This window comes from Aquimarina sp. RZ0 (genome assembly GCF_008370685.1).
GTDB lineage: Bacteria > Bacteroidota > Bacteroidia > Flavobacteriales > Flavobacteriaceae > Aquimarina.
Map to the genome: position 1 here is coordinate 1 of NZ_VTZU01000031.1, position 57,671 is coordinate 57,671.

Annotated in this window: 48 protein-coding genes and 1 riboswitch (1 of these 49 running past the window's edge); of the genes, 23 read left to right on the top strand and 25 right to left on the bottom strand. The window is 33.3% G+C overall.

The annotated features are described in order from the left end of the window. From F0000_RS13000 to fabD, 3 genes are all read left to right on the top strand, one after another. Positions 1–2,987, top strand: a 2,987-nt coding sequence (locus F0000_RS13000) for an SDR family oxidoreductase (protein WP_149625157.1), incomplete at its 5' end; no start/stop codon positions are given. Positions 2,988–3,002: 15 nt separating this feature from the next. Continuing rightward, positions 3,003–4,724 (top strand): aminotransferase class I/II-fold pyridoxal phosphate-dependent enzyme, encoded by a 1,722-nt coding sequence (locus tag F0000_RS13005; protein WP_149625158.1) that lies wholly within the window; start codon positions 3,003–3,005, stop codon positions 4,722–4,724. 42 nt (positions 4,725–4,766) lie between these two features. Beyond that, positions 4,767–7,064: an ACP S-malonyltransferase gene (gene fabD / locus F0000_RS13010; RefSeq protein WP_149625159.1), complete on the top strand. Its 2,298-nt coding sequence runs from the start codon at positions 4,767–4,769 to the stop codon at positions 7,062–7,064. A gap of 202 nt (positions 7,065–7,266) precedes the next feature. On the opposite strand, the gene F0000_RS13015 is transcribed toward fabD, so the two are convergent. Beyond that, positions 7,267–11,187 carry a T9SS type A sorting domain-containing protein gene (locus F0000_RS13015; protein ID WP_149625160.1) on the bottom strand — a complete coding sequence of 1,307 codons (3,921 nt, stop codon included), beginning with the start codon at positions 11,185–11,187 and terminating at the stop codon, positions 7,267–7,269. Positions 11,188–12,383: 1,196 nt separating this feature from the next. After that, complete coding sequence (locus F0000_RS13020) at positions 12,384–13,442, bottom strand: IS5 family transposase (protein ID WP_149625161.1); 1,059 nt, start codon at positions 13,440–13,442, stop codon at positions 12,384–12,386. 573 nt (positions 13,443–14,015) lie between these two features. Here F0000_RS13020 and lodA point away from each other — a divergent pair. The 4 genes from lodA (at position 14,016) to F0000_RS13040 (ending at position 18,263) form a co-directional block, all read left to right on the top strand. Next, complete coding sequence (gene lodA / locus F0000_RS13025; RefSeq protein ID WP_149625162.1) at positions 14,016–16,151, top strand: CTQ-dependent lysine 6-oxidase LodA; 2,136 nt, start codon at positions 14,016–14,018, stop codon at positions 16,149–16,151. Further along, positions 16,151–17,278, top strand: coding sequence for a lysine-epsilon-oxidase maturase LodB (gene lodB / locus F0000_RS13030; protein WP_149625163.1), 1,128 nt, complete (start codon positions 16,151–16,153; stop codon positions 17,276–17,278). Before lodA ends, lodB begins: the two co-directional genes overlap by 1 nt. Positions 17,279–17,407: 129 nt before the next feature. Next, positions 17,408–17,728, top strand: a complete 321-nt coding sequence (locus F0000_RS13035) for a hypothetical protein (RefSeq protein ID WP_223148900.1) — start codon at positions 17,408–17,410, stop codon at positions 17,726–17,728. A 196-nt stretch (positions 17,729–17,924) separates the two neighbouring features. Next, the gene (locus tag F0000_RS13040) at positions 17,925–18,263 is read left to right on the top strand and encodes a M48 family metallopeptidase (RefSeq protein WP_149625165.1); all 339 of its coding nucleotides are present in this window, start codon (positions 17,925–17,927) and stop codon (positions 18,261–18,263) included. A gap of 689 nt (positions 18,264–18,952) precedes the next feature. Here the strand turns inward: F0000_RS13040 and F0000_RS13045 are convergent. From F0000_RS13045 to F0000_RS13100, 12 genes are all read right to left on the bottom strand, one after another. Further along, entirely contained in the window at positions 18,953–19,354 is a 402-nt protein-coding gene (locus tag F0000_RS13045) for an HIT family protein (RefSeq protein WP_149625166.1), read from the bottom strand. Positions 19,355–19,408: 54 nt separating this feature from the next. Then, entirely contained in the window at positions 19,409–20,347 is a 939-nt protein-coding gene (locus tag F0000_RS13050; RefSeq protein WP_149625167.1) for a sirohydrochlorin chelatase, read from the bottom strand. Between the two features lie 85 nt (positions 20,348–20,432). Next, positions 20,433–21,155 carry a uroporphyrinogen-III C-methyltransferase gene (gene cobA, locus F0000_RS13055; RefSeq protein WP_149625168.1) on the bottom strand — a complete coding sequence of 241 codons (723 nt, stop codon included), beginning with the start codon at positions 21,153–21,155 and terminating at the stop codon, positions 20,433–20,435. A gap of 2 nt (positions 21,156–21,157) precedes the next feature. Continuing rightward, positions 21,158–21,970 carry an SDR family NAD(P)-dependent oxidoreductase gene (locus tag F0000_RS13060; protein ID WP_149625169.1) on the bottom strand — a complete coding sequence of 271 codons (813 nt, stop codon included), beginning with the start codon at positions 21,968–21,970 and terminating at the stop codon, positions 21,158–21,160. A 109-nt stretch (positions 21,971–22,079) separates the two neighbouring features. After that, on the bottom strand, positions 22,080–22,925 hold the full coding sequence (locus tag F0000_RS13065; protein ID WP_149625170.1) for a ferredoxin: 846 nt from the start codon (positions 22,923–22,925) through the stop codon (positions 22,080–22,082). A 126-nt stretch (positions 22,926–23,051) separates the two neighbouring features. Beyond that, a riboswitch (cobalamin riboswitch) is annotated at positions 23,052–23,235 on the bottom strand. Between the two features lie 13 nt (positions 23,236–23,248). Continuing rightward, positions 23,249–23,773, bottom strand: a complete 525-nt coding sequence (locus tag F0000_RS13070; RefSeq protein WP_149625171.1) for an AAA family ATPase — start codon at positions 23,771–23,773, stop codon at positions 23,249–23,251. Beyond that, entirely contained in the window at positions 23,766–24,701 is a 936-nt protein-coding gene (gene cbiB / locus F0000_RS13075) for an adenosylcobinamide-phosphate synthase CbiB (RefSeq protein WP_149625172.1), read from the bottom strand. The genes F0000_RS13070 and cbiB overlap by 8 nt, the downstream gene beginning before the upstream one ends. Continuing rightward, positions 24,683–25,705 (bottom strand): aminotransferase class I/II-fold pyridoxal phosphate-dependent enzyme, encoded by a 1,023-nt coding sequence (locus F0000_RS13080; RefSeq protein ID WP_149625173.1) that lies wholly within the window; start codon positions 25,703–25,705, stop codon positions 24,683–24,685. Before F0000_RS13080 ends, cbiB begins: the two co-directional genes overlap by 19 nt. Then, on the bottom strand, positions 25,702–27,171 hold the full coding sequence (locus tag F0000_RS13085) for a cobyric acid synthase (RefSeq protein WP_149625174.1): 1,470 nt from the start codon (positions 27,169–27,171) through the stop codon (positions 25,702–25,704). Before F0000_RS13085 ends, F0000_RS13080 begins: the two co-directional genes overlap by 4 nt. A gap of 834 nt (positions 27,172–28,005) precedes the next feature. Next, positions 28,006–28,254, bottom strand: coding sequence for a hypothetical protein (locus F0000_RS13090; protein ID WP_149625175.1), 249 nt, complete (start codon positions 28,252–28,254; stop codon positions 28,006–28,008). A 218-nt stretch (positions 28,255–28,472) separates the two neighbouring features. After that, on the bottom strand, positions 28,473–29,363 hold the full coding sequence (locus F0000_RS13095; RefSeq protein WP_149625176.1) for a M57 family metalloprotease: 891 nt from the start codon (positions 29,361–29,363) through the stop codon (positions 28,473–28,475). A 449-nt stretch (positions 29,364–29,812) separates the two neighbouring features. After that, the gene (locus tag F0000_RS13100; protein WP_149625177.1) at positions 29,813–32,419 is read right to left on the bottom strand and encodes a TonB-dependent receptor plug domain-containing protein; all 2,607 of its coding nucleotides are present in this window, start codon (positions 32,417–32,419) and stop codon (positions 29,813–29,815) included. Positions 32,420–32,967: 548 nt separating this feature from the next. Between F0000_RS13100 and F0000_RS13105 the strand changes: the two genes are divergently transcribed. After that, complete coding sequence (locus F0000_RS13105) at positions 32,968–33,450, top strand: hypothetical protein (protein WP_149625178.1); 483 nt, start codon at positions 32,968–32,970, stop codon at positions 33,448–33,450. 287 nt (positions 33,451–33,737) lie between these two features. On the opposite strand, the gene F0000_RS13110 is transcribed toward F0000_RS13105, so the two are convergent. The 6 genes from F0000_RS13110 to F0000_RS13135 all read right to left on the bottom strand — a co-directional run bounded on the left by F0000_RS13110 (position 33,738) and on the right by F0000_RS13135 (position 42,993). Beyond that, entirely contained in the window at positions 33,738–36,362 is a 2,625-nt protein-coding gene (locus F0000_RS13110; RefSeq protein ID WP_188112118.1) for a TonB-dependent receptor plug domain-containing protein, read from the bottom strand. A gap of 271 nt (positions 36,363–36,633) precedes the next feature. Further along, the gene (locus F0000_RS13115) at positions 36,634–39,252 is read right to left on the bottom strand and encodes a TonB-dependent receptor plug domain-containing protein (RefSeq protein ID WP_149625180.1); all 2,619 of its coding nucleotides are present in this window, start codon (positions 39,250–39,252) and stop codon (positions 36,634–36,636) included. 159 nt (positions 39,253–39,411) lie between these two features. Next, positions 39,412–40,290, bottom strand: a complete 879-nt coding sequence (locus tag F0000_RS13120) for an AraC family transcriptional regulator (RefSeq protein WP_255452720.1) — start codon at positions 40,288–40,290, stop codon at positions 39,412–39,414. A 520-nt stretch (positions 40,291–40,810) separates the two neighbouring features. Then, positions 40,811–41,860 carry an NAD(P)/FAD-dependent oxidoreductase gene (locus tag F0000_RS13125; protein ID WP_149625181.1) on the bottom strand — a complete coding sequence of 350 codons (1,050 nt, stop codon included), beginning with the start codon at positions 41,858–41,860 and terminating at the stop codon, positions 40,811–40,813. Continuing rightward, on the bottom strand, positions 41,860–42,156 hold the full coding sequence (locus tag F0000_RS13130; RefSeq protein ID WP_255452721.1) for a carboxymuconolactone decarboxylase family protein: 297 nt from the start codon (positions 42,154–42,156) through the stop codon (positions 41,860–41,862). The genes F0000_RS13125 and F0000_RS13130 overlap by 1 nt, the downstream gene beginning before the upstream one ends. 87 nt (positions 42,157–42,243) lie before the next feature. Further along, positions 42,244–42,993 (bottom strand): SDR family NAD(P)-dependent oxidoreductase, encoded by a 750-nt coding sequence (locus tag F0000_RS13135; protein WP_149625183.1) that lies wholly within the window; start codon positions 42,991–42,993, stop codon positions 42,244–42,246. 411 nt (positions 42,994–43,404) lie between these two features. On the opposite strand from F0000_RS13135, the gene F0000_RS13140 reads away from it, so the two are divergent. The 7 genes from F0000_RS13140 (at position 43,405) to F0000_RS13170 (ending at position 47,909) form a co-directional block, all read left to right on the top strand. Next, on the top strand, positions 43,405–44,013 hold the full coding sequence (locus F0000_RS13140) for a VOC family protein (protein WP_255452731.1): 609 nt from the start codon (positions 43,405–43,407) through the stop codon (positions 44,011–44,013). 26 nt (positions 44,014–44,039) lie between these two features. Then, complete coding sequence (locus F0000_RS13145) at positions 44,040–44,819, top strand: DUF6503 family protein (RefSeq protein WP_149625185.1); 780 nt, start codon at positions 44,040–44,042, stop codon at positions 44,817–44,819. A gap of 12 nt (positions 44,820–44,831) precedes the next feature. Beyond that, complete coding sequence (locus F0000_RS13150) at positions 44,832–45,407, top strand: DUF2911 domain-containing protein (RefSeq protein WP_149625186.1); 576 nt, start codon at positions 44,832–44,834, stop codon at positions 45,405–45,407. A gap of 12 nt (positions 45,408–45,419) precedes the next feature. Then, the gene (locus F0000_RS13155) at positions 45,420–45,920 is read left to right on the top strand and encodes a DinB family protein (RefSeq protein WP_149625187.1); all 501 of its coding nucleotides are present in this window, start codon (positions 45,420–45,422) and stop codon (positions 45,918–45,920) included. Between the two features lie 80 nt (positions 45,921–46,000). Then, complete coding sequence (gene def, locus F0000_RS13160) at positions 46,001–46,525, top strand: peptide deformylase (RefSeq protein WP_149625188.1); 525 nt, start codon at positions 46,001–46,003, stop codon at positions 46,523–46,525. A 16-nt stretch (positions 46,526–46,541) separates the two neighbouring features. Beyond that, a complete protein-coding gene (locus F0000_RS13165) occupies positions 46,542–46,874 on the top strand; it encodes a hypothetical protein (protein ID WP_149625189.1) in 333 nt (110 codons plus the stop codon). 3 nt (positions 46,875–46,877) lie between these two features. After that, a complete protein-coding gene (locus F0000_RS13170) occupies positions 46,878–47,909 on the top strand; it encodes a M14 family zinc carboxypeptidase (RefSeq protein ID WP_149625190.1) in 1,032 nt (343 codons plus the stop codon). Positions 47,910–48,208: 299 nt separating this feature from the next. Here the strand turns inward: F0000_RS13170 and trxA are convergent, their stop codons facing one another. From trxA to F0000_RS13195, 5 genes are all read right to left on the bottom strand, one after another. Beyond that, a complete protein-coding gene (gene trxA / locus F0000_RS13175) occupies positions 48,209–48,559 on the bottom strand; it encodes a thioredoxin (RefSeq protein WP_149625191.1) in 351 nt (116 codons plus the stop codon). Positions 48,560–48,572: 13 nt separating this feature from the next. Further along, positions 48,573–48,992 carry an OsmC family protein gene (locus F0000_RS13180; protein ID WP_149625192.1) on the bottom strand — a complete coding sequence of 140 codons (420 nt, stop codon included), beginning with the start codon at positions 48,990–48,992 and terminating at the stop codon, positions 48,573–48,575. Positions 48,993–49,003: 11 nt separating this feature from the next. Beyond that, complete coding sequence (locus tag F0000_RS13185; protein ID WP_149625193.1) at positions 49,004–49,729, bottom strand: cysteine hydrolase; 726 nt, start codon at positions 49,727–49,729, stop codon at positions 49,004–49,006. A 75-nt stretch (positions 49,730–49,804) separates the two neighbouring features. Then, positions 49,805–50,656, bottom strand: coding sequence for a helix-turn-helix transcriptional regulator (locus F0000_RS13190; protein WP_149625194.1), 852 nt, complete (start codon positions 50,654–50,656; stop codon positions 49,805–49,807). 341 nt (positions 50,657–50,997) lie between these two features. After that, positions 50,998–51,189 carry a hypothetical protein gene (locus F0000_RS13195; RefSeq protein WP_255452724.1) on the bottom strand — a complete coding sequence of 64 codons (192 nt, stop codon included), beginning with the start codon at positions 51,187–51,189 and terminating at the stop codon, positions 50,998–51,000. 1,346 nt (positions 51,190–52,535) lie between these two features. On the opposite strand from F0000_RS13195, the gene F0000_RS13200 reads away from it, so the two are divergent. From F0000_RS13200 to F0000_RS13230, 8 genes are all read left to right on the top strand, one after another. Next, entirely contained in the window at positions 52,536–53,180 is a 645-nt protein-coding gene (locus F0000_RS13200; protein WP_149625195.1) for a DUF4255 domain-containing protein, read from the top strand. Positions 53,181–53,215: 35 nt separating this feature from the next. Next, positions 53,216–53,992: a hypothetical protein gene (locus tag F0000_RS13205; protein ID WP_149625196.1), complete on the top strand. Its 777-nt coding sequence runs from the start codon at positions 53,216–53,218 to the stop codon at positions 53,990–53,992. A 71-nt stretch (positions 53,993–54,063) separates the two neighbouring features. Further along, on the top strand, positions 54,064–55,695 hold the full coding sequence (locus F0000_RS13210) for a phage tail sheath C-terminal domain-containing protein (RefSeq protein WP_149625197.1): 1,632 nt from the start codon (positions 54,064–54,066) through the stop codon (positions 55,693–55,695). 39 nt (positions 55,696–55,734) lie between these two features. Further along, complete coding sequence (locus F0000_RS13215; RefSeq protein WP_149625198.1) at positions 55,735–56,208, top strand: phage tail protein; 474 nt, start codon at positions 55,735–55,737, stop codon at positions 56,206–56,208. 83 nt (positions 56,209–56,291) lie between these two features. Continuing rightward, positions 56,292–56,735: a phage tail protein gene (locus F0000_RS13220; protein WP_188112119.1), complete on the top strand. Its 444-nt coding sequence runs from the start codon at positions 56,292–56,294 to the stop codon at positions 56,733–56,735. An 11-nt stretch (positions 56,736–56,746) separates the two neighbouring features. After that, positions 56,747–57,280: a phage tail protein gene (locus F0000_RS13225; RefSeq protein ID WP_149625200.1), complete on the top strand. Its 534-nt coding sequence runs from the start codon at positions 56,747–56,749 to the stop codon at positions 57,278–57,280. Between the two features lie 2 nt (positions 57,281–57,282). Further along, positions 57,283–57,447, top strand: a complete 165-nt coding sequence (locus tag F0000_RS27755; RefSeq protein ID WP_188112120.1) for a DUF5908 family protein — start codon at positions 57,283–57,285, stop codon at positions 57,445–57,447. Between the two features lie 3 nt (positions 57,448–57,450). Then, positions 57,451–57,671: the 5' end (the start) of a hypothetical protein gene (locus F0000_RS13230; protein ID WP_149625201.1), read on the top strand. It continues 496 nt past the right edge of the window; only the first 221 of its 717 coding nucleotides appear in the window; its start codon is at positions 57,451–57,453; its stop codon lies beyond the right edge, outside the window.

Genomic DNA, 57,671 nt, shown 5'->3' on the forward strand with positions numbered 1-57,671 from the left:
TGGCAGGGATCAGTGCATTTGGAGCAGGAGGTAGTAATGCGCACCTTATAGTAGAGGAATATATTCCCAAAGCAAAGAAGGAGTACCATAGTGAAGATGCTGCTATTATAGTTTTATCGGCAAAGAGCATTGATCGTTTAGAGGATCAGGTGCTGAATTTACGCTCATATTTAGACAATCATAAGGATGTTAATATCTATGATCTGGCTTATACCCTACAAGTAGGGAGAGAAGCTATGGAAGAACGCCTGGCTTTTACAGCAGATAATCTAATACAGCTAAAAACTTCTTTAGAAGCATATAGTTCTGGAAAACTATTAGGTTTTTTTGTCGGTAATACCGAAAATAAAAACACTGATATTTTATTAGAAGGAAAAGCACTTGATCTATACATAAAAACAGTATTATCAGAAGGACAGCCAAAATCTCTGGCACAATTATGGGTACGAGGTATAACTATTGATTGGGATTCAATGTACAAAGATGGTACTGTTCCTAATAAGATCAGTTTGCCAACATATCCATTTAAAAAAGTTGGATATTGGATTCCGGATTCCGGAGAAAATAAGGCTGTTATATCAAATTTTGATAAGCATCTACATCCATTATTACATGTTAACATCTCTAAATTTAACAAGCAACTTTTTACCAGTAAATATATAGGATCAGAGTCTTTTTTATCTGATCATAAGGTTGGAGGAGAGAAAATGTTACCAGGAGTGGCATATTTAGAACTAGCCAGAGCGGCAGGAAGCTTAAGCAAAGAATCAGATATTACTCAGATAAAGGATATCATATGGACTAATCCTATATCAGTGAATGGAAAACCTGAATCTATAGAGGTTAGCTTGTCTGAAGAAGGCGATGATACGATCACCTATACAATTTTAAAAAACACAAAAGAAAATACTGAAGAAAATATTATTTGCGGACAAGGAAGCCTAAGTACAATAGGGTTAACTTCTCCAGGATTAATAGATATCGAAGAAATTAAGAGTCAACTATTGAATAAAAAGAAAGGAGATGAATGCTATTCTATTTTCAGAAAAATTGGATTTGATTATGGATCAAGCTTTCAGGGAATAGAAAAACTATGGTATAGTGATGGAGTAGCTTTATCAAAAATCAAACTACCTCGGGATAATAACTACGTTTTGCAACCAGGAATACTGGATAGTGCTTTGCAGACAAGTATTATATTGGAGATGGAATCAAAAGACACTTCAACACTTGCAATACCTTTTAGTGTTAAAGAGGTAAATATCTATGGTGATGTATTAGATACTTCCTGGTGTTATGCACGTAAAAAAGAAAATGGAAAGAGAAAAGCAAATACTTCTAGTTATGATATTGACTTATTATCAGATAAAGGGACGGTTTTATTAAGTTTTAAAAGTTTTGTGATATTACCTGTTACAGCTAAACCAATTGAAGAGAAAAAAGTTCAATTTGTTGAAGATATAGCAAAAACATACACTTATACCGATTATTGGCAAGTCTGTGATCCAGAAATTAAGAGCACTAAAATTGATCCGAAATCAAAACTTGTTTTGTTAGCCGGCGGATCAGTCGAGTTGTCCAGAAGATTAGGTAAGAAAACAGAAGTAGTGATTGAATCTATTACAAATTCGGGAGAAACTGATTATTTTAATAAAGTATTTCAGAAGGTTAAAGAAATAATAAAGAATACTACCCATAAGGATATTACTATTGTTTATAATAACAGTGAATATGTTAAATATGGTTTTGTATCGGGTCTGCTTAAAACAGCACAGAGAGAACACCAAAAAATTGCCGGAAGAATGGTTGGGGTTGATAGTTTGTCAATCAAATCCATTGATACACTGGTTACTGTTATTGAATCAGAAAATCAGTCTGGATATGTAGACATTCGCTATAGAGATACCGTTAGGGAAGAAAAATATTTCAAACCAATTACAGATTTTGCCCCTTCAGGAATTAAAATTAAGGAAGGAGGAATATACTTCATTACAGGAGGTGCAGGAGGATTAGGCTTTGTTTTTGCAGAGCATATCAGTAAAACTAAGAATACTAAACTTATTTTGACAGGAAGAAGTAAACTCTCCAGAGATAAAGAGCTTCGCCTGAAAAACATACCCAATTCAGAATATATTGCTTGTGATGTAACAAATAGTACATCTGTAACAAAAGTTGTTCGAAACATTATAAAAACCCACGGAAGACTGGATGGGGTTATTCATAGTGCCGGAGTAAATCGTGATAGTCTAATTATCAACAAAACACCAATGGAGATAGAACAAGTACTCCATACAAAAATTCTTGGTGCCAGAAACCTTGATAATGCTACAAAAAATATAGCATTGGATTTCTTTATGATGTTTTCATCGGTTTCTGGAGTTCTTGGTAATACCGGTCAATGTGCATATTCTGCAGGGAATGCATATCTGGATAATTTTGTCAAGTTTAGAAATGATATGAAAGACAAAGGCAAGAGACATGGTAATTCTTATAGTATTAACTGGCCGTTGTGGCTAGATGGCGGAATGCGTCCCAGAAAAGAGGTTATCGATTTTATGTTCACTCAATTCGGTCTTAAGCCTTTGCCATCAGAGGAAGGAGTAGTTATTTTCGATAATATACTGAAGAATAATATAGAAGGGAGCCTGGTGCTATTTGGTCAAAATATAGAGAAGTTAGAACAACAGTTGCTTTTTCAAAAATTTGATGAAAAACTACTAGAAGCTATGATTGAAGAATTAATTTCATCCAATTCTTTAGATTCTATAGATGCTTTTATAGATCAGATTCCTGAAGAAGGTATAGAAGCATTGATTACCACTTTTACAAATGAAGAAAATTCTTTAGATAAAGATTTTGATGATGATATAGAAAGTATGGTAGATAGTTTGTTAAAAATGGATTCTCCAGATTCAATAGACGTTATTTTAGATCAAATCCCAGAAGATTCCCTGGAGGAATTAATATCAATTATTAAGAATTTTTAAAAATAAAAAATTAAAATGGAGCAAAGAGAAATGGAAAATTCAAATCAAGACAGAAGAGAAGTACTAAAATCAATTCTAATAAGAGAATTAGGGAAAATAAAAAATTCAGGAATTCAGGAAAATAGAAATGCTATTGCTACAGGAGACAAAGTCGCAAGTAGTAAATATTCTGAAAAACAGGTTACTGATGAAATAGTTCAAATCATCTCTGAACTTTTAAAAATCCCAAAAGATGAATTAAAAATTGATACGGAACTAAACAAATATGGTATTGATTCTATGGGACAGGTTAGTTTATTGAGGAGAATTAATAATACATTTTCCATAGAAGTTGAAGTTGAGGAAATTATTGGACTCTCAAGTATTCGTGAAATTTCAAGTTTTATTTATGAAACTTTAAAGAGTAGCGGACATAAAATTGAAGACACTCGAAGTTCAAACAATAGTAAATCAATAATTAATGACAAAGTTTCTGATACTAAAGATAGTATAGATGGTTTTTTTGGTTCAATAACTAGTAGAGAAGATGAAGAAATTGAGGATTTTCAGGATTTTATACAGAATAGATCTAAAATTTTATTTAGGACCTCAAAGGTAAAACCAGTCTTTCTAACAGAGGACGGTGAATCATTAATTAATTTCTCTAATTATGATTATTTGGGATATTCTGGACACCCCGAAGTTATAAAAGCAAGTCAGGAAGCCTTGGATAAATATGGTTTGGGTTCAGCTGCCACACCTCTGGTTGGAGGGATGTTAACTCTGCATAAAGAATTCCAAAAAGAATTGGTAGATTTTTTTGGAAAAAAGGATACAGCAGTTACGTTATTTAGTTCTGGATTTAGTGCTTGCTCGGGGACTATTTCTGGATATATGAAAGAAGGTGATCATGTAGTTTTGGATGCATACATGCACGCTAGTTCGGTTGATGGGGCTATTTTTTCTAAAGCCAATGTTCATTATTTCATGCATAATAATATGGAGGATCTTGAAGATGTCTTAAAAGGTATTGATAATGGAAAAAACCGTATTCTCGTATGTACAGAGGGTTGTTTCAGTGCTGATGGAGATTATGGAGATATTAAAGGGGTTGTTAGAGTTTCGAAAAAATATGGCGCTAAAGTTTTTGTTGATGAAGCACACTCTATGTTGCTAACAGGTGAGAATGGTCGTGGTGTTTGTGCCGATCAAGGCGTATTGGATGACGTAGATTTATTAATAGGAACTTTAAGTAAGACTTTTTCTGGAATAGGAGGCTTTCTGTTAGCTAAGAAATCTATTTCTAATTATATTGATTATTCTGCCAGAAACCATATGTTTTCAGGAACATTGCCGGCAGCGATTGTGGGAGGAGTATTTGCATCTTTTAAATTAGCTTCTGGTAAAGATGGAGATATTAAGAGAAAAAAATTGATGGAAAATGCTAGATACCTTAAATCACTTTATAAGGATAAGGTCATGCTTGCTAATACTAAAACTTGGATTGTACCTGTTATCATTGGGGATGAACAGAAAACTATTGAAGTTTCTAATTATTTAAAAGAAAAAGGGGTGTATGCTCCAATCTTAGTATATCCGGCTGCTCCCAAAGGAGCAGGAAGGCTTAGACATTTTATAACTTCAGAGCATACCAAAGATCAACTCCAAAAAGCTGCAGGTTTAGTAATTGAGGCGGCAGAAAAATTTGGATGTAGCCTAAAAAATAAAGGAGAAGTTGTCGTTATGAGCGATATGTAAAATTCCATCTGACAATTCAAAAAAAACAATAAAAAAAAACAGATGAAAACAATAATGTTCTCCGGTCAGGGATCACAATACAAAGGAATGGGGAAAGATTTATTCCCTTCTTTTAAGAAAGAAGTAGAAGAAGCTTCTACTATTCTGGGATATGATTTAGAAGAATTATGCCTGAAAGACCCAAGAAGAGAATTAGGAAAAACGCAGTTTACTCAACCTGCATTGTATGTGGTCAACGCTCTTACATTTATGCAAAAGAAAATAAACTTATCTGATCATAATTATTTTATTGGTCATAGTTTGGGTGAATATAATGCCCTTCATGCGGCAGGTGCGTTTGATTTTGAGACAGGGCTCAAACTAGTCCAGAAAAGAGGGGAATTAATGGGTAATGCGGTAAAAGGAGGAATGGCAGCAGTACTAGGGATAAATGTGAATGATTTAGAAGATAAATTAAAAGCAGGAGGCTATGATAGTATTGATGTGGCCAATTTTAATACACCTACACAAACCGTAATTTCCGGTCCTCATGAGATGGTTAGTGATTTAGTGAAAAATTTTGATAATCAAGGAATTAAAATTGTCCCTTTATTTGTGACCTCTCCTTTTCATTCGAGGTATATGAAAAAAGCTGCAGAAGATTTTTCGCTATTTTTAGAAAACTTCAAATTCGCTGTATTAAACTCTCCTGTTATTTCTAATGTTACAGCAATGCCGTATGAAAATGAGCAGATTTCTCAATTATTGAGTCAGCAGATTAATAATTCTGTTAACTGGACCGGTACTATACGATATTTAATAGGAGAAGGAGTTAACGACTTTGAAGAAATAGGAAGTGAAATTCTTTCAAAAATGGTTACTGAAATCAAAAAAGACTATTCTCAGGTTGTTAAAAATAAAACTATAAAAAAAGTCAATGGTAAAGCATCGCCTGCCTTAAAGGATTCATTTAAAGACAATAAAAATGTAGATTTCAGAGAAGGTTTGTCTACGAGGTTAGGAAATAAAGATTTTAGAGAAGCTTATGGAGTGAAGTATTCTTATATTACCGGAGGGATGTATCGCGGGATAGCTTCTAAGGAGTTAGTGGTACAAATTGGGAAGGCAAAAATGATGGGTTTTCTGGGAACAGGAGGACTCTCGCTGTCCGAAATTGAAGAAGATATAAAATTCATTCAGGAAGAATTAACTGAAGGAGAAGCATACGGAATGAATTTTCTTCATAACCTCGAAAACTCTGATGAAGAAATGAAGCTTATAGAACTGTACTTAGAAAAAGGTATACAGAATATAGAGGCAGCTTCTTTTATGAAGGTAACATTGGCATTGGTTTATTTTAGAGTAAAGGGACTCCAAGTAAATAACGATAAGGTACTATGTAAAAATAGAATAATAGCTAAAGTATTTAGGCCAGAAGTGGCTGAGTTATTCATGCGACCGGCCCCAGAAAGATTGATTAATAGGTTGTTAGAGGAAGGTTTGATCACTCAGCAACAAGCTATGCTGGCAAAAAAAGTCCCTATGAGTCATGATATCTGTGTAGAAGCAGATTCTGGCGGCCATACAGACGCAGGAGTTTCTATGGTCTTATTGCCATCAATTCAGAAATTAAAAGAAAGAATTGGAACAGAATACGAATATAAAAAACCTATACGTATTGGTTTGGCAGGAGGTATAGGAACTCCTCAGTCTATTGCCTGTGTATTTATGATGGGAGCTGATTTCGTGATGACAGGTTCGATTAATCAATGCACAGTAGAAGCAGGAACAAGTGATATCGCCAAAGATTTGCTTCAGGATATTGATGTGCAGGATACAGATTATGTGCCAGATGGAAGTATGTTCGAAATAGATTCAAAAGTTCAGGTACTAAAAAAAGGAGTCTTATTTTCTGCAAGAGCTAATAAGTTATATGATCTTTACAAAAAATATGATTCTTTAGATCAAATACCCGAAACCGCTCTTCTAAAATTGGAAAAAAACTATTTCAAAAAACCGTTGCCTGATATATGGAACGAAATAAAAAAGCTTCTGATAGCTAAAGATGATTATTCCCTTATTGAGAAAGCAGAGCAGAACCCTAAAAAGAAAATGGCGCTGGTATTTGGATGGTATTTTGAGTATTGTAATACCTTGTCACTCTCTGGAGAAAGTGATGATAAACTAAATTTCCAAATCCATACAGGACCTGCTTTAGGAGCATTTAATCAATGGGTGAAAGGAACAAAGTTAGAAAACTGGAAAAACAGGCATGTTGATGAAATAGCTATAAAAATGATGGATGAAGGAGCAAAAATTCTGGAGAGAAATCTATATGAATTAACGACCAAAGCATTTTGAAAATTATTAAATAACAAACGGGATTAATTGAAATGGCATATAACCAAAAAAAACTTCGTTTTCTTTACGGAACTCCATAGTTAAAAACTGTAATTCATTCCGTTTTGTGGTTAGATTGTTTTATAAAAAAAGCTTCAAATATTTGAAGCTTTTTTTATAAAACAGACACTGATAGGTATCAAATCAGATAGATCATCCAGTATTACTTTTGTGTTTTATCCTTTATAAATTTATGCACTATTTGTGTATTACCTGTTTTTATATTGAGCAAGTAGAATCCATTTGATAAATTAGAAACATCCAATGCTTTTATAGAATTATCACGATCTAGTACTCCAGAACGAATAGATTTTCCTTCAAGACTTAGAATTTGATAGACTACAGGAGTAGTACCTTTCATAAGTCCCATATCAATATTCAATACATTCGCAACTGGATTAGGGAACAATTTGATTTCTTCGCTAGTAGTTATCGAATCTTGATCTCTTATTCTTGAAGGAATAGCGCAATCACCAATAAAGACATTCTTATCACTACTTACAACCCAAACGCTATTATCTTCATCTACCGAAATATTCATCGCCGCTCCACTTTGTGTTATCCAAACACCTGAGCCTCTATAAAAATGAACGTTTCCGGCTGTTTCTGACAATGCCCATAAATTGTCTCCTCCTTCAGCAAAACTTAAATCTAGTGCTTTAAAGTTACCTTTCTTAAACCATTTATTGTTTTTGAATTGATACACAAAATTGTCCTCTGCTACAATCCATGGTTCTCCACTTCCTGAGGCATCAATTCTTTTTGCTTTAAGGGTGTTATTCAATAATCTCCATCTTGCATTTTCCCTTTTATATACAAATCCATCATTTCCGATTACAAAAGTACTATTACCATTTGTAGAATTTCCTCCTGTACCTATATCCTGTGCTATACCATTAAGAGTTGACCAACGGTTATTCTTAAATAAATGAATGCGTCTATTCGAATCCACTATCCAAGCATCACCTGCATTAGAAACGTCAATTCTATCTGCCAGGAAGTTCCCATCCGGCAATATTTTCCAACCATTGTTTTCACGAACATACACACGTCTGTTTAATCCAATCAGATATGTTTTTCCGTTTCCACTTCCAATATCATAGCCTTTTCCATTTAACTTATTGAATCGACAGTTTTCAGAAACAAGTCCTCGTACGATTATACGAATAGAAGTTTCACTAGTATTGCCATTATTATCTGTAGCTACCGCTTTTAGTGTATAGGCTCCTGTAGATAGATTTGCTAAACTAGTATCATTTTGATTTGCTTCTCCCCAGCTATATGGCACAACTCTTTCTTGACGCACTAAATTACCATTTAAGAATAGTTTGACATTTGAAATAGAGCCATCGCTATCACTGGCATTTACATTCACCAATAGGTTGGTTCCTTCATCAAATCTTTGATTATTTGTTAAGTTCGAAAAACGTACTGATGGTGATGAATTGGGATTAGTCCCACTAGTTTTGGCAAACCATATAAAATTCTCATGAATTCCTTGTCCTCTGTTCATTATTTTAACATACAAATCACCATTATTTGCAGTATAATAAGAATCACGATTTGCGTTTTTAAGGCGACTTAGTTGGTTTAATCTGGGTAAATCTGTTCTGGTTTTAAAATCTTGTGGCTTTATGGTATTTGCCATGTTTACAAATCGTAATACCACTCCGATTGAGTTTGATGGCAATGACCATTGATGCAATGACATAGCTAATTTCTGAGTAGAAAAATTAATGCCATTTGGGAGTTCAATCTTATACTCTGCATTATGTCTTAATTGTACACGTTTTCTATCACGTTCTTTCCATTCTCTAACGACTCCATGGGGAGACGTAAATATCATTCTTGGTGTTTTTAGAGCAGGCTTACTACTTTCAAATTGCATTTGCAAATCTGCGAATCGTTGTTTTGACAAAACCCATCTAAATTTACTTTGTGGAGCAACTTCTCCTAAACTTTGATCTACTGTCCATTCTGTATTAACAATGAATGTATATCCAGGACCTCCGCCAAAAGGACCTGTTAACGATCCATCTCTATCATAAACCTCTCTTGCGTTGACAAAATCTGATCGTTGTGTCTTGTTCATACCATCAATAGAATTATCATTTTCAAAGGTCAACCCTTCTACTTCACAAGCTGGTCTAACTCGATTTCCACTTCCCGAAAAAATAAAAACACCACTAGTATATCCGCCGATATGGATATCTTTCAAAATAAGATTTCCATGATAAAGTACGTTCCCTTTTATACTTTTACCTACTTCTACGTTTGGATTTCCTTTACTAAGCCCGACCATTAGACCACCATCAATAATCGTTGGATCAGAATCTATGATACTTTCATTATTATCGGCAGATTTGAAATTTTTAAAGATGTGAGTAATATTTGTATACAAAGGGTACAATCCTACTCCAGTTTGATAAACAGTTAAGTTTTCGAAAACAGGATCTACATTATTAAAAAATTTTTCGTTTTGCCCGAACTCACCATTGGTTTGGCGAATTTTGGTTACAAAACCCGTTCGAGAAGAATGAACGGAGTTGTTCTTAAACAAACTTAATGCTACCTCACGTGGTTTATAATCTGCAAATTCTGGGATGTTTCGCGCAGCACCTCTAGGTTTTTCTGGCTGTGCATACCAATATCCCGATCCTTGCGAACCTGCAACAACATTACCTATTAAATCATTATCGCCATTTGCAATCCAAAAGGCCGCTGTGGCACGAAACCGATCTCCTCCATCAAAAAATTTATCTGTATCATCGACAATAAAAGCTTCTCCCTTGTTAGCCTTTTTATGTACGCGATGAACTCCAAAAGCTATGTTATTGATAAATTTATTTCCTGTTTCTACCCCATCTTCTGTAAAAAAGCAATGCCCATGGATATCGTGAGCTACAATACCCTCAACTAAAACATTATTTGTAGTATGTACCACAACTGCACGGTTATTACTATTAGTAATACTTGAATTTTTAAACACATCTCCAGATCGATCTCGAGCTATGTGCCAATGAAATGGATAACGCCCCAATCTTCCTGATTGTCCCATTAGATTCAGCTGAACTCCTTCTACCGTAATTTGACCTGCAGTGGGCATAATCATAATATGTCCTCCAACGCCATTTTTGGCTTTTCCATTGCTATCGGTTTGTAAACGTATACGGTCGCCAAACTTGTTGTCTGTATCCTGAGAAGCCAACCCCTGAATCTTTATATTCCTGCTTAGTAAGGCCACTTCTGCTCGCATATCAATAGAAATTGGCTTATTAGGTCTTTTACTACGTGAATCTACATTTTGCCCATAAGTTTCTATTTTACCATAGTGTCTATACGTTAATGGAGTGTTTAGCGTTAAACGTGTTTCATTACCTAATTTTTGAATTGCTGTAATGGTTCGAACATCCTCTTCTTTATACAAAGTAGAGCTACTGGCTATAACAATTTCATCACCTACTTTCCAGTTTAGTACACCATCTTGTTGTCCTGAAAGTGAACCGTTATGATTTCTGTCAATAATATTAGCAACTACAATAATGTTAGCTCCGGCATTAGCCGTTCTGGATAACTTAGTAAATGGTAATTTTTCTTCTCCGAAAAACTGTAAACGACCACCTCCACCGGCCATTAAAAATCCATCATTATCAGTGATATCCATCATCATGCCGTTGGCCATTACTACTCTATGGTCAGCAGTAGGATTGGTGCCTGTAAAAGTTAGCGTAAAAGTTCCTCGATCAAATCGATTCCCTGGAGTACCAATACGAAAGATTCCTCCGCTATTGACATGCATCCATCTTGTAGTAAGTGATTTGTTTAGAGTTCCATTTTCAGGAATATTAAGTTCTCCGTGAACTACTATTTCCTTAGCAGTATGGTTACCTTGTACGTTTACTCTAAAGCCTTTACTGATAATGGCTTGTTTGTTCGCATTTGGCACACCATTATCCCAAGTGCCAGCAGCATTCCAATTACCATTTTTTATGGCCTTGGTAACTGAATTTTGAGCATTTATGGATGCAGTAAATAAAATTAATAATGAAATTGCGAAGAGTTTTAGAGTTTGATTAGTGTTCATGACGTTTGTGTAAGTTATTTATTTATTTAGTTAATGGTACAACGTTAATTATAATTGTTTATTATATTTTACTAAGAATTAAATACTTTTTAAAAATTAACAATCCTATTACCATACAGGAAAAGGAAGGGTTCTTCTTTCGTTAGGCCCTTTGTAAGTTCTTAAAACTGCTAAAGGTTGATTATTTATTTTAGCATTGTTAAGGTCATTTTTAGCTAATAACTTTTCAAGATTTAATTCTGTATCTCTTTACTTTGTTATAGGTGTTATCAATGATAGAAACAGTATGAATAGTGTAATTCTTCAACTTTTTCCGGAGCTTTGAGGTATTCATATAACTCACCTTTGTTGTTCATTCACATCGATAATTCAGTTGTTTCATTGTACTTAGTTACTGAACTCGTGTTGAGTAATACTTTGACCTACAAAAGCCAAGCTTTTCGGTTGAAAACCACTTCTCAACATGAGTTCACCATATTATAATAACAATTGAATATTAAAATACCCTACATGAATTAGGAGGGAATTTTCATTTTTTTTATATTAACCATCCCCCGTTTTTTTCAAAACCATCAATTTTAAAGAGAATGATGGGGCTTATTGCGATGATTACAAGTGCTTTAGTAGATATCTCCTTTTTACGAACCTGAAAAGGTTTTCCGGACTTTAAAATATCCGAAAACATTAGAGCATGTTTAAAAACAATGCAAACTGATTGTCAGTAGTTTGGTGTTCTGATGACACTTCAAATCGACGACATATCGAGATATGTTGCTTATTTGAAGTAAAGTCAAGGTTGTCAAAGTAATGACCAGCAGGCAGAAGGGTTTTTAAACATACTCTTAGCGAAATTAGAGGATGGCGAACTTTATTGTTAAATTTTCGGGGGATGGCTATTTTTTTTATAACTATATAGCTTTTAATTTCTTAAGGGGTTTAATTCTCCGATGCTTGAATCGTGTAAAGAGGGAAGTTTGAAAGTTTACGATTTTTATAAAACAGAAAAACAAATTGTTATCCACTGAATACTGCGATGGCTCTGTCACCTTTAGCTATTTTAAAACGTTTAGGGCATCTCTAAAAACTATTGATTCTCTCTAGAGATTAGATTTTGATTAATTTTTAATTTTCACATTTCAGAACTTATTCATTTTAACTACTCATATTCAGTATTTTATGTTTTTATTAATTCGTGATTAAAGGCACGCTCTCATCATTTGTTCTTTAAATTGAATTTTACGAAACATATTATAAGTCAGATTCATTAACCCTATCGTTGTTTCTGCTCTTTTGACACCTATTTTTCTAAAAAACATACTCCCCATTGAGTTTTCCATAAATCCGAAAACATGTTCTACTCTTACTCGTGTTCTAGATTTTTCTGTGTTTGATGATTTTTGTGCTTCTGTTAATGGGTTGTTTTTATATCCTTTTTCATGAATCTGATCTGTAACTTTATACTTCTTTATAGATTTCTCTTGTCCTATATAGGCACTATCTGCATATAATTCTTGCCCTTGGTCATCTTTGCTTAATAAAATATCCACTGTTTGTGAATCATGTACACAAGCGCTGGTAACGGTATAGCTTTCGATAAGTGTACTCTTGCTATCTATTTTTGCATGATTTTTATAACCATAATAATTCTGATTGTTTTTCTTTGTCCAACGAGCATCAATATCTTTTTGACGTTTCTTGGCAGGTTTGTCATTCCATAAATCAGAACCATTACCCTGTTTTATTTGATCATTTTTGTCTTTACTATTACGTTGTCTTGGAGCTTCTACAAAACTGGGATCAATAATTTTACCCTCATTTACAACAAGTCCTAAACGATCTAATTCAATACTAAATAAATCGAATAATTCTGGAACTAAATCCAAATCAGTTATACGCTCATTAAAGTGCCATATGGTCTTACTATCTGGAATATCATCGGAGATGGTTAAATCTAAAAAACGCATAAAACTCATTCGATCATTGATCTGATATTCAGCTTGATCATCAGAGAGGTTATAATAACGTTGAAGTATCAAGATTTTAAACATTAAAACATAATCATAAGGAGGACGCCCTCCTTTACCTTTAGCTTTTTTGGTTAAACGATCCTCCAATAAAGCTCTGAAAAATTCAAAATCTACTCCATTTTTCAATCGCTCCAAGGGATCTCCTAATTCACTTAGTTTATTCAAACGAATATCTTGATCGAAAAAACCATAATCTCTATGTCGTTTATATCGTTTTGCTATACTCAAAAATCCAACTTTTTAAACACTTTTCAAAAAAAATAGTTTTTAGAGGTGCCCTTAAATTACTGAAATAGCAAATGATATAAAAGCTATCTTCATCTCCAATATGCTTTCTGGCATACCCTAATGAGATTGGGTTTTGAAGTTCTCTTCTTTCAAAGATGATAAAATATTTCTAAATCTATGCAGATTAAGGTTTGTATTGAGCAATAATCATCTTTTTTAATCCGAAATTAAAAAATGTGTGATCGATTAAAAAAAACAAGTATTTATACGCGTGCCTAATGATTTTTATTGATTTAACTTTACTAATAGCATTGATAAAATACTCAGTTAAGTTGTGAACAATAGTCTATATCAGAAATCTTTCGATATTTTAAAACTGATTGAAAAACAAAATTCACACACTATAAAAATGGATATCGTGTAGCTTGAAATATTTTTTAAGTGAGAAGGGAATGTTTAGAGTAATTTTTAGCTATTGCAGAATACCGAAACTGACATAGCTTTTATCATTAGGATACCTTGTTTCTTTAGACATTAAAGAATGGAATTACTAACCAATTAAATAGAATATATATGAGTTTAAAGATCATCCCTTCTGTGGGAGTTGCAAGGCTAGGAAATAGTTTGGGGCAGTTTTGTCTATCCCCAGAAGAAATAGGAGGCTTACCCTTTGAGGCAGACCAGTGTGGTAATAAATTAGGGACTATTATCAATTTTAAAGATGAATCAGGTCAGGTCAGAAGACAAGGACAGCCTTTTAAAATCATACAAGAAGATGGAACCGAGATAACCCTGGGCTCTTCTAATGTAACTTCTATGGAGTGGACAGTACATCTGGCAAATAAAAAAGCTGCCTGGTATCAGTATAGTGAGCTGGAAGGTAATTTATTATATGGAGAAGAGAATAGCTATGCACAGAGAGGGGTTCCTTTTCGTAATCCTGATGAAACAACAGAAGAAACGAGACAAAAGCTTATTGTAGATCCGGGACCCAGAACGGTAAGTGGTACCCAGCAATCTATTGATTTTGATCAGGCTTCTGTACCCGCAGATTATCCTCATTACTCATTTCCTAATCCAGATGTAAAATATGGGACATCCATAAAAACCTTAGGAACACTCAAAACAGATGATCAGGGGCGATTAATTGTGCTGGGCGGATATGGGCACGCAGGAGGAGATCAACCTCTGGAGAGTTATGGAGGATCCGACACCTGGCATGATGATATTTCTGATGGGCCTGTTTATTGTACCATCACTTTTAATGATGGTACGCCTACAGAGACGCTCAAAGCCTGGGTAATTATTGGATCTCCGGATTTTGCACCAGAAATCATTAATATTTCTACACTTAGTGATACGATGTTTGATGTAGGAGTACGTCATTTTGATCTGATGCCTAATATGTATCAGGGGACAAGTTATAATGATGATTATATAGTCAATTACCAGAGAGACATTCTACCAATAATACAACGAATAGGAGGATATCAGTGGGTGGCCAATGTACAATCTATGATGGCATTTACGTCGAATATTTTTGATTTTTCAGATCCAAGTGCTGCGAATCAAATAAATAGGGAAAACTATTTTTCTTATTTCAGAGCGCCAAACGATAAATCGATTCCGCAAAACGATCAACAACAAGGGCAGTTATTTAAGGAAGATGGAGCTAATTTTTTTCCTATGATGCCTTTGAACTCAGGAAGTAATTCAGTGAGTAACGAGACTATAGTCAAGTTTTTAGCATTGGATGAGACACAGTATTTTATGCTGGGTCAATGGGCAAAAGGGTGTTTTGAAAATAACTCTGATTATACCAGTTTACCTATCAGAGCTGAAGATCAGGCAAGTGTAGGGAACTGTGTTGGACTTCCTATGTGTCCTGGTATCGAAGTAACCTGGAGCTTGCAAAATAGAGAAGTCTACGAATCTCCATACATTATTTTTGATCAAAAAGGACTTGGAGGCTATAATAGTACGGGTTTAACACCTTCCAGAGATGAGTGCGAAGGTGGTGGTTGCCAGCCAGGAGATTTAACCAAAAGAATGGCATGCCCGTGGCAGGCAGATTTCTTTCAATGTACAATTCAGCCTATCAATTTTACCAATCCTGATTTTAATAAAGATACTAAAACTGTAGTTCAGGAAATACATACAAAAGAAAGCTGGGCGGATTCTAATCAGGAATTTGAGGAAACCGTTACCTTGCGAAGTGCACCTACAAAAGAACCGTTACCACCCACTTATTATTCCTATTGGTGGCCACCACAAAGCCCTTGGGATGTTTTGACAGGAGAGAATACCTTAGAAGGTCAATTAGCATCACACTTGCCAGCAGGTCAACAAATGAATTATGCCAGAGGGATTAATAGTTTTGTGCAAATGGTAGAACATTGGTCTGCGCTGGCATTTATAAGAAATAATAATGCAGGAAATATAGGATTTCCTTATTTCACAGAAACAGAAAGAACCAATGAGTTGTTTGTGTACAAAGAAGTAGGTGTGGGGCAGATTAGTGGTAATGGAGATGACGATGCAACAACCATTCCTGTATTCTTTATAGATGATAATATAGAACGAGTACAGCAGAAAAATTTACGCGCTAAAAAGTTAGTATCATTTTTAGAAGAGCGTGCTTTTAAGAAAATCAAAGTAGTTGATGCAGGATTAGGGTTACCAAAATCCGGAACACGAATGAGACGTTAATGGAAGAACGAATAGAAGAAATAGATGTACTTATTGTTGGTGGAGGTCCTGCGGGGGCCTCTGCTGCTTTAAGTCTTTTAAATTATTCTGATCATAGCATATTGATCGCAGAACAGTCTGATTTAAGCAAGATACGTGTAGGAGAACACGTTTCCGGTAGTTTGTTTGGGCTATTGGATTATTTAAAAATAGATAGAGAAGAGTTTGAAGAAGGTAGCTTCTTACCCGCCTATGGGACGACTACCTATTGGGGGAGTGAGTATGCAAATACAACTCATTCTATTTTTACAACCGAGGCATCCTCTTATCAATTGGATAGAGAGAAATTTGATTTTAAACTATTAGAAAAAATTATAGAAAGAGGAGGTATTATACTGCCCAGATGTACTTGCACTGAGTTTTTACAACAAGAAGATAGTAGCTGGAATATACAAATAAAGCATCCTGAAGAAGGAAAATTTTATATGCGAGCAAAATATCTGGTAGATGCCACCGGAAGAAAAAATAACGTTGGCAGACACCTGGGAGTATCTTCTACAAAATATGATACATTGATGGGGGCAGGGGTATTTCTAAACATAGAAAATGATGCAACTATCCGGCAAGAGCAGTTATTAGAAACGACAGAGCTGGGGTGGTGGTATACTGCTTTGCTTCCGGATGCCAGGATGGTGGTTACTTTTTTTACAGATTCTGATATTATATCTCAATATAAGTTACATCAGGCTGCGGGTTGGAATAGGATGCTTGAGCAAACTAAAAAAATAAAACATTTGGTCAGAGGCGCTACGGCACTTTTAAATAAACCCTGGATCAGAAATGCGCAAACCCAGCTCACGGATGCTACTGCTATAAATAATTTTATTGCCATAGGAGATGCTGCAGCTTCATTTGATCCGATTTCATCTATGGGTATTGGTTTTTCTATGACATCTGCTTTTCATGGAGCAAAACATATTCAGCGGCAACTATCCAGAAAGGAATTATTGACCACACAGGCATTTCAGAATGATATTGAAAAAAATTTCGGGGAGTATCTGAAATTGCGGACACAATTTTACGAGCAAGAACAGCGGTGGAGCACATCCGCTTTCTGGAAACGAAGAAGTACAAATCTGAATGGCTGATTTCTAAATCAGATGGTATAAGGTTTTGTGAGTTTCGAACAAGGGAAAAACTTAAATGTAAACCATTGGAATCAATAGTAAGAGCCACGAAAGATAAAGATTTTCAGGCTAAACAATTTGAGGATTTTATTGATAGATAGATTAAAAAATAAAGTACTGCCTATTATACCTATTGGATATTCTTATAAAATTAAAGATTATTTAAAATCTAAATTAGGTAAGGCTTTAGATAATTTTTTTGATAAAAAGGACGAAGAAGTTGAAGAACATAACAAAGGAAAAGAGAAAAATGATCATTTAGAAAAAATTTCTAGAAATCCTGCTAACTGGGAAACAGACGATTCTAATTATGAAAAAGAAATTCTTGAAGATTATGGAAAAAATAGAAGGAGAACAAATATGGAGAATAGGTATAATAAAATGAAACCTTTAATGGTTTTTTTGGTCTAAAACATACAATACAGACTCTACTCGTCAAGGAATTTCCATCCTTGGAAATAGATTAGAAAAGAAAGTATCTCTGAGAAATTACACCTCAACAGAGGTAGATGTTAAAAAACATACTATATATTCCTTTTCAGGTTTCCAGGAAGAAAAAGAGCCTAATATAAATACCTGCTTCAGTTTCATAAAATATTATTATTCAGTGAATAACAAAAAGAGCATCAATCTATATGGAGATAAAATAGTACTTGATTTTGTTATAAGTAATATTAGGATAGTAAATGAAAATTTATCAAAATATAATGATATAGCATACTATCTAGAGCAGTCCAAAGCTTATGATGAGGGTGTTTTTCTTTTAGAAAAGATTGTTAATGAAGTGCCTAATAGAACAGTCGCCTATATTAATTTGGGCGATACCTATTGGGGCTTGGGAGAAAAACAAAAATGCAAAGAGGCATACAAGACCTATATCGAGCAAATGAAAACCAATGACAAAGCATCTAAAATTCCTAAACGTGTTATGGAGAGATTGAAATAAGTAAAATAGAGAAACAGTTTCTAAAATAGAAAGAAGAGGACATATACAATATTTTTAGTTCTTTTAGTCATTAAAGCAGTTGCTTTTTGTCAGGTAACCTGTGAAGAAGAACTTGGATAAAAAACTTTACAGCCAAAAAAGATTTAAACCTAAATAGCTTCTCTCTTCAAGATTCCAAAAGCTTTGATTATAGCAGTTTGTGGATTAAAAATAATGATTCATATTTAGGGTTTACAGGAAAAGAAAAAAGAGTATTTATAAGTTTCGATTCAATCACAAGAGACAAAAAAAGTAATAATTAAGATTATCAACCTTAATTATTACTTTTTAATTTCTATTGAATGATTTTATTTGTGAATTTCTAGAATAAATATAGTTGTCTAATACGATTTGTGATTAAAAAATTCGTATAAATTCATTGAATTATTTTTTCTTTATGCAAGGCAAAAAAATCAAGCATAGCTATAGCTACGGTTTATTTTTTAAACGAAGTAGAAAGGAAAAAGAAACGATGAATATGCGAAATTTTTAGTTATAAATCGTATAAGAGGTACAGAAGAAGGAGAAATATGAATCACATTAAATTTACAGGGATTAAACAAAAAGTTTGTGTAGTTTAAATAAAAAAACAAATAATTAATCGTGGTGAATTCAATAAAGAATAAGAAATATGTACAAAAGGAATTTTTTTATTCGATTTTGAGGAGCATTGTATCAAAATCCTGCGTCCATTGCGGATAGGTATTCCACCTAATATGTTGACCATCTCCTTTTTTTCTGGGGATGATATGAAAATGTAAATGAAAAACCTCCTGTTGTGCCTCAGCACCAGAATTGCTAATGATCTGGATATTGCGGATTCCTAATTTATTTTCATATAGCTTACTCACTTTTTTAACAGTAGTCATTACGGCCTTCAATTCTTTTTCAGGGATGTCAAAAATATTGGTGTAATGCTTTTTAGGTATAACCAAAGTATGGTATTTGCTAACTGGATGAATATCAAAAAAAGCATAGGTGTGCTCGTCCTCATATACTGTCCAGGATTTTGCTTCTCCTTTTGCAATTTTGCAGAATATACAGTTGTTCATAAAGCTTCAATTTGATTGATGTATAAGCATACCTAATGAAAATGTATTTGAAAATCAAATGCCTAGTACTTTCTTAATCCTATTGCCTAAGGAGTTTTTAACTTCTCCGGGTTTTTCATCTTCTTCAAAAAGGATTCCTTTTACATTAAGGTGATGTCCTACTTGTTCTTTACCGTAATCTTGCGTAAAACCTACTACTTGTTTTCGGTATTTACAGAGTTGACAATTCATATAGGCAGTTCCGGTTTTAGCTTCTCCTAATCGTTCATCAAAAGCTTTCATCAATAATTCATCAGTACCAAAAGGAGCTGTATATACATATTCCTGATCAGAAACCGAATCCATAGCTGTTACCTGACTATATATGCGCTCTAATAAAACTCCTGTAAAAAAGAAAAAAGGAATAACGATTGTACGTTTAAAACCTAGTTTTTCTATCATCCGCAGGGATTCATCTACTTTTGGATAGGCAGTGCCACTATAGGCAGTTGTAGCAAATCCGAAACCCATACCTTCCCAGAGCATACTGGTTAATTTACATACATCACTATTGGCATCAGGATCTGTGGTGCCTCTGCCCACGACAACGAGACAGGTTTTTTTACGGTTTATAGCTGTCAGGGTAGTTTCTGTTTCCTGAATTCGTTTTACGGCAAGATCTAGTAAAAATGAGTTAACACCTATATGTTTTCCCATAGTAATGGTAAGATCTTTGTGGTATCCCTGTATGGTGTTAAGTTCATATGGGATATCGTTTTTTGCATGCGATCCTGCAAATAAAATCACGGGAAGTGCATATATTTTTCGGATTCCGTTAAGATACATTCGTTCTACAGCAGCTTCATAGGTCGGGTGATTAAATTCTAAAAAACCATAATCTACTTCATAATCTTCTTTATAGCGCTCCTGAAGAATGCTTACTAATTTTTTAAAAGAAGTAATGGCTGCCTTTCTGCGACTTCCGTGACCGCAAAGTAATATACCTTCTTTCATATGTTTTTATTTATTAATGACGCTCATAAATTTCAACTAAAATTTAAAATAGATTTTTAGCCTGCGATAGCACACCAAAAAGTAGTTACTGTATCGGAGTTGCTCCAACCAGCAAGACAGCTGGCATCTGTAAATCACTATTTGCAACCAAATCCTGAATGGTGCCCAGAGTACCTGTTAATATTGCCTGATCTTCTCTGGAAACTCTGGATGCAATGCTTACGGGTATAGTAGGATCTTTACAGACATCTAATAACTTAGGAACGATCCTGTGTAAACTTTTAAGCCCCATATATATCGAAATTGTATTTCCTGCTTTGAGCATATGGGCGATCCCTGTTAATTGCTCAAAAGAATAATCAGCTGTATGTGCTGTACAGATGAGCATTGCATTAGATTTATTACGCTCGGTAATAGGAATATTGAAAATATTAGCAGCCGCCAATGCTGCAGAAATACCAGGAATTACCTCAAAAGGAGTATTTTTTTCTGTCAGATATCGTGCTTCTTCTGCTGCTCTACCATATACATAAGGGTCTCCGGATTTTAGACGAACAACTTTTTTGCCCAAGAGGTAGTTTTTCTGTAGTAACTCATTGATCTTTTTTTGTCGTGCTATCTGATCAGAAGTATCTCCAAATTTGCGTCCCACATATACGTTTTCTCCACGTTCATTAATTGATAAAATGCTGTCAGAAACGAGGTTGTCATGAAGAATGATATCAGCCTCTTTAATACGTTTATATGCTTTTACGGTTAATAATTCCGGATCTCCAGGACCGGCGCCTACAATTGCTACAGGATACATGATTAAATTAATTTTAATGGGTCTGGGTGTACATAGGTATACGCCAATAATTCTTTACTTTTTGTATTCGATATAATTTTATAAGTTACCTTTTCCTGCTTCCTGAAAGTTGGTGGAATCAGCCCTATTTTATTTGCTGCCAAGGTATAAAAATCTTTACGTAATGGATGCAGATCTGCGCAACCATTAATGATTTCTCCCCATATGTTTTTTTTGATAACCGCATTAACCAACCCAATGCAGTCATCTCTATGAATCACATTGATAGGAGCATTACCGTTTTGTACTTCTTTTTTGTTAGCCAGAAACCTACCGGGTAGGCGATCATACCCTATAAGACCGGATAACCTGATAATAGTAAGCCGATTCCCTAATTGTTGCTGTAATAGCTGTTCTGCAGATGCTACAGCTTTTCCTGATTCTTTTTCTGGTTGAATGATTATTGCTTCTGAAATTTTATCATTTGTATTTTGATACACAGAGGTTGAACTGATAAAAATAACTTTTTGATCAGTAGTAATATAAGGAAGAATTTGCTGTATTTGCTCCTGATATATTTCTATGATACCGGGAATCCTCTTAGGAGGAAAATTAATAACAATCACTTGACTATCCAGCAAAAAATTGACATAAGTATCTATAGAAGCATCTCCTAATTTTAATAAAAAAGGAATAATTTTTTGTGCTTTTAAGCCTGAGATTTTCTCTGATGTCGTGGTAGAACCTTTTACGGTAATTCCCTTTGATACCAGATCAATAGCTAATGGTAATCCCAGCCATCCACAACCTAGTATGCTTATATTCTTAACGTTCACACATTTATATTTTATGAATCCTTTCGTTATAAAATAGTTATAAAATCCAGAATTAGGAGTGATTACTTAGTCCTAATCACCTTGATAATTAAATAATTTTATAAACTATTTATATAAACTCCTGAATACTTATTTCATTTTCATTTTCTATTCTAATCTGATTAGATGGCATGGATAAATATACCTTGAGGATATGTTCCCAGGTATTTTCATCATCTTCTTTTATCCAAAAAGTTACTAAATGTTTTCCTTTTTTATTTTTCAGCCGTAATGCCTTGGTAAAGATAGCCTTTTTTTTCAGCCAAATGACTTCTGCAACACTTACTTTACGCTCGGTTACAGTCGATGAAACATCTTTGGTAATTCCCCCGATAGCAAGGGTTAATTGTAGTTGTTCTCCAGTTATTTTGATATCATATTTGTCACTATAATCTACTTTATGTGGTTGATCAATGATTTTGATATTCTGTTCTCCTGTTTGTATCCCTATTGATGTGGATTCCTGAAAGAAATATTGGAATAAAGGATATAGATGCTGGTCTGATGCAAAAGCCCGGGCGATTAATAGTTCTCCTATGGTTATTTCAGTTTTATACTTGAACAAGGGGAGTGCTGCCGTTTTTTCGTTCTCTGTAAGTAATATAGACCACCCTTCTTTGTAAAGCAAATATTCTTCTGCTGGTTTATTTTGATCCATATGAGATTTCACAATCGATACTGCCTTCTCTGGAGTAACATTTTTATACCAAAAATTACCAGGTTGTACAATCCAGGTGGGAGCATCTTCGCACCTGCCATTACATCTGGTTTTTATAGTGTGTGTATCATCCCATAATCCCTGATTACGAAGATATGCTCTGGCTTCTCGTATTGCCATTTCGCCTTTTGCTTTCTGACAAGAACCTCCGTCACAAAATTGAAATGTTGTCGTTACTTTAGCTATATTCTTTCCCATATAAAAAGTACATAAAAATTGGGAAAGCTTTAGAAAGAAAAATAAAGGATAGTCATAATAGTCCAGAAAAATATAGACCATTATCAAATCTATTTTTATATCTAACCCTTTACCCGAGAGTTTATAATAATAATAATAATTTATGGCAGGTCTCCTGACTTACGTACTACTACCGCCTTCCCATATAATACAGTGGCATTTTTGATAGTAATTTTTAAAACGTATTACAGTTGCGGGAACAGTTTTGGATTCTCACCAAATTCCCTTTTCATCTTTTATTTCTAAAAGAACCATAAAACTACAAACGAATATAGTTGTTTTATTTAAATAATGGATTGAATGAAATCCACACGTTTTGTTAAAGTTGCTTTGGGTAAAATCTGGATATTAAAATTTAAACTTTGATATACTTCCAGTAAATATTTGTGAATTTGAATAGCTTCTTCAATAGATTGAGGTCTTTGAGGGTCATTGGTATAAATTTCTTCCCAAAATGGAGCTAAAAATACAGTAGAGGCATAGTTGTTTTCAAATGGGAAGTTCAATAAATATTTGGGTATCGTATGAGATTTTGTTTTGAGATATGCAATAGTATCAGGTAATCCACGATCTACAAAAGTATATTCTTTAACAGGTTTTTGTAACTCGTTGATTGTTTGTTGATATACTAAACGAACAAACCCTAAAAGATCTCCCCAGGGAGTTTTATTATTACCTGTTTGCTGCTGGTCTTTAATTATTTCTCTTGATACTTCCCGAAAACACAAATATCCCTCTTTTTCTAATGCTCTGATTAAAGTAGTTTTACCCGTACCGGGGGCTCCGGTAATAATGTGTCTTTTATGCATTGTACATATAATAATAGCTTATGCTTATTAAGAAAACAAAGATAAAAGTTACTTTTTGATTGATTTTTGCAACAGTTTTGATCTCATAATCCTTAATCATCCTAGAATTAGTCCCTATATAGGGTTTTTCTACTAATTTGCCGTGATAATAGTTAGGTCCGCCAAATTTACAATCCAGAATTGCTGCCAATGCAGCTTCAGGATACCCTGCATTAGGACTTGCGTGTTGTTTTCCATAGTTGATTACAAATGGTATTTTATGAAGTTTTGCGGTAACCAATAGCATTAAAAAAGCAGTTATTCTGGCAGGAATATAATTGACAATATCATCGAATCGGGCGGCAAATTTCCCAAAGCTAATATATCGATCGTTTTTGTATCCAATCATAGAGTCCAGTGTATTGATCATTTTATAACTCATTGCTCCAGGTATTCCCAATATGGCATAATAAAATAATGGGGCGATGACCCCGTCACTTAAATTTTCTGACATGGTTTCAAAAACAGCTGTTTTTATCTGTTGTTCATTCAATTGAGCTGTTTGACGACCTACAATCCAGGATAATCGATTTCTTCCTTCGTCTAAACCTTGTTCTAAAGCTTTAAAAACAGCCGTTCCTTCATCGATAAGACTCTTATTTGCGAGTGCATAAAACACAAAAATTGTCGAGAAGATATAATACAGTATAGGGTATGATACTACTATTTTTTGCACAAGATAGAAGAATAAAAAAGTACTACTTAGTAATAATAGTGTGAGCAAGAGTCCTTTTAGAAAAATAAAAGAACCGCTATTCATTCTTTTTTCACCAAAAGCAATACAATTACCAAATATCCGAATAGGATGTGGTAATTTCCTAGGGTCGCCCAATATCAGATCAAGAATATATCCTAAAATTAAAGGAATTATTATAAATGTATACTCCATTCTTTTAAGGCATTGACTAGTAATTTGTTTTTTTGAGGGTTCTGACTTGCAATCCTTATATAATGGGCATCCAAATTTCTAAAATTGGAAGCATTTCGTATCAATAATTTATGAGTGTATGCCAGATAATCCTTGAGTGTTGAAGCTTCCGGAGTTTTCAGTCTTACCAGAAAATAATTGGTTTCAGAAGGAATAACCGTAAAATGATCTAGTGCATTGATTTGTTCCTGCAAAATTTTACTATATCCTAGAAGTATTGTCATATCTGGAGAAACTGTAGTATAGTTATCAAAGATATACTTTCCTGCCTCTATTGCCATTATATTAACAGTCCAGGGCATTTTAAGCTGTTTTAGTTTTTTTTCGATTTCAGGATTACATAAAATATACCCTAATCTCAATCCCGGGATAGTGAATAATTTGGTTAGTGATTTTACGATGATAAGATTTTTAAAATACTCTAATAAACCAATACATGATGTTATCTGTTGCGTAAAGTTGATATAAGCTTCGTCAATTACAAAAGTGGTATCCGGAAATTTGATTAACAACTCTTTTATTTCTGACATTGTATTGCTCAAACCATCTGGATTGTTAGGATTACAGATGAATACTAAATCCTCTTTAAAATCAGTATTATTTACATCAGAGCGTTTATAGTAGGAAAGGTTTATTTTATTGATGGCACAGGCATCTTCATATTCAGAAAATGTAGGCATGGCTATTGCTGCTTTTTTACCATGGAATAGGGTTGCAATGATATAGAAAGCTTCAGTTGCACCATTAGTGACTACAATATTTTGAGTTTCTAGTTGATGGTAGGTTGCTATTTTTGCAGCCAATTCATCTGCATTTGGTGTTGGATAGTTTGCTATTAGAGGTAACTGTTTTTGAAGATGGGATATTAATTTATCGTTTGTTTTTTCGTACCAGACATTAGAGCTAAAATTAGCTTTAAATGCTAGCCCGTAGCGATACCCATCATCCCCGTGTCCGTAGATCATTGTGTATACTGTATTTCAGAAATTATAGTCTCGATATCGATATGTGTTTCTAATAGATTAGCAAGTCTATCATAATTATCGTTTTTATAGACTTGGTAATCAAAGGTTTTTTTGTTTTTTCTAGTAGAGAATTTACTCAATACATCTTCAATAACTACAGGATTATCCAAAATGCCATGAATGTAAGTACCCCAGCAATTATCAGTTAGATATCCTTCTGATTGTTTTCCGATTTGATTGAGAGGAGCTTTATTTTTACAAGTGGTTTCTCCCATATGAATTTCATAGCCTGTACAGATTTCAGGATTTTCTTTAAACTTAAAATTACATTGTGTGGTCTTTTTTTCTGAGGTCAATCGTGTCCTAATCGGAAGAATTCCTAATCCGGGAAGCCTTTTAATAGTGCTCTCTACTCCCTGAGGATCTTCGATAAAATCCCCCAGCATTTGATATCCTCCGCAAATACCAATAATCATTTTTTGAGATTGATGCGCTTCTAAGATCGCTTTTGCAATGCCTTTTTCTCTTAGAAACAACAGATCCTGGATTGTGTTTTTACTACCAGGAAGTATCATAATATCTGCTTCTCTGATATTTTTGGGATCATTAGAATAAAACAAATGTATTCTCGGATCTTTTTCTAATACATTAAAATCAGTATAATTAGAAATATAGGGGAGTAATATAACTACGATATTAATACTTCCATCTACAGCTGTTTTTTTCTTTTTTTGTAGTGCTACAGAGTCTTCTTCTTCTATATAGATATCAGATGCGTAAGGAACGATCCCTAAAATGGGAATTCCTGTTAGTCGTTCCAACATATTTTTACCATCATCGAATAAAGAAACATCTCCTCTGAATTTATTAATGATGATTCCTTTTATCAATTCCTTTTCCCAAGGTTCTAATAAGGCTATTGTACCATATACACTAGCAAAAACTCCTCCTTTGTCAATATCCGCGATGAGGTATACATCTGCGCTTGCCGCCTGTGCCATCTTCATATTCACAATATCACGGTGTTTTAGATTAAGCTCACTAATACTTCCTGCACCTTCTAGAATAATAGGATTATATTGTTCCTGTAACCGAAAGAATGCGGTTTTAGCTTCTTCGAATAGGTGTGTTTTATTATTTCCTAAAAAATATTCTTTGATGGTTTGATCTCCAATCGGTTTTCCGTGTAAAACTACCTGAGATTTATTTACGCCGGAAGGCTTCAGTAAAATAGGATTCATGTCTGTGGTGCAATCTATTTGACATGCTTCTGCCTGTACTGCCTGTGCTCTTCCAATCTCCAAACCATCGGGGGTTACAAAACTATTGAGCGACATGTTTTGTGCTTTAAATGGGGCTGGGGTATATCCTTTTTGTTTTAAAAGTCTACCAATCCCTGTGACTAGCATGCTTTTTCCAACATCAGAACCCGTACCCACAAACATAATAGGACGTAATTTTTTCATTCTATGTACTAAATGAATTATACCATTTGTTGTTTGAATTTACTCGATTATCGAGATTTAAATCCTCCGAGGTTTGCCTCGAAATCAAAATATTTTTTTTCAATAAATGCCTCGTGGGCCTGCCCCGAGGTAGTTTACTACAAAAGAAAAATTATGTTTTTTTTAGTGAAGAAGAAAATCAAATATAGCAGGGCTATGGTTTGTTTTTATTCTAAAAATAAGGTAAAAAAAAGACATATTATCTCAGTAAATTTAAAGGCTAATTGGTGTTAACTTCAAAAGTAGCAAATAATACAATTATAGCGTTTCTAATTTGACAGAATAAAAAATAGGTTTTTACTATAGGTTTTACTTATACCATTTTTGCTTTAAAATTACCCAAATAAAATACAGTTGTTTTTTCTTTAGGTAAAAAAAGAAAAGTTCAGCATAGCTTACGGTTAATTTTTATTTTGAAGCATAAGGGGGAAAAGAACAAATTTTAGTGGGTAATTTTAAGGTAGAAATGGTATTACTTTAATTTATACTATCTTTAGATGAAATTACCTGCTAGAATCATTTCTTTTTGTTTCTCGCCTGAATTAAAAAATAATTTGATTCGGTTTACGATGATATCATCTAAGAATTAAATTACTTTGAATTTAAATAACAAAAGATTAAAAATCTGTAGTACAGATATACAATAAAAAAAACCGATCAAATTTGATCGGTTCTCTATCATAATCTTTACTCGATAATCGAGATTTAAATGCTCCTAGGCTCGCCTCGAAATCGAAATGATTTTTTCTAATGAATGCCTCGTGGACTTGCCCCGAGGTAGTTTACTCGTGTATTTTATGCCATTGCATTTTGCGGTGCCCATTGCGAACATAACATTCCGGGAGCAGCTTTTTGCGGATTTGCACATTCATTAGTTTCGTATCTTAAGCAAGTAACGCAATTACGATCGTCTTTAAGTACAGCTTTCATCTCAAAACTATCACAAGTATAACTACTACTTACTTTTACTCCGTGTACTTTGCACGTGTTATTTGTCATTAAATTTTCACAGTTCTCACAACTGTTTCCTAGTCGTATAGCCATTTCTTTAGGTTTTTAGGTTTATCTAAAATTACAGATATAGCTAGCTAGAAACAATATAAATAGCTGTTTGAAGCTATTTTATATTTAGATTGTTTAAAAAGAACATATAGAGTTAAAAACTACGATTATGCGATTATTTTCTTCATCTATAGGAAATTCAAAAAAATGATTAGTCTTAAAAAAAATCGTTTTTTTAAGACTAATCATTGAATGTTAACTTAACGTCTGTAAATACTTCTTAATGCATTTACATCTTCTCGAGAAAGGCTTGTATTACCAATAAAACAAGCTGTCATTATTGAATTCATAAAGTTATCATCACGCACAGTGCCACTTACAAAATTGGCATCATCGCTACCTTCGTCAAATACTTGTCTTGGATTTACATTCTGACAACTATTTCTTGTTCTAAAATCAGAATGTCTGAAACCGATACTATGCATTATTTCGTGTATTAAAACACCACGAAGTTGTCTGTTATTTGGAGCACTGGCAGAGATGAAACCTCCTGGGTTTCCATTAAACATAGAACCAGCAAAACCATCAATAGGACCATTGCCAATTGAAATAGATGTTTCAACATCAAATATAGTAGAATTATCTCCTAAAATTTCCCATCTTAAATTGAGATTTAGATTGTTAAGTGCTCCAACGGCTGCTCTTAATGCTCTACGATGATTGGGTAAAATAGGATTCGTTTCTCCTGTTGCACTGTCAGAACCATTATCAATTCTTACTCTGATTATACGCTGGCCATTTCTTCGAACACCAATAGAAGGATCAACTCTGGTATTTCTGATATATGCCCTTTCAGTATTATTGGTCTCATCCAACAGACTAATCTGCTTGTCACTAATAAAAATATCATCAGCTAACCATCCTTTTATGACTTTACCATTAGAAACTGTAATCTCTTTTCGAGTAACAAAATCAGGGTTAAAATTTAACTTTCGTAATTTGGTAGCGACATCTTCAGGTACATTGTTATTAGAAACTGTAATAATTTCTGACTGATTGGAATTTTGTTCTGTTTCAATATCATCTTTTTGACAAGAAAATAAGGTAGCAGAAATTAGTACAGAGGTTGTAATCAATTTTAATGATTTCATGTAAGCGATTTTTTAATTTATATTATAAGTTTAACTGTATCTTAAACACCCTTGTTTTGATTTACCCTACCTTAAAATTTTCTTAGGCACTTTTGATTTGTAGTAATTTTCTGATTTTCAGCAGCTTTACGAGTATGTTAAAATTGTCATAAATTCGAATTATGAATAGTTGCGAATTGATTAAAACTAATTTTTTGAAGAAATAAAGTTACATTTTAAAAGGTTGAATTCAAGGGAGATAATGTGATAACATGCACAATATTGGCATACATATTTATTTTGAAACTCCGGAATTATAAACATAGTAGCATTTCAATATTACTGGTATACCGTATAGAGCCTTTTGAAAGAATTGATAGTCGAATAATTGATAAATAACGACAAGTGGCTACATGCTAATTTCTAACATTGAATTTCACGAAAATAACGCCTGTATAAACCTTTGTGTATTAAAAATCTATTCTAAAAGATACATTAGGCGTAAATCCCAGCGATAATATATCTAATTCTGCACCTTCAATCGTATCTTCTCCTTCTATTATACCAACTCGTCGATCTAATATATTTTTTCTATCATATAAATTAATAAAGGAAAGGGCAATTTTAGCTCTCCATTTACTTTTCTTTGAAAGGTTGAATCTATAAGAAGTAGAAAAATCGAGACGGTGGTATGGTTGCAAACGTTTACCATTAATATTATCCGAACTTACAGAAGTTTCTTGATCCAGAGGGGTGTAGGGTTTTCCTGTTCTAAAATTCCAACCTAATGAAAATTCAAAATTTCCTAAAAGATAAGAATGTATCCATGATAAATTATGTGTTATATCAAAAGAGCCAGTAAAAAATTTTCCGTTCTCGAATTCTTGATAACTAAATTTTTGATCTATATAAGAGTACGTAATCCAGGTATTATATTTGTCAAGTTTTTTCTTGATTAAGAGATCAGCCCCATAGGTGCGTGAGGTACCGAAACCATCTATAAAGGGATCTCCAATAGCGTTAAAGAGATCTTCAATTCCGTTACTTTTTTTATAATATCCTCCTAGTTCGATAAACCAATCTTTTGAATTCCAAATGAAATCGGTACTAATCTGATCACTTTTTATAACAGGTTCTACTAGTTGTGATCTCAATGACCAAATAGGAAAATCGATAAAGAAAAAGTCTAATAACTGCGCTGGTAGTGAATTGATTATCTGATGTTTACGCTCTACTCTTATATTGGTAGTTATGTTTTTAAAAAGTGGAAATGTCATACCTAATCTTGGTTCCAGAAAAAAACGATTCTTTAATGAAAAGTGATTTGCTTTCATTCCCAAACTTAAGGATGCCTTATTCGTTATATTAAAAATATTCTCTATATATCCCGCATTTGTCTCATTCTTTTCTGTGATACCCGGAAAAGGGTCGTCCTCATCATTTGTCGTAAACAAAAGTTTGTCTGTTATACTTATTTTAGAATAATCATAACCTGCTAGTATCTTATACTTTTTATACACTTGCCATTCTGAATGAAGAGAAACTCCGAAATCAGTAATGTCGTTTTCTATAGAAAACTTATTTCTAAATTCTAAATCTCCATTATCAATTTCAAAAAATTTGCGATCATTTACGTGTTTTAATTGAGATTCTGTATAGTATATATTTGTAGTTAAAGATAAATTTTTCTTCCATTTTTTCTTCCAATTAACTCCGCCACCCGTGTTTTTACGTATAAAAATGTTTTTAACGGTAGATTCAAAAAAAGGTTTAGTGAGAAATTCTCCAGAAGACAAAAAAGTTTCATCATCCACTCCATCTTCAAATAAAAACCCACTGGCTGTAAGTTTGCTGGAGTTAGTAAAATCAGCTATTATTTTTGCCGTATAATCCTGATAATTGATATCATTATTAATTCTAACCAGGTCTTCTGGGTCAAAAGCATCTTCTAAAGACAAACCAGAAAATCGACTGCCAAATACCCTGGTTTGATATTGATCTGTGGTGGGTGTATTAATAAGTTCTGTAAAGGATTTTCTGCCGGCAATAATAACCCCGATATTTTGTCCTAAAGGGAATTCCAGATATGTATCTAAGTGGGTCAGGTTACTACCAATACCAAATCCAATATCTTGAGTAACTTTATTTTTTGACTTGATATCGATTATACCCCCAATTCTACTATCATATTGTAGATCAGCAAAACCTCGGGATACTTTTACACTTTCTGTGACATATGGGTTGAAAGCAGATAATAAATTAAAAAAATGACCGGAATTATAGATTTTAATTCCATCCCATAATATGAGGTTTTGATCAGAATTACTACCCCGGATAAAAAGTTCAGAGGCTTTCTCGGTACTACTCTCAATACCAGGAAGAAATTGGATAGATTTTAAGATATCGGGTTCTATCAGACGAGGTAAAAGGCCAAGCTTACTTGGGTCCAACACTACAGATCCAGAAAGTTTTTCTCTAGAAAACCCCCGAGTTACATACTCTTGTATCAGGACTTCCTCTAGTTCATTATTACGCTGATGTAAGTATATTTTCGTACACTTTTCACCACGTAAATCACTAATAGCATACTCAGCATCTTGATATCCTAAAAAACGAATCCTTATGGTATCCTTTTCATGTTGTTTCAGATGTAAGTAGGAATATCCTTGATCGTCACTGGTTACAGTTCCTCCAGTGATTTTTTTCCATAAGACAGCTCCTTCTAAGGGGGCAATTGTTTCGCGATCCAGTAATTGTATACATATCTGATTCTTACTTATGGATTTATCCCTTATTATGTAGAAACGTTTATCTATTTTTTCAAAAAACAAAGAGGTTTGTGATTGTATCTTTTGCAACACATCCTCTAATAATAATTCTCCAATAATTTTGACATTCTTATCTTCTGTAATCTCAGAGATAAATGAAAATTTGACCTCATAAATATTTTCCAGAGAATACAGTACTTCATCCAAAGGTGTATTTTGATAATTGAGAATAGATTTTTGTTGTGAGAATACCTTAGAATCACAAAAAATGATTACTAAAAATAAACTAATAACCACATTGATTTTCATCGAGTACCAGAATTTTTTCGAAAACTTACTTGATTGTATTTAACTTAATATTAACGATTAATATTGTTTATTTGATCATATAAAGATATTTATAATTTTTTTGAATTTAACAAGGAAATATGTTTTGAGTCAATATAACGTATTTTATTCAAAAACGATAAAATAGTAAGAAAGTGATAGTATAATAAGGGTATTTTTTTGTAATTCATAAAAATTTTTCAAATTTATTTTATTTTTTATTATTTTTAACAAAACTAAGAGCTTTTGTATAATTTGTTTTTAGTTAATAAAATGAAAATTTACAGTTCTATAACTACCATTAAGAATAAACTTTTGATAGTTATATAAATGCATCCGCTTGTTTTGAGATTTGTGCACTCAATCTAATAGGTATAGAGAACTAACTGATTAGTGAGAAAACCATTTTAATTAATATGTAGAGTACTTATTTTGACTTTTTGGATTAACTAAAAAAATCAAGAATTTATATAGAATTTAAGTTATAAAAAAAAGTCTGGATGGGTCTAATAATCTTAAAACCTAAAATCATGAGCACTTTTAAAATAATAATCTTTTTTATAAGTACAGTTACTTTACTTGTTTCTTGCGAAAAAGAGAATGAATTTATAGATAGTCAATTGGCTGTTAGAAACACATCTTTTTCTATAGATGAATTAGTATCTGAAATAAATAATGATACCTATTTGTACTTCCAACTGCTACAAATACAGCAAATGAATACTGAAAAAGAATCTGAAGAGTTGACGTATTTATTCGAAGATATGGCGGCTAAATATAACATTGGAGACAGTTTGGATGATCCGGAAATAACTGCTGTTTTTATAGATACTTTTTTCTCCTTGTTTGAAAAAATAAGAAATAGTGATATTGAAGAAAAGTCAGGATCTGTTCTGTCTATTGATCCAAACTGCTTTGCAGGTCGTCACAGTTGTTGTGGGTTGTTTGGAGAAGCCAAAACTCGTTGTTTTGAAATATATTGCCCAGATTTAATAGTTCCTATTTGTATATAGAATACATTCAAGATAGAAAATGACACTATCATTTTAGAGCAGGATGTTTAATGGTTTTTATCCTGCTTTGTTTTATAAAACTACCATTAAAATTTGTAGCTTTTTATTTGAGAAATGATATGAGTATTTTAAAACCAGAAGTGGTATTATATTGATCTATTTTAAAAAAAAATCCATATTTTAAGAGTAGTTGTTTTATTCCCGTAGATTTAAAAGGATACATGGTATTAGGCAAAGCTACAAAGGAATGGATTTATAGTCTTTTTCAATGCCATAAAGACAATACGTTAAAAATCCATTCTAAAAGATAGATTTGGTGTAAAACCAAGTGACAATACATCAGAGGAGATCTCACCATCACTTGAACGTTGTTCTGTTGCCCTGCGAGCCAATACATTTTTTCGGTCATATAAATTGATGAAAGAAAGTGCTATTTTTCCTCTCCATTTACTGTTTTTTGATAAAGTAAACCTGTAAGAAGTAGAAAAATCCAAACGATGATATGTTGGTAATCGTTTACTATTAAGTGTTCCATATTCAATTTCAAAAAATCCAGTATCTATATTAATTTCATTAGAGAGTACTGGAGTATAAGGAAGCCCAGTTTTGATATTCCATCCAAGAGAAAATTCAAAATTCCCTAAAAGATAGGAGTGTATCCACGCAAAATTATGGGTGATATCAAAAGACCCGGAAAATGACTGTTCTTCCTGTTCTTCAAAACGAAGTTCTTGATCAATATAGGAATAGGTAATCCAGGTACTGTATCGATCAAAATTTTTCTTAATCAATAGATCCCCACCAAACGTACGAGATGTACCAAAGGAGGAATTATCGTTTTCTCCTATAGCATTAAAAGTATCTGCTCCATCTATTTCTTTGTAGTACGATTCTAACTCAATAAACCAGTCTTTTTTGTTGATGATCAGACCGGTACCAATCTGATCACCTCGCAGAACAGGGCCATAAGAAGGAGTTCGTAATATCCAGGACTGAATATCTACAGAAAAGAATCCTAATATGCCAGTAGGTATCAAGTCTACCACCTGATGCTTACGTTCTCCAGTAATCTTAGCATTTATCCCTTTAGCAAGAGAGAACTCCATCCCAAGTTTTGGCTCTAAGAAAAAACGATCCCTCACAGAAAAATGATTTCCTTTTAGTCCCAGATTTATTGAAACTTTATTACCAATATTAAAGGTGTCTTCTATATAAACTGATTGTGTCTCATTTTTTTCTTCTGCACCTTCCTCGAAGGTAATCTCTCCATCAATTAAATTTTGTCTGGTCTGCATATCAGTAATTTTTATGCTAGAAAAATCATATCCTGTTATAATTGTATGTTTTTTGGAAGGAGTCCACCTAAAATTAGCAGAGCCTCCAAAATCTTTTAATCGATCCTCGTATATGTCTTCAAGATTTAGCACGTTGTCTTGATTATTGAGATTTACGGCTCGATTTATATTTATATGCTCAAGTTGAGTATCTGTATAGTATCCATTGGTGGTTATAGAAAAAGTATCTCCCCATTTTTTTTCCCAATTGATACCTGCTCCTCTATTAAGAGTGAAAAAATCATCGATAGTTATTACCTCAAAGGTAGCAGAAGGATTTGTAGAAGCGGATCTAATGATATCACTATTGGTTTTATCTTCGAATAAAAAACCACTGGCAGTTAGCTTACTCGAATCTGTCAAATTCGCAATGATCTTTGCAGTAAAATCCTGGTAATCGATAGTTGTATCCACTGTAACCATTTCATCGGGACTAAAAGTATTCTCAAAAGAAAAACCTGAGAAACGATTTCTAAAGATCCTTGTGTTATACATATCTGTAGTAGGCGTATCAATAAGATCAGTAATAGATTTTCTGCCAGATACAATAACTCCTATCTTATCTCCCAGAGGAAATTCCAGATATGCATCTAAGTGAGTTAAATTGCTGCCAAATCCGAATCCAACATCTTTAGGAACCTTATTTTTTGATTTTATATCGATAACTCCGCCGGTTCTGCTATCGTATTGTAAGGCGGCGAAACCACGAGATACCTTTACGCTTTCGGTAACATATGGGTTAAAAGCAGATAACAAATTAAAAAAGTGTCCAGAGTTATAGATCTTAATACCATCCCATAATATCAGATTTTGGTCAGAATTACTACCTCGGATAAAAAGCTCTGAGGCTTTCTCTGTCGTACTCTCAATTCCTGGAAGAAATTGAACAGATTTTAAAATATCTGGTTCTATCAGTCGTGGCAAAAGTCCAAGCTGACTAGGGTCTAAAACTACAGATCCGGATAACTTTTCTTTAGAAAATCCCCGGGTTACATACTCCTGTATCAATACTTCCTCTAATTCCTGATTGTTCTGATACAAATAGATTTTTTTGCATTTCTCATTACGTAAATCACTAACTGCATATTCTATATCCTGATACCCTAAAAAATGAATGCTTATGGTATCTTGTTCTTCTTGTTTTAGGTATAAATTAGAATATCCCTGATCATCACTGGTTATAATAGTTCCACTACGTTTTTTCTTTATAGAAGCTCCTTCTAATGGTATGATCGTTTCTCCATCCAATAATTGTATACACAGTAGATTTTGATTTTGAGACGCATCTCTTATTACATAATACCGATCGTCTATTTTTTCAAAAAACAGGGAGGTTTGCGATTGTATTTTTTTCAACACCTCTTCTAATAATAATTTTCCAATAATTTTAACATTCTTATCTTTTGTAATCTCTGAATTAAATGAAAACTTAACTTCGTAAATCTTTTCCAAAGAATGTAAAACTTTATCCAAAGATATGCCTTGGTAATTAAGAGAAGGGGAGGGCTCTTGTGAGAAAATTTTAGAATCACAAACGGTGATTACCAAAAGTATAATAATGATTACGTTGATTCTCATTGGGTTGGGTTCAATAGTTTTATAAATCAATAGCATGTTTAACTTAATATTAACTTAATATATTGTTCTGTTAATTAGATATATAGGATTATTAGAAAAATAGTTGTTCAATCATCATTTTCTCATTAATGTTAGAATAAATTGTCGTTAACACAATGAAATAATGATATTTCGATAGATTTCGTTTAGATTTTAAATTAATTATTCAAAATAACTTACTATTAATTAACAAGAATATTGTTTAATTCATTCATATACTACTGAATAATCTCTAAAAATCGGTTCGAATAGATATATTGGGAGTAAACCCCAGCGATAATATATCAGAGTTCAAAGCACCATCTTCTGTTATCGGTCTAATACCAGCTCTTCGAGCCAAAGCATTTTTTCGATCGTATAGATTTATTAGCGAAAGTGCTATTTTTCCTCTCCACTTACTACTTTTTGAAAGGTTAAATCGATACGAAGTAGAAAAATCCAAGCGGTGATATGTTGCTAATCGTCTACTATTTACTTCTCCAAATATGATTTCAGATGTTCCATTCTCATCTGGTGAACTTAACATTGTTGGTGTATATGGAAGTCCTGTTTTGATATTCCATCCCAATGAAAATTCAAGGCCTCCTAAATGATATGAGTGTATCCAGGAAAAATTATGTGTAATATCAAATGGCCCTGTAAATTGTCCTTCCCGGTCGTCCAAGCGTAGTTTTTGATCAATATAAGCATACGTTATCCAGGTACTATACTGATCAATTTTTTTCTTAATCAATAAATCGGCACCAAAAGTGCGGGATGTACCAAATGAGAAAGTATCGTTATCTCCTATAGCATTAAAAATATCTACACCATCCATTTGTTTATAATAGGATTCTAACTCAACAAACCAGTTTTTTTTATTAATGAGAATACCAGTACCTATTTGATCCCCTATTAATACTGGGCCATAAGAAAGAGTTCTGAGTATCCAGGATTGAAAATCTACCGAAAAAAACCTTGATGGGACAACCGGCCTTAAATCCATAACCTGATGTTTACGTTCTGCTGTGATTTTTGCAGTTATGTCTTTGTGAAAAGAGAATTCCAAACCAAATTTTGGTTCCAGAAAAAGACGATCTCTGGTAGAAAAATAGTTTCCTTTAACTCCTAAACTTAACGAAATGTTATTTTTCAGATTAAAAGCATCTTCTATATATGCAGCATGAGTCTTATTATTTTCATTAATAGTATTTTCAAAGATAGTCACCTCATTAATTATATCTTTTATTTGATTGTTATTTACAATCTGGATATTAGAAAAGTCATATCCTGCAACAATAGTATGTTTTTTTGAAGGATTCCATTTCAAAGAAATTGAACCCCCAATGTCTTCTAATTGATCTTTAAATGCAGTATTTCTATCGACTAAGATATTGCTCTGATCGTTAATGTCTAAAACCAAAAACCTATTTGTAAATTCAAGATTAGTATCTGTAAAGTATCCATTGGTATTTATAGAAAATATTTCTCCCCATTTTTTTATCCAATTAAGACTTGCTCCTTTGTTTTGAGAAGTAAAAACATCCATATCTTTGGTTCCAAAAGAAGGATCTGAAGTTATTGGTTCTGACGAAAAAAGAGTAGTATTGTCAACACCGTCTTCAAATAAAAATCCACTAGCGGTAAGCTTACCAGAATTATCAAAATCTTTAATTATCTTGAGGGTATAATCTTGATAATTAATAGTGTTATCAATGAGAAAAAAATCGTTAGAATCAAAAAAATCCTCAGCAGGAAAACCTAAAAACCTATTTCTAAAAATTCTGGAATTATACTCATCAGTCGTTGGGGTGTCTATAAGTTCTGTAATGGATTTTCGACCAGAAAGGATCACTCCAATTTTGCTCCCCAGAGGTAATTCCAGGTATGTGTCTATATGCGTGAGATTACTGCCGACCCCAATTCCTATATCTTTAGGAATCTTGTTTTTTGATTTTATATCGATTATTCCTCCAACCCTGCTATCATATCGTAAGGCTGCAAAACCACGGGACACAGTAACACTTTCAGTAACAGATGGATTAAAAGCAGATAATAAATTAAAAAAATGTCCGGAATTATAGACCTTGATGCCATCCCATAATATCAGATTTTGATCAGAATTACTGCCCCGAATAAATAGTTCCGAGGCTTTCTCTGTCGTACTCTCAATTCCTGGGAGAAATTGAACAGATTTTAAAATATCCGGTTCTATCAGACGTGGTAAAAGTCCCAGCTCAGCAGGATCTAAAACTACAGATCCAGATAATTTTTCTTTAGAAAATCCACGGGTCACATACTCTTGTATCAATACTTCTTCTAATTCCTGATTATTCTGATACAAATAGGTTTTTCTACATTCCTCATTACCTAGAAGATCACTAATCGCAAATTCTTTATCCTGATACCCTAAAAAATGGATGTTGATCGTATCTTTTTCAGATTGGTGTAAACTTATATAAGAATATCCCTGATCATCACTGGTTACTATAGTTCCTTTACGTTTTTTCTTTATAGAAGCTCCTTCTAGTGGACTTATGGTTTCTCCATCTAATAGTTGTATACATAATTGGTTTTGATTTTGAAATTTATTTCTTATTATATAATACCGATCGTTTACTTTTTCAAAAAACAGTGAAGTTTGCGATTGTATTTTTTTCAACACCTCTTCTAATAATAATTTTTCGGGGATTTTAACATTCTGATCTTTTATAATCTCTGAATTAAATGAAAACTTGACTTGGTAAATTTTTTCCAGAGAATGTAAAACTTTATCCAAAGTAATATTTTCAGAATCCCGCTCCTGTGAGAAAGTCTTCCAATTATAGGGGTTGATCGTAAGAAGAATAAAAACAACTAATAAAGTTTTCATTAGGTATAAAGAGTATCTAAATCGAAAGTAATATAATATAATTAAATTGAATTTTAAATATGTAATGTTGTTTTTATTAAACCTTTCAAATTATGAAAATCGTCTATTTCCGACTAGACACCATATACAAAGATATATCTATTGTTATAGAGAGTATTGTTATAGAGAGTTTTTCCTGTATGTTTTTGGAGAAATTCCTACAAACCTTTTAAAGTATTTTATAAAATAGGAAGAGTCTTCAAACCCTATTCTAAAAGCAATTTCACCTATTTGCAATGTTGTGAACCTCAATAATCTTTGCGCTTCCAGAATAATCCGCTCTGATATTAACAAGGATGCAGGTTTATCAACGACACTTCTTGTTATAGTTGATAGTGTTTTTGAGGAAATATTAAGCATTTGCGCATATTCACTTACAGAAAGTCCGTTTTGATAATTCTCTTCGATAAGTTCTTTATATTTTGCAAATTGAAGCTCATAGTGATTGTTGAACTGTAAACGTACATTTCCATCTTTTTGATGGATGCGTTCCAGATTTATTAGTAACGATTTTAATGAAAAGCGAATGATGTCTTCGTACCCAAACATTCCTTTTTGAGAAAGTTCTTTTCTAATTAGATCTAAATATGCTGTAGCAGTCTTAGAAGTTTCTTGGTCGATACTATAGCAAGGATTTTCTTGAGAGTTGAATATGTTGTATTTTAAAAAAATATCAATATCACTATGCATAAAGAAGCTCTCATTAAAATGAATGAGACACCCTTGTACATCCAGATTGTTATCAAAAGCATGTATATGATCTTTTGAGATAAACAAGATCATGTTTTTTTTTATCGTATAGGTTTTGAAATCTATAATATGTTCTCCTCCTTCCTCATAAAACCAAATAATTTGATAATAACTATGAGAATGAGCAATTGCAGCTTTTTCTGCACTTTTTCTTCTATATTCATTTAGGTCATACATCTCAAACTGAAGTTTCTCTGGATGCGCCTTATGTAAGTGATATTTTTCTAATTTAATATTCGGACTAGTCACTAGAATATGCTTAAAAAGGTTTTTATCAAAAATACAATTACTAATTTATTAAAAAGAGATTATCTATTGAATACTAAAAAAATGATGAAGTTTATAACTTAGAAGTTATGCCAACCTTAGATGAAATCACCGTACACTGAATCACATTATTTTTTATTTTGAAAGGTGAAACAAAAAGAAATGATTTTAGGAAGTGATTTAATTTGAGAATGGTATTAATACTATTCCAAGTGCCTATCAGTGTATTGAAAAAAGCATCAGTGTGTTTGATTAATTATAAGGTTGTCTGTTGTAGTTTTTATATTTCTGCATAGGCAGATAGCAACAAGATGAAATTTGTATGAGGTGCTAAAAAGTGCTTACCGCTTCAAAAAAAGTACTAAAATTAATCATATAACTTACTTACTCGATAATCCAGACTTAAATGCGAGGATTGCCTCGAAATCATTTTTTTTCAATAAATGTCTCGTGGGCTTGCCTCGAGGTAGTTTACTTTCTTTTCTGATTTTTTTTAATCGTTTTATTTTGAGATTACTTTTTGAGCAGCTCTTATACCACTATAAATAGCCCCATCCATATATCCTCCATAAAATGGAGAGGTTTCTGCTCCAGAGAAAAGAAGCTTACCATTAAGATAAAAACTTTCAAATTTTGAATCTCCATACCTAGGACTCATATAAATTGATTTAATACTATCACAGGAAGTATTTCGGTCTTTTGACCAATCTTTTTCTTGATAACTAATATAATTAAGCACTTCATCTCCAAGATATTTTTGTAAATGATCCAGAATTCTTGTTTTACGTTCTTTTTTAGATACGTCTCGAAGCCCTTCATTAACAAAACCCATTAAAGAATATGTTTTTTCTTCAGCATCACTATGATCATACAATTCTGTAACCGCACCTACCTGACCAATTAATGTTCCTGAAAAATTCTGATCCCTCCAAAATGGGGTTTTAAATGTAATTCCAACTTTGATTGCATTGCTCATCCATGTATGCGTTTTTTCCATTACTTTGGATAGCGATTTGGGAAGTTCTGGAGAAAAAGAAACACGTGTTGCAATACGTGGAGGTATCGTAATAATTACTTTTTCTGCCTCGTAATTTCCATTGTCGGTTACTACGGTTAAGGTATTATCTGCTGCTTCTTTTATTTCCAAAACGGTTGTAGCAGTTTTTATGATATCATTTTGTATTGATGCTAATGAATCAATCATAGCCTTAGAACCGCCTGCAATCCTAAAAGCAGAAGGGGAATTAGGATCATTCTCAAAATAATGTGCAGGCGCCATTGTATTATAGACCAAAACACTTTTTCCTTTACTATATTGATAAAACTTGCCTATTTCTAAATCATCAAGTAAGCTATTTACATTTTGATGATGATCTTGAAACCAGGTAGCTCCAAAATCAATACCATTTTCTGTCAAAATGCGTCCTCCGATACGATCTCTTGATTCTAAAATAAGAATATCAGTCTCACCTAGCTTATACAGTATATAAGCTGTAGTGAGACCTGAAAGACCTGCTCCTACTATTATATATTTAGCAGTGTTTTTTGTCATTATCCTTTCATTAAATGAGTACCATGTACTACAGCAGCACCCGCTCGTAAAGCTGCAGCGACAAAAGTTACTTCAGCCAATTCTTCTTCTGTAGCTCCTGCTTTTATCGCGTGATCTTTATGGATTTCAAGACAGTAAGGGCATTGTGTTGTCAATGCTACAGCTACAGCTATAAGTTCTTTGTATTTTTTAGGAATAGCACCATCTGCCAGTGCTGCTTGATCTAATCCCTCAAAAGCCTTCATTGCTGCTTCAGCATTTTTTCCTAGTGTTCCTAATTTGCTTAGGTTATTCATATTATACATGACTAATTTTTTTTAAAGTTTATATAATTAAGCAAAGCCATTTTTATGACTTTGCTTTTTGTTGTTATATGTTGATTTTTAATTTCTACCAGACATAACACCTCCATCAGTATCCCAGATGGCACCTGTTACCCATCCTGCTTTATCAGAAAGGAGATAAGAAATTGTGTCCGCAACGTCTTGTGCTTTTCCATTTCTACCTATTGGATGGAATCCATGAAAGTCCTGAAGCGCATCATGAGCTTCTTGTTTTCCTCCAAAAACACTTTCATAAACGGGCGTTTCTACAACTGCAGGAGAAACCGCATTGACTCTAATTTTATGATCTGCCAGCTCCATAGCCAGATGTTGAGTAAGTGAGTGTAATCCTGCCTTTTGCATAGAATATGCAGAAGAAGGTGTTGCTTTTACGGCTTGTTTTGCCCACATAGATCCTACATTCACAATAGCTCCACCTTCTGTAGTACTCATTTTTTTGGCAGCAGCCTGTGTAATAAAAAAGAATCCTCGATTTAGGTCTTGATAAGAATCATAATCTGAAACGGTGTGATCCAAAAATGATTTAGGACCAAAAATACCCGAAGCATTTACCAGATAATCCAAATTATCCCAACTGTTTACTGTTTCATTTAATGCTGCTACCTGAGAGGCATTAGTAATGTCTATTTTGTGAGTATGTAAATTGCCAGAAGACTCATTCTTAAAACCTTCAAGTTTATTGTCATTAGTACCAACAACATGTACTTCTACTCCTTCGCTCAATAAATTTTCTGCAGTTGCTTTTCCGATACCACTACTTCCTCCTATAATTAATGCTCTTTTACTCATAATGATTATTTTTTAAATTCTTGAAATAAATTATTATGAAGGCAAAGATATTCTGATAACTCCTGAGTGGGTAGTGTAAAAAAGAAAATGAATGGTAATTTTAGGAAATGATATAATTTAAAGTGAAATATAAGTAGGAAAAAAAATGTTTTATATTGATTATCAAAGTACTTTGAAAAAGACATGCTTTTTTAAGTAAAGCTAAGAAAATAATATGTTAAAATTTTAATTTGACAGTAGGGTTTGTTATAAAGTTTCGACTAATTAATGAAGTGGGTCATTTTACTTGAATTCTTATTTTGGGTACTAAATTACCATATGTTTTCTGAAATGTACTATTTGGTACTGTTGGATACTGGTAATTTTGAATGATTTTAAAAAATATATCCTATCAAAAGAGCAATTGATCATATAGTATATGCCGTTTCTGATCTGGATTCAGCAGTACAGGAGTTTGAGAAAAAACTAGGAATACAGCCAATTTTTGGAGGGTATCATACTACTCAAGGAACTAAAAATTCATTGATTAATTTGGGCAATGAATGTTATCTCGAGTTATTGGCAGTTGATAGTAGGAATGCAAAAGCTAAACCTCCCAGATGGATGGGAGTAGACGTGTTGACCAAGGATAGAATAACAAGATTCGCTCTTAAATCTAATAGATTAGAAGCGGATAAAGAATTATTAAAAACCTACAATCCTCAGATGGGAATTGTGGCAAAAGGTTCTAGAGATATTACTGGTGAATCTAGATTAGCGTGGGAACTTACTATGCCACTCGCTACTCCGGAGGTTGATACGATTCCTTTTTTAATAGATTGGTCGAGTAGCCAACAACATCCATCTTTGTACTTACCAGATATGAAATGTTCGTTGATAAAACTATATGCAACACATCCAAATCCTGAAGAAATAAAAGTAGTCTATGATTCGCTAAATTGCCAGGTGCCAATTAAAAAACATAAAGAAATTAGTTTGAAAATGATTTTGGGTACTCCAAAGGGTGTGATAGAGCTATAAACAAAATAATATAAGACTAAAACAACATGAAAAAAACAACAACCTGGATTATTCTGTTATTCATTGTGGGAGCTTGTAAAAACTCATCAGAAACGCTACCTGTTATAGCAAAGGTAGAAGTGCCCAAAAAGCTATATACAGAGCAACATGAAAATGCAGATACTATTATTAGTGAGGCTATAGAAGCCCACGGTGGAGAATTATACGATAAAGCAGATTATACATTCGTGTTTAGAAAAAAAGAATATCGTTTTACAAATAATCATAGCAATTACACATATTCTGTAAAAAATGATGAAAAAACCTGTGATTTTATTGTCAATGGTAATTTTGAGAGATATGTTAATGAAGAGCCCGTAGCGCTTTCTGAAAAACGTCAGAGTAAATATGCCGAAGCTCTTAACTCTGTTATATATTTTGCAACCTTACCTCATAAGCTAAAAGATGCTGCCGTAAATAAAAAATATATACAATCGATCGATATCAAAGGATTAAATTATGATGTAATCAAAATCACTTTTGATCAGGAAGGAGGAGGTAAAGATCATGATGATGAATTTTATTATTGGATAAATAAGGAAACCAAGAAAATAGATTTTCTAGCTTATAACTATAAGGTTAATGGAGGAGGAGTACGTTTTAGAAGTGCATATAACAGAAGGGTCGTAGCTGGGATTACATTTCAGGACTATATTAATTGGAAAGCTTCTGTAGGGACTCCTTTAAAAGAATTACCGCTTTTGTACGAACAAGGTAAATTAAAAGAGCTGTCGCGTATTGTAACAGAAAAAGTAGTTAAAAAATAATTATACAACCAAATGATTAAAAATATTTTGATCGTAATTATTACGATTACGTCATTACCTGTACAGGCTCAGAAATTTGATAAGCTAGACAAAAGTCCTATGGATAGAGTATATTATCCAGAAAATGCAGCTAAGCGTACTTTTTTAAAAAAACCTGAAAAAAGGAAGGCTGCAGAACCAAAGATTCGAATAACTTATTCCAGACCAGCCAAAAAAGACAGGAAAGTATTTGGTAACCTTCTTAAATTCAATAAGCCTTGGCGGATTGGTGCAAATGAATCTACAGAAATCATTTTTATGACCGATATCCTTTTTGGAAATACATCCGTAAAAGCAGGTCGATATTCTCTTATTGCTATTCCCGAAGCTACAGAATGGACCCTTAAACTAAATACGGTTCTGGATGGCTGGGGAAATTATGGCTACGATCCCTCAAAAGACATAGCCAGTATCACGGTATCAACAGAAACGAACAAAAAAGTGATAGAACATTTGTCTATGGTTTTATATGAAAAAGATATAAATGTAGTTCACCCAAAAATTGGGTGGGATACGACCGTAGCAGAATTTCCGATTATATTAAAATAAATACATAAACTTATGATGCTTACAAACACGATCTTAGAAGAATTTATAGAAGAAATGGATACTACAATCCGTATATTCGAAGCTTTAACCGATGAAATGTTTGATTTTTCTCCTCATAAAAAATCAAAAACAGTAGAAGAGCTCGCTAATCATATGGTACTAATTCCTAGTTGGGTAGTTGCTATATTAGGATCGCCAATTTTAGATTGGGCACAATATACTCCTCCCGCACCTATTACAAACGTTAAAGATTTAATCAACACCTATAAAGAAAACATAGCGTCGGCAATCAAATCTTTTAACTATATCGTTGATAAAGATTTAACAATTGAATGGACTATGAAAAATGGAGATTTTACTTTTTTTACAGTTCCTAAATATGTTGCCATAAAAAAGCTTATAATAAATCATACAATTCATCATAGAGCACAAATGGGAGTTAATCTTAGATTAAATGATATCGATTTGCCTGCTAGTTATGTGTCTTCTGCAGATGAAAACTTATTCAGTTAATCAGGAAACAAAATGAACATCTTTGTTGTTAACAATAAAGATGTTCATTTTGTAATAAAACGTATATGCAATAGTAAAAAATGGCAGTATTAGAAGTTATAAAAATGGGGCATCCAACCTTACGAAAAAAATCAATGCCGATAGATGGTGAGTTATTATCATTAGAATTTCAGGGTTTTATAGATAATCTCGTTTATACGATGCGAGATCAAAATGGGGCAGGTATTGCTGCTCCTCAAGTAAATGTACTGAAAAGGATTTTCATTATGGAAATGAGGAATAATCCCCGTTACCCTGATAAGACTCCATTTCCTTTATATATTGTTATTAATCCAGAAATTGAACTTTTAGGTAATACCTTAGTAGATAGTTGGGAAGGCTGTTTGTCAATTCCCGGGATTAGAGGGAAATTAAAAAGACATAAAAGAATTGTTCTTAAGGGATTAAATCGAAAAGGAAAAGTTTTTGAAGAAGAACTTGATGGTTTTGCTGCTATCGTAGCACAGCATGAGCTTGATCATCTTAATGGCATCTTGCTAATTGATAGAATGAATTCTATGGAAACACTTACTTTTCAGGATGAATATGAAAAGTATTGGGTCTAATGCTAAAGTAAATTGTATGAAAATAAATTATAACAATAAAACGTTTAGGGTTGCTGGAGAAAATAAAGACGTTACTCATTTTAATTATTTCCAAAAAGGAGCAATTGTATGGGGAGAATATGAAGGAGGAGGGGTGACGAAAGGCACCTTGATTGCAAAAATAGATGAAGACGGAGTGTTGGATATGCACTACCATCATCTCAATGCTAGTCTGGAATTCAAACTAGGGAGATGTATTTCTACCCCAAAAATACTGGATGACGGAAGGATTGAACTTTTTGAGCAGTATGAATCTGTAAATACAGCAGAAGTTTCCAGAGGAGAAATTACTCTTGTCGAGGTGTTGTAAACCATGAGTTTTTATAACTATATACACGACATTTTAGAAAGTTCTTTTGACCTGGAAGAAGGGAATAAAATAGGGGAGTCCATAGGAGGTAGAGACATATCAGGATATAGAATAGGTCATGGGCCTAAAAAGATTAGTTTAATAGCAGGGAATCATGCAGATGAACCTGTAGGACCGTTACTTCTTAAAAAACTAGTTTCTTATTTAAGAAAAATAGAAGAGAGCCATCCATTATTAAAGAGATATACCTGGTATATTGTCCCACATACAAATCCTGATGGAGAACAGCATAATAAAAAATGGTATTCTTATCGAGATACAAAAACAGATCTTGCAAAATACCTGACCCATGTCCAGAGAGAACTACCAGGAGAAGATATTGAATTTGGTTTCCCTATTGATGGCAGTATTGAGTCATTAAGACCAGAAAATACGGTAGTGTACGATTTTTGGAAAACTGCAAATAGCTCATTTGATTTACATGGATCTCTACATGGGATGAGGGCAACATATGGTCCCTGGTTTTTAATCGATAAAAATTGGATAGATCGCACACTGCACCTTAGAGAAAAATGTACTTTACAAACTCAAAAATTAGGGTATCATCTGTATGATCTAGATCGTAATGGAGAAAAAGGTTTTAAACGTATTGCAGAAGGTTTTTGTACAAGACCAGACAGTCAGGAAATGAGAAAACATTTTCGACAGTTAGGTGATATTAATACGGCAAAGCAATTTCATGCAAGTTCTATGGAATCTATTCGCAGCCTTGGAGGAGATTGTTTGACATTGGTTACAGAAATGCCATTATTTATATTTCCCAAAGAAGCAAGAAAATTGAGCTGGCCTGATCCCTATTTGCAAAAATGGTCAGAACAATTCGCACAATGGAAATTAAAATTATCTCTACAACAAATAACTGCCGAAGAATGTAATCAGGAAGCTATAGAGATGGGAGTGATATCGATGCCCTGGAGAGATCAGATGTGTTTACAATGGCAACTCATTGTAGCAGGATTGGAGAGTTTGTGCTAAACAACGATTCGTCTATCTTTTTTTAATTGTTATGAAAGTGTAATACCATGTATTATTTGAATTTTCTTTTACATAAATTGAAATAATAAATGGTATGATTAAAAAAAAATAAAAAGAGCTGCCTAAAAATTTTAGACAGCTCTTTTTTGTAATCAATCAAACTTATATGCTAATCTAGCATAGCATCAATCTTTTTTCTTATACGATTTGTGATTAAAAAATTCGTATAAATTCATTGAATTATTTTTTCTTTATGCAAGGCAAAAAAATCAAGCATAGCTATAGCTACGGTTTATTTTTTAAACGAAGTAGAAAGGAAAAAGAAACGATGAATATGCGAAATTTTTAGTTATAAATCGTATTAATTGTGATTCTTGAGCTAAACCTGTTATTTTATCTACAACTTTAGCATCTTTAATAAAGAACAATGCTGGGATACTCCGTATTTGGAATTGAGCAGAAAGCTCACTGTTTTGATCTACATTTATTTTTCTGATTTCAATGTGATCTTTATACTCCACTGATAGTTTTTCTACGATCGGTAAAAGGGATTGACAGGGGCCACACCAATCTGCATAAAAATCTAATAACACCGGTTTATCCTGACTTAATACATCTGTAAATTCTTGAGTGTTTTCTATTGTTTTCATATTTTTTTATTGTTTACGAAACAGGTTCAAGAATATTAGAATCTTTAAATTCCCAATCTCCTCTTACCATTCTGGTTACATAACAGTTGTCACCTTCTTTGATTAGTAAATTGCGTTGTTCATCTGTGATATCGCCTTCGATGCTTATCGTTGACTCTATTGTAGTTTTAAAACTGCCGTCAGCTTGTCTTGATACTACCTGAGATAACTCAGCATTTACATCCTCTATTTTCCACCCTTTTCTTCTTGCAACGTTCCGAATGGTTGCTACTTTGCACATAGAAATACCTGCTAGTAAAAACTCTACAGGAGAGAAACCTAAATCTGTTCCTTTTGCTGGTATCGGTTCATCACCTACAACAGAATGTCTACCGTTACTAATTATAGATTGGTATCCTGTTGGGATGTTTTTTATCTTAATTTCTGTTGCCATAGAACTATCTTTTATTTTGATTTATTAATCTCGCTTACGATTTCTTTAGTCGTATATACGTGGCTGGCAATCATCTTAAAATTAACAACTGCAGCCTCATAAGCATTCATTCCGGGAAGAATAGCTCCCGCCGTTGCATCAGAAACGACCGCAACTCTAAAACCAGATTCTACAAGATCTCTCATATGTGATTCTGTACAAAGATTAGCAGACATTCCTGCTAATATTACATTATCAAATCCGTGTTTACGTAATTGCAGCGCGAGATCATTAGATTCTGGTCCATATACTTTATGGGGGTTTGTAACTACTACATTTTCTCCATCAATATATTTTTTATATTGATCCAACCAATCCGCTCCAGACCCCTCAAAACCGTCTGTCTTAAGCGTATGAGATCTGTCAAACATATTGATTTTGTGCATCAACGCTTCCAGAGCTCCTTCAATCTTCCAATTATGATCGTGCTTGTAGTAATAGTGCGGAGATACAAAAACTGTGATATTCTTTTTTTTTGCCACCTTAAAAAGGTCGTCTAGATTCTTTACAGTTCCATTTTTTGTTACGCTTTCTCCAACGACACCCCAGGTTACTCCATCAGGGCTTAAAAAATCATTTTGGGGGTCTGTGATCACAATAGCTGTACGTGAATCTACAGTAAATCCCGGATCGGGTAATTGAGCATATATATTTAAACTCGATACCAATACTACTAAAATTACTACTATTCTTTTCATCGTTTTGTTTTTTATGTGTTATACTTAATTTAACACTACAAAGATGTATCATAAAAGAAGGTAGTAGGTAGGTAACTATTCCTTAAGAGTTGGCAATTCTTCCTTAGCTATATTTTGTTTGAATTCTGAAGGAGAAACTCCTTCATGTTTTTTGAAAAACCTGCTAAAAGTCTGAATATCATCAAAACCAATTTCAAAAGCTATTTCTTTGATATGTAGGGTAGTATAGCGTAATAACCTTTTTGCTTCTAGCATAACCCTATCCTGAATATATTGTAGAGGTGTTTTGAAACCTATTTTAGAAAATATATTAGAAAGTGTTTTGGGTGATTTATACAATAGTTCCGCATATTGAGTAACCGTATGTTTTTGCTTAAAATGTTGCTCTACAAGAAAGTTGAACTCTCTGACAATATCCGAATCTGCTTTTTTATCAGGATAATTCTCTTGTGATTTATATACTCTGGCACATAAAATAAGATATCGTTTAAGCATCATTTGAAGCATCTCTATCTGGAGGCTGTCATCGGATTCCATTTCTATAGAAAACATTTTCCATAGTGTTTCGAACTTATCGATTTCTTCTTTAGGAATTTTGATAATAGGTAATTGTGAGGCTCCAAAAAATAAGATTCCTTTACAGCCCACTTCGGTATCATGATCAAGAATACAATAAAAAGGTCTATTAAACCTTAAAAACCTTATCTGTCCAATGTTTTTGGCAACCACACGATGAAATTCAGTTAAAAACACAATATTATCACGCTTAAAAAAACATTGCTTACCATCTATAATAAGTTCATTAGTATCTTCTGTAAACCAAAGAACAGTAAGACTACTTTCAATGCTTTCTTTTAAAACACTACAGCGAGTATGATCTATGACTTCTAACTGGAGGTATTCTTTTATGCTTCCTAGAAATTTCATTTGTTTTTAAAAATAGATATGTGCCAATACAACCTATTTTTTAATTAAGTAAAAAACAATTAGCACATTTTCTTATGCACCAAAGATATCGCTATTTTTTTAATCGTATTACATGTTATTGATTGTTAAAAAGTTGGCTTTCTATAATTGCATTTTCAAATAGGGACTATACCGTATATGCGATTTCGTTTCTCAAATGAAATTACCTGCTAAAATCATTTATTTTTGTTTCGCGTATCGAAATAAAAAGCATCGATAGCGCTGCTATCTATGAATTTTCTCTCTCATCTGAATTAAAAAAAATTGATTCAGTTTATGGTGATTTCATCCAAGAACTGATATTAGTTCAATGTGTTCATAAAAGCGCGATTTTTTTTAATACTGGCATCTCCTTCTTCTTCTAGTGCAAAATGTCCTGTGTCATAGATGTTATAATCAATGTTTTTAAAATCTTTTTTAAAAGTTTTTGCTCCAGACTCCGGAAAAATTAAATGGCTTAGAGCTTGTTTAAAAACCTTACTTCTTGAAAACAAATATTTTAAGAACCGTGAGCTTACTTCAAATAATTAAAATATCTCGATATTCTCATCATTTGAAGTGTCCTCAGAACCTCAAACTATTGATTTTCAATTTGTATTCTTTTTAAACATACTCTTAACTAACAATGAATTTCTAACAATTAAGAGGATTTTTAAAACCGATTTCTGGAGATTTGATATAGCTGTATTTAAGTTCAAGAAAAAAAACTTGGCATATGGGTTATTTCCAATAAGATGGAATGAGAACAAAAAACAAATTATCCGTTTTAAAACAGAACCTGCTAATTTTGGAGATTATCCTTTTAGATGTAATTTTTTAAAGACATATGGAGGGTCAACTCAATTATTGAATCGACTAAATTCAACATCCAAGGCTGAAATTTTAGGATGCCATATCATAAGGTTCTGAAGTATTTATATGTCTTGAAAAGCGTATTTGCCCCCAAAGTAAAATTTTACCTGGTCTTATAACTCCTTTTGACTTTGAATTAACTGAAATCGATACAGAAGAGATCATAAGTTCCGGATGACCATCCGGTAAAAAAATTATGCTCAGGTTCTAGATTTTTAAAATAATAAATACTGTTGAAAAATCTATTGTATAGAAATGGGTATTTTGTATTCTTTAATATTCACGTTTAATTCATTGAATGTGGTAACTATTACTATAGACGTTTTTTTTGATTAGATGGTTGTCTCATTCGTAGATTGAGTTTAAACATTTTGTAATAACCAAGCGTAGTAAATCGGATACTTTTCTCTGTAGTAAGTTAAATGATTTTCAGAACCTTGGAGATTGTAATTTTCACTACTTGATTTATAGTGTTCTTCTACTTCTTATAATGGAATTTTGGATCTTCTCAATACTCGTTTCATAATGTTGAAATTTTAGTTAAACAATATTTGAGCAGTACCCAAACGGAAGCTAAAATCTCTGCCCAAAAGGAAACGGAATAAATAAATAAATGAAAGATGATGTGTTGTCTTTACACTGTAGTTTTTTGATGGAAATATTTTACGAGTTTAAATTGCGGGCAGAGAGACTCGAACTCTCACACCTCTGGACACTAGATCCTAAGTCTACTAATTTTTTAATTTCTACTAATTTACAAAAACTAAAATTTTTGAGGTTACTTACAATACTATAATGTTGAACCTTAGTAATTGATACCATAACTTTTACAATCAACTTTCTAATGTCGTAATTGTGATAGCATGTCTATTTTGTATAACCTTTCTGTCGGAAATCTTTAAGGATTTGCCGGACTTTTACTAACCCCGATGCGGCGTTCTACTGTAATTTTGAGTTATTAAAATCAATAAGTTAGAAAAGCAGTATTATGGTTGATGTTGTATTAAGCGTTTTGAAAGATAAACTTAATGAATATTTTAAAAATGTAGTTGGTACTACAGAATCTAATATAATAGAGTTTATTAGTACCACTAATAATGACCCCGTTTCCTTTACGAATGATAAAATCACGCCATTTTTAATTAATATTTCTGAGGATAGAAAATTCAGAAATGCTGATCAATTTTCGGGCATTGTAAGAAACGGAATCAGAACACAAGGCAATCCCGAAATAAGAATAGAGCTTTTGATTCTTTTTGTGTCTAAGTTTAGTAAATATGATCAGGCACTTAAATTTTTATCCCATGTAATCAAGTTTTTTCAGGTCAATAGGGTTTTTAATCCACTTAATTCCCCACAACTTTCTGAAGAAAGTATAGAGAAATTGGTTGTAGAACTAGTTTCACTTCCCTTAGAAGAACAGAATCAAGTATGGCATTCTTTAAATACCTCCTATTTACCCTCTGTATTGTATAGAGTTCGTTTATTATCATTTATCGATGAACAAAGTATAGAGTTTGTTGGAACTCCACTGCAAGAGATCAATCTGGCAGTTGTCGAAAAATATCCTCTTCCAGAAACCCTGGATCCTGAGGAGGAGGAGGAAGAAAATAATATAATTAACCAAGCATAAGAAATAGCTGATAAAGCTGAGATAAAAACAAGATCATGAAGTATCAAGAATTCTTTTCTATTACGATAGGACACTCCTATTTTTCAGGAGCAGCAGCCGATTTGGTACTCATTCCGGTATTAGAAACAGAGCAGCTTTTAAAAAAACGAGGATTGCTTCTTAAAAAAACGGTCAGAGGAATACGTTGCCTTGTTGGAATTGATAAAGAAAACAAGGGTTTTTCCGAAAAGATCCAGAATGATGTATTTGCTTTTTATGTTTTTCCTACTTCGGATACGGTTCGGGAATTCACGGATATGTCTGAGGTAAAAGAAGGTGAAATGATGTTTTTTACCAATGAAAAATTACGTAAAAATCAACTTGAGTTAGTTGCTAGCGAAATTGAACAGGAAGGGGCTTATCAGAGATTTCCTGCGCTAGCAAAAGTAGAAATTAAAGGAAGTGAAATGAATTCAGAAGGCGTTGGTACGTTATTTACATACCAGGTTCAGTTTGCTGCTAAGGCTATAAAATGGAAGTATTATTTTATTTCTAATTCTGAAGATCCAATTATAACATTAGAATCTAGAGACGAGCAAATCAGTTTTAATGAAATTATCATTGACGAAAATAGCACAGATCAGATTGTCACTTCCATACGATTAAATTTCCCCAACACCCAAATAAAGGCTTTTGAGTCTAAAGATTTGGTTCCTCATAGCAATAAACCTATAAAAAATATCAAACTGATCAAAAATGGAGATGTGCTTATTAACCATTTATCTAATCCCAAAAAAGAACAAAACGGTATTCAAATAATCAAAATTAAGTAAGAAAAAGTATCTCGAAGAAATCATATGGATTTTTAGAAATGCCAATTATAAACATTTAAAATTTTTAAAATATGTCTAGATTTTTAACACCAGATGTGTACACTGAGGAGGTACCTCTATTACCACAATCTGTAGCAGAAGTTTCCACTGCAGTGCCAGCTTTTATTGGATATACTGAGAAAACCGAAAAAAACGGTGAAAGTATCAAAAACGTGGTCTATAGAATATCCACATTGTTGGAATTCAAAGAGGCTTTTGGAGGTGCTCAGCCAGCATCTTTTAGGGTCAATGTAAATGAAGAAGTTATAGAAAATGTTGAGGTCACAGCTCCACAACATACTTTATATCATGCAATAGATTTATATTTTAAAAATGGAGGAGGAGATTGTTATGTAATATCTGTAGGAAGTTATCAAGACGAACCTAACAAAACATCTTTTTTAGAAGGTTTAGAAGTATTGAGTAAAGAAGATGAACCTACCTTAATTATGTTAGGTGAAGCCGCTCGATTAGATGCTGTTGATTATCATGAGGTATGCCAAATGGCTTTAAATCAGTGCCAGGAATTAAAAGATAGGTTTTGCATTTTTGATATCCAAAATGAGAATGAAGGAGTTGCATCTTTTAGAAATGGAATAGGTACAAATAATCTAAAGTATGGAGCGGCATATACACCGTATTTGCAAACGTCACTTACGTACAAATATCAAGAAGAGAGTGTTATCATTTCTGGTTCTTCAGGACAAGAAACCATTCAGTTAAAGGTTGAAGAAGCTATCAAAATAGTATACAATGGATCTGCGCAGGATGAACCAAAAGCAACGATTAACAAAGGATCAGCTGGGACACCCTCTTTTAATAATACTGGAACCACTTTAACGATTACTAATGTAGGAGAAGGTATATCAGCCAACGCGGTGGTAGATGCCTGGAATTCATTCGATGATAAAGGTGATTTTGACATTGTTGTATTAGATGGAACAGCCACTGTAGAGTCCTTTACAGGAAGTCGTAATCTGACAACAACTGGTGGAGATGGAGCGTCTTTAAGATTATCTGATATTAAAGAGTCTCAATCCGAATTATACAATAGAGTAGTAAATGAAGTATCAAAACAACGGATCATCTTACCTCCTAGTGCAGCAGTAGCAGGTGCCTATGCAACTACGGATAGAGAAAGAGGCGTATGGAAAGCACCGGCAAATGTAAGTCTAAATGGGGTAATAGCACCTGTAAAGAAGATAACGTCCAAAGATCAGGAACGATTGAATGTAGATTCTGATAATGGTAAATCTATCAATGCCATACGCGGTTTTGTAGGTAAAGGAACCTTAATATGGGGTGCTCGTACGCTGGACGGCAATGATAACGAATGGCGATATGTACCCGTAAGAAGATTGTTCAATATGATCGAGGAATCTACCAAAAAAGCATCTCAGTTTGCTGTTTTCGAATCCAATGATGCGGTAACTTGGTTAAAAGTAAAAGCAATGATCGAAAGCTTTTTATACGGAATATGGCAGCAAGGTGGTCTGGCAGGAGCCACAGAAGAACAAGCTTATTTTGTAAATATCGGATTAGGCAAAACCATGACACAAGAAGATATTCTCAATGGAAGAATGATCGCGGAAATAGGACTTGCCGCAGTACGTCCTGCAGAGTTTATCATACTGAAATTCTCTCATAAACTACAAGAAGCATAATTAGTGTAGAAAATTAATGAACAAGTAAAAAGTAAAATAATGGCTTTAACTAAAGAACAAATAAAGACAGATTACCCTTTAGTAACTTATAATTATAGGGTAGATATCAATGGAGTATCTATAAGTTTTTCAGAGGTATCAGGTTTAGAATTATCCTTTGAAACACATACCTATAAAGAAAGCTTCGCTACAGGAGGAAAAGTAGGACCGAATATTATGTATATGCCTGGGCAGATTCAACCTGTAAACATATCTATGAAGAAAGGATTGGTAAAAGGAAAGAGCATTCCTGTCTTTTATGATTGGATCAATGATATACAATTGAATCAGGTAGATAAAAGAGATATCGTAGTTCATCTTTTAGATGAGACGGGTAGTACCGTAGTGAGCTGGAAAGTTATCGATGCTTTTCCAACCAAATTAACAGCTCCTTCTTTTGATGCAAGCTCTAATGATGTAGCTATAGAATCTATGGATTTAATGGCGTTTAGAGTGACCATGGAAGAAGCATAGTAGGTAAGTAAACTATGCAAGTCCTATTCTAGGAAATAAAACCAGAATTATAAGTCAATATAAAATCAAAAAACCAAAGTATTGTGGCAATTGATAAACAGAAAATTAGCGAAACCTATCCGTTACCGGTGTACAATTACCAGGTAACCATTAACGGAGTAGAAATCATGTCGTTCTCAGAGATTTCAGGTTTAGAAATTGATCATGATCATGTATTGTATCGACATGGTTTTAGTTGGGCAGTCGGTGATCATTTGATCCGTGGACAAAGAAAGCCTATTAATATTTCTTTAAAAAGAGGGTTGATTAAACGTCGAAGTGATTTATATGATTGGATTAAATCTGGAGAAAAGAAAGACATTAGAATAGAACTCTGTGATGAAGCTGGGATGGGCATCGTAGTTTGGGAGGTTTCCCGAGCATTACCTTTCAAATTAGATGCTCCATCGTTTAGCGCTAGCACCAGTGAAGTAGCGATAGAGAGTCTCGATTTAATAGCTCATGATTTACGAGTAAAATACAATTAAAGAGTTACCATATGTTAGATGTTTTAAGAGCAATCAATTTTGCAGATAAAGAGCCTACATTATCACACAGATTTGGAGTGTTCTTTCTATCAGGAGGTGTTATTCCTAATCCAATAGATCTCAGATTTCAAAAAGTTAGCGGTATCAGTACCGAAGTACAATTGGATACGATAAATGAAGGTGGACAAAACCTGCATGCACATCGTGTACCCAAAAAGATTAACTATAACAATTTGGTACTGGAACGAGGTTTTGTAGCCAGTAGTTTGGCCGATGGTTTAGATAGTTTTAGTCTACCAGGTTTTGGTCAGATGCGCTCTCCTCTCATTTCTGAATTCAATGCGACATTTTCATTTTTTAAGTTTAATCCTTCTAATGTACTAGTCACATTATTTAACGAAAATGGGATTCCGATAGGAGGATGGTTATTTCTAAAAGCATATCCAGTAAAATGGTCCGTATCTGATTTGGATGCACAATCTAATTCTGTGGCTATCGATACAATGGAGTTGGCATATACACGATTTCAAATTTTAAGATTATAAAAATGGCAGTAGAGATCAAAGAAATTGTCATTCGAGCAATCATATCAGATGCTTCACAGACAGATGAAGGTAGCCCATCTTTGGATACCAGCAAAGAACAATGTGATGTGGTACAAGAATGCGTGCATCAAGTACTAAAAATATTGAAAAAGAAAAACCATAGATAGATCATGGCATTATTAAGTGAATTAAGTTTTAAACTACAAAAGCTTACCATTTTTTCTTTTGATAATGAAGAAAGAACCGTTGGTAAGAAGAAATTAGAGGTGATGTTTAATCCCGAATCCGTTAGACGAAGTTTTATAAATAAGTTTACCGATAAGGCGAGTAATCCTCAGAATAAGAGCGATGCTAAGTTTATGCACAGCGGTTCATCTACGGTGAGTATGAG

What these genes read in the sequence shown, in the direction of transcription:
- F0000_RS13110 (WP_188112118.1), bottom strand. Translation starts at nt 36,362, where the DNA reads ATGAGAATCAACGTAATCATTATTATACTTTTGGTAATCACCGTTTGT.
- F0000_RS13150 (WP_149625186.1), top strand. Translation starts at nt 44,832, where the DNA reads ATGATTAAAAATATTTTGATCGTAATTATTACGATTACGTCATTACCT.
- F0000_RS13225 (WP_149625200.1), top strand. Translation starts at nt 56,747, where the DNA reads ATGTTAGATGTTTTAAGAGCAATCAATTTTGCAGATAAAGAGCCTACA.
- F0000_RS13065 (WP_149625170.1), bottom strand. Translation starts at nt 22,925, where the DNA reads ATGGGAAAGAATATAGCTAAAGTAACGACAACATTTCAATTTTGTGAC.
- F0000_RS13200 (WP_149625195.1), top strand. Translation starts at nt 52,536, where the DNA reads ATGGTTGATGTTGTATTAAGCGTTTTGAAAGATAAACTTAATGAATAT.
- F0000_RS13085 (WP_149625174.1), bottom strand. Translation starts at nt 27,171, where the DNA reads ATGAAAAAATTACGTCCTATTATGTTTGTGGGTACGGGTTCTGATGTT.
- F0000_RS13090 (WP_149625175.1), bottom strand. Translation starts at nt 28,254, where the DNA reads ATGGCTATACGACTAGGAAACAGTTGTGAGAACTGTGAAAATTTAATG.
- cbiB (WP_149625172.1), bottom strand. Translation starts at nt 24,701, where the DNA reads ATGGAGTATACATTTATAATAATTCCTTTAATTTTAGGATATATTCTT.
- F0000_RS27755 (WP_188112120.1), top strand. Translation starts at nt 57,283, where the DNA reads ATGGCAGTAGAGATCAAAGAAATTGTCATTCGAGCAATCATATCAGAT.
- F0000_RS13215 (WP_149625198.1), top strand. Translation starts at nt 55,735, where the DNA reads ATGGCTTTAACTAAAGAACAAATAAAGACAGATTACCCTTTAGTAACT.
- cobA (WP_149625168.1), bottom strand. Translation starts at nt 21,155, where the DNA reads ATGTATCCTGTAGCAATTGTAGGCGCCGGTCCTGGAGATCCGGAATTA.
- F0000_RS13135 (WP_149625183.1), bottom strand. Translation starts at nt 42,993, where the DNA reads ATGAGTAAAAGAGCATTAATTATAGGAGGAAGTAGTGGTATCGGAAAA.
- F0000_RS13205 (WP_149625196.1), top strand. Translation starts at nt 53,216, where the DNA reads ATGAAGTATCAAGAATTCTTTTCTATTACGATAGGACACTCCTATTTT.
- F0000_RS13095 (WP_149625176.1), bottom strand. Translation starts at nt 29,363, where the DNA reads ATGAAATCATTAAAATTGATTACAACCTCTGTACTAATTTCTGCTACC.
- F0000_RS13100 (WP_149625177.1), bottom strand. Translation starts at nt 32,419, where the DNA reads ATGAAAATCAATGTGGTTATTAGTTTATTTTTAGTAATCATTTTTTGT.
- F0000_RS13050 (WP_149625167.1), bottom strand. Translation starts at nt 20,347, where the DNA reads ATGAAAGAAGGTATATTACTTTGCGGTCACGGAAGTCGCAGAAAGGCA.
- F0000_RS13185 (WP_149625193.1), bottom strand. Translation starts at nt 49,729, where the DNA reads ATGAAAAGAATAGTAGTAATTTTAGTAGTATTGGTATCGAGTTTAAAT.
- F0000_RS13180 (WP_149625192.1), bottom strand. Translation starts at nt 48,992, where the DNA reads ATGGCAACAGAAATTAAGATAAAAAACATCCCAACAGGATACCAATCT.
- F0000_RS13190 (WP_149625194.1), bottom strand. Translation starts at nt 50,656, where the DNA reads ATGAAATTTCTAGGAAGCATAAAAGAATACCTCCAGTTAGAAGTCATA.
- trxA (WP_149625191.1), bottom strand. Translation starts at nt 48,559, where the DNA reads ATGAAAACAATAGAAAACACTCAAGAATTTACAGATGTATTAAGTCAG.
- def (WP_149625188.1), top strand. Translation starts at nt 46,001, where the DNA reads ATGGCAGTATTAGAAGTTATAAAAATGGGGCATCCAACCTTACGAAAA.
- F0000_RS13115 (WP_149625180.1), bottom strand. Translation starts at nt 39,252, where the DNA reads ATGAAAACTTTATTAGTTGTTTTTATTCTTCTTACGATCAACCCCTAT.
- F0000_RS13105 (WP_149625178.1), top strand. Translation starts at nt 32,968, where the DNA reads ATGAGCACTTTTAAAATAATAATCTTTTTTATAAGTACAGTTACTTTA.
- F0000_RS13070 (WP_149625171.1), bottom strand. Translation starts at nt 23,773, where the DNA reads ATGCATAAAAGACACATTATTACCGGAGCCCCCGGTACGGGTAAAACT.
- F0000_RS13170 (WP_149625190.1), top strand. Translation starts at nt 46,878, where the DNA reads ATGAGTTTTTATAACTATATACACGACATTTTAGAAAGTTCTTTTGAC.
- F0000_RS13045 (WP_149625166.1), bottom strand. Translation starts at nt 19,354, where the DNA reads ATGAACAACTGTATATTCTGCAAAATTGCAAAAGGAGAAGCAAAATCC.
- F0000_RS13165 (WP_149625189.1), top strand. Translation starts at nt 46,542, where the DNA reads ATGAAAATAAATTATAACAATAAAACGTTTAGGGTTGCTGGAGAAAAT.
- fabD (WP_149625159.1), top strand. Translation starts at nt 4,767, where the DNA reads ATGAAAACAATAATGTTCTCCGGTCAGGGATCACAATACAAAGGAATG.
- F0000_RS13125 (WP_149625181.1), bottom strand. Translation starts at nt 41,860, where the DNA reads ATGACAAAAAACACTGCTAAATATATAATAGTAGGAGCAGGTCTTTCA.
- F0000_RS13005 (WP_149625158.1), top strand. Translation starts at nt 3,003, where the DNA reads ATGGAGCAAAGAGAAATGGAAAATTCAAATCAAGACAGAAGAGAAGTA.
- F0000_RS13155 (WP_149625187.1), top strand. Translation starts at nt 45,420, where the DNA reads ATGATGCTTACAAACACGATCTTAGAAGAATTTATAGAAGAAATGGAT.
- F0000_RS13080 (WP_149625173.1), bottom strand. Translation starts at nt 25,705, where the DNA reads ATGATCTACGGACACGGGGATGATGGGTATCGCTACGGGCTAGCATTT.
- F0000_RS13130 (WP_255452721.1), bottom strand. Translation starts at nt 42,156, where the DNA reads ATGAATAACCTAAGCAAATTAGGAACACTAGGAAAAAATGCTGAAGCA.
- lodB (WP_149625163.1), top strand. Translation starts at nt 16,151, where the DNA reads ATGGAAGAACGAATAGAAGAAATAGATGTACTTATTGTTGGTGGAGGT.
- F0000_RS13145 (WP_149625185.1), top strand. Translation starts at nt 44,040, where the DNA reads ATGAAAAAAACAACAACCTGGATTATTCTGTTATTCATTGTGGGAGCT.
- F0000_RS13015 (WP_149625160.1), bottom strand. Translation starts at nt 11,187, where the DNA reads ATGAACACTAATCAAACTCTAAAACTCTTCGCAATTTCATTATTAATT.
- lodA (WP_149625162.1), top strand. Translation starts at nt 14,016, where the DNA reads ATGAGTTTAAAGATCATCCCTTCTGTGGGAGTTGCAAGGCTAGGAAAT.
- F0000_RS13210 (WP_149625197.1), top strand. Translation starts at nt 54,064, where the DNA reads ATGTCTAGATTTTTAACACCAGATGTGTACACTGAGGAGGTACCTCTA.